Origin of the sequence: Klebsiella sp. HC6, from assembly GCF_022605325.1 — a bacterium.
Lineage (GTDB): Bacteria > Pseudomonadota > Gammaproteobacteria > Enterobacterales > Enterobacteriaceae > Klebsiella > Klebsiella terrigena.
Window position 1 is genome coordinate 4,376,021 of the sequence record NZ_CP093276.1, and the last position, 56,598, is coordinate 4,432,618.

The following is a 56,598-nucleotide window of genomic DNA, read 5'->3' on the forward strand; positions in this document are numbered from 1 at the left end:
CGCCCTGCCCGGCAAGGCCAATAGCCCTTAAGCGCCCGCCCTGCAGCTCCGGGCGTTGCGCAATCTGGCGCAAAATAGCGATCACCGACTGCCACAGCTGCGCCATATCCTGCTCGGCGTAGCCGTTAGCCGACAGACGCGGCCCGGTATTCTCCGCCGCGCTGGCCCGCGCCTGAAAATGTTCGTCAAACAGCACCGCCTTAACTCGCGAGGTGCCGATATCGATACCCAGATAAAAATCCATGCCTGACCCGATCGCCCGTTGAATATTAGTCGCGCTCGTAGCGGCGACGCATCAGCTCGCACTCGAACAGGAATTCCAGACCTTCCAGCTGACGACGCGCCTCGTTGATATCTTTCCCCCAGCAGGTCAGGCCGTGGCCGCGCAGCAGGAAGCCGTAGCGCAGCGGGCGGGTTTGCGCATAATCTTCGATGCGCGCCGCCAGGGCGTCGATATCCTGATCGTTATCGAAAATCGCCACCGGGACGGTGTCGAGATGGCTGTGCTGGCCGGTCAGCGTTTTCTGCATTTCGTAGCCCTGCAGCGCCAGCGTCCCGCTCTTCTCGATGCGCGACAGCACCGTCGCGTTGACGGTATGGACGTGCAGCACGACGTTGGCCTCGGGGAACAGGCGATAGACCAGGGTATGCAGCCCGGTTTCCGCCGAGGGCTTGCGCCCGGAAGGCGCGGTATTGCTGGCAATATCAACCTGCAGAAAATCTTCGCTGGTCAGGCTGCCCTTATCGCGTCCCGACTCGCTGAGCCAGCACCAGGTCTCATCCTGGCGCACGGACATATTGCCGCCGGTCGCCGGCGCCCAGCCCTTCGCACCGATCCAATGACAGGTGGTGACCAGTTGCGCGAGTCTTTCTTGCCACATAGCAGTTCCTTAGTTTAGCGATGGTATTTGGAGAACCTTTACGCTCGGGGGATGCTGCGGCAGGCAGCGGCGTCGCTGCGCTAAGGCAAAACGGCCAGCAGGATAACCCGAACCAAGGTTCTTTAGCCGTCTAAATGGCTATTTATCCGATACTAACACCGCCTGCCCGGCTGAACAATATTTCAGGAAAGGCTTACATTAAGAATGGTTATATCAGAAACGCATATGAAATTACCGCTTTTAACAGTGATACAACTGAACGTTTTCATAACGCCAATATTACCCGCTGCGGGTCGCTAAAAAGACGGGGGATCGTTCTGCGTACGGCTGGCGTAAATTTCAGCGCCAGCGATAGCGACCGCGCGCGATGGCAAAGTCCGAACGGCTGCTCCACGCTGGTGCAAAACTTTGCACCCTGCACACCATTCTGGCAAAACGGCGCCGTTTAACGCCTTTTTATGTGCACACTGCCCACCCCAATATGTTCCCGTTGCCCCGCTTTTTTTGGCACACCTCTTGCTACCCCTCTGGCATCGCCATTCGGGTGACCACTCAGAGGTTCCACTATGTCAAACAGCAACGATTTCCCGCTCGTCGAAGCGCCGGCCTCAGGGCGCAAGGGCCTGTTTTCAATCTCCATGGTTCTGTTCAGCTTTACCTTTTTTACCGGCACGATGTTCGCGGGCGGGAAGCTCGGCGTCTCTTTTTCCATCGTTAACCTGCTGTGGATTGCGGTTATCGGCAACTTTCTGCTGGCCCTCTACGCGGCGTCGCTCGGCTGGATTGCCGCCCGCAGCGGGCTGAACACCGTACTGATGGGGCGTTTTTGCTTCGGCGAGATCGGCAGCAGGCTCGCCGATTTTATTCTCGGCTTCGCCGAGCTGGGCTGGTACGCCTGGGGTACCGCCACGGTGGCAATTTCGCTGGTCAAAATACTCGCCCTGCCCGAGGCGATGACCGTTCCGCTGATGGTGCTGTTCGGCATCCTGTTCTGCGTCACCGCGCTGGTGGGCTATAAGGGGCTGGATGCGCTCTCGCGGGTTTCGGTCCCGCTGATGTTTATCCTGCTGGTGGTCTCGATGTACCTTGCCGCCCACCACGCCGGCGGCTGGCAGGCGATGACCAAAATCGAACCGGGCGAAACCATGACCTGGTCGGCGGCCATCACCATGGTATTTGGCACCTTCGCCAGCGGCGCGACCCAGGCGACGAACTGGACGCGGCTGGCTAACTCCAGCCGCACCGCCATCCTCGCCAGCATGGGCAGCTTCCTTATCGGTAACGGGCTGATGATTGTGGCCGGGGCCTGGTGCGCCATCGTTTATCAGCAGGCCGATATCGTGGAAGTGCTGATTTTGCAGGGGCTCTCCGTCGCCGCGGTGGTCATGCTGTGCCTCAATCTGCTGACGATTCAGGGGCCGACCATCTATAACGTTTCGGCCGCCGCCTGCCACCTGCTGCGCAGCGAACGCCGCCGGACCCTGACCGTTGTCGCCGCCGGCGTCGGCATTCTGCTGGCCATTGGCGGGATGTACGAAATGCTGATCCCGTTCCTGGTTCTGCTGGGCAGCATCATCCCGCCCATCGGCGGCGTGATCCTCGCCGACTACTGGTTCTATCGCGGCGGGCGCTATCCTCTGCTGCAAACCGCGCGCTTACCGCGCTTCAACTGGCTGGGCCTGGGCGCTTATGCCGTCGGCGCGCTGGTGGCTTACCTGTCGCCGTGGGTTGCGCCGCTGGTGGGCATCTCCGTCTCCGCGCTGGTCTATATCGTCCTGACCCGCCTGAGCAAACGCCAGCCCGCGGCTGACGCGGCCGCGGAGCAGTAGCCATGAGCCTGACGGTCAGCGAAATCCTCGCGCTGGAGGGACTCTCGGCGATGCGGCTGCGCGCGGGGCAGCAGGGGCTCCAGCTGGCGGTGCGCTGGTACTACGTAGCGGAAAATGAAAATATCGCCGAGTGGATCATGGGCGGAGAGCTGGTGTTTATCACCGGGATCAACCATCCCCGCAATGAGGAGAACCTGATCCATCTGCTGATGGAGGGCAAGCAGCGCGGGATCGCCGGCATGGTGATCCTCACCGGCGACGCCTATATCCAGACGATCCCTCCGCGGTTGATCGCCCTGGCCGACGAGCTGGGCATTCCGCTGATCGAACAGCCCTATCTGCTCAAAATGGTGATCGTCACCGAGCGCATCGGTACCGCGCTGGTGCGCAGCGAAAACGCGCTGCAGTCGCAGCGCGATATTCTGCTGCAGCTGTTAACCGGCGACTATCCCGACCTGCAAATCCTGCATCAGCGCGCGCTTCATCAGCAGCTGGATTTTACCCGCCCGCTGCGGGTGGCGGCGCTGCGCCTTGAGGGGATTCAGCGCCTGTTTCGCCAGTTTCCGCCGGAGCAGGCCGAAGCCTGGCTGCAGCAGGCCCGTCGCACCGTGCGCCAGCGGCTGCAGCAGCAGCTTAACCAGCAGGGCAACCCCTTTCCGCTGGTAGAGCGCAGCAATATGTTTCTCTTCCTGCTCCCGGATGAGGAAGGCGAATTTTATCAGCAGAAAAAGTGGCTGCAGCAGTGGCTGCTCCAGCTTGCGGAGGGCGACGACGGGCTGTCGCTGCTGTGCGGCCTCTCCGCGCCGGTGCAGGAGCTGCAGGGCTATCAGCGGGCGCTGTCGCAGGCGCGCCAGGCGCTGGATCTCAGCGATACCCTGCGCCCTGCTCAGCGCATCAGCGACTATCAGCAGCTGGGCTTTATCAAGCTGCTCTCCGCCGTCGGCGATCCCACGCTGCTGAGCGATTTTATGCACGACACCCTTGGCTGCCTGATCGAACCCGATCGTAAAAGCCCGTGGCTGCTCATGGAGACCCTGGAAACCCTGCTCCAGGAGAACGGCAACGTGATGAGGGCCGCCGAGCGGCTGGGCATTCACCGCAACACCCTGCATCAGCGTATCCAACGTATTGAAAAGCTGACCCGCTATCCGGTCAGCCATCCGCAGTTTCATCTCAACGCCTCGGTCGCCCTGGCTATCTGGCGTATGTCGCAAAACCATTTACGGGAACAACCATGAAAATTATCAACGCGCGCCTGCGCCATAAAGAAGCGCTCTATACCCTTGAGTTACAGGACAGCATGATTAAAAGCATCGCCCCGCAGGCCGCCGCGCGGGCGGCTGACGCCAGCGATATCGACGCGCAGCAAAAGCTGGTTATCCCGCCGTTCGTCGAGCCGCATATCCATCTGGACGCCACCCTGACGGCGGGCGAGCCGGAGTGGAATATGAGCGGCACGCTGTTTGAGGGCATCACCCGCTGGAGCCAGCGTAAAGAGAGCGTCACGGTAGAAGATACGCGCCAGCGCGCGCTGAAGACCATCGGTATGCTGCGCGATAACGGCGTGCAGCACGTGCGCACCCACATCGACGTCACCGACCCTTCCCTGACGGCGCTGGAGGCGATGCTGGAGGTGAAAAAAGAGGCCGCCGATCTTATCGACCTGCAAATCGTCGCCTTCCCGCAGGAGGGGATCGAGTCGTTCCCCGGCGGACGAGAGCTGATGACCCGCGCCATTGAAATGGGCGCCGACGTGGTGGGCGGCATTCCGCACTACGAGAACACCCGCGACAAGGGCGTCAGCTCGCTGGCCTTTCTGATGGACCTGGCCCAGCGCCACGGCTGCCTGGTGGACGTGCACTGCGATGAAATCGATGACCCGCAGTCGCGCTTTCTGGAAGTGCTGGCGGAAGAGGCTCGGGTACGCGGCATGGGCGCGCAGGTCACCGCCAGCCATACCTGCGCGATGGGTTCCTACGATAACGCCTACTGCTCGAAGCTGTTCCGCCTGCTCAAGGCGTCGGGCATCAACTTTATCTCCTGCCCAACCGAAAGCATTCACCTGCAGGGGCGCTTCGACAGCTGGCCAAAACGCCGCGGCGTGACGCGGGTGGCGGAGCTGGACCGCGCCGGGATTAACGTCTGCTTTGCCCAGGACTCCATTCAGGACCCCTGGTACCCGCTGGGCAACGGCAACATCATGCGCATCCTCGATGCCGGGCTGCACATCTGCCATATGCTGGGGTATGAAGATTTGCAGCGCTGTCTCGATTTGATTACCGATAACAGCGCCCGGGCGCTGTGCCTCGGCGATAATTACGGTATCGCCGAAGGCCACCCGGCGAACCTGCTGATCCTCGATGCGGAAAATGACTATGACGCCGTGCGGCGTCAGGCCAAAGTGCTGACCTCCATTCGCCGCGGCAAAATCATTCTGCAGCGCCAGCCGGAGCAGATCCGCTATCCGGCGGCAGACCCGCGCCGTTAGCCAATATTTGGCGCAAATGCGCCGGCCGCCACCTGCTCGCGGGTAACGACGCCGCTGTCCAGCACCCAGCCGCTGATTAATGCCGCAGGCGTGACGTCAAACGCCGGGTTATAAACCGATGCATCCGCCGGCGCCCACTGCACCGCGCCGAAGCTGCCGGCCACGCCGGTCACTTCCGCCGCCGCGCGCTGTTCAATAGGAATGGCCTCGCCGTTCGGGCAGCCGCGGTCGAGCGTGGTTTGCGGCGCGGCGACATAGAACGGAATGCCGTGATATTTCGCCAGCACCGCCAGCGAATAGGTACCGATTTTGTTCGCCACGTCGCCGTTGGCGGCAATGCGATCGGCGCCAACCCACACCGCATCGACCTGCCCTTTAGCCATCAGGCTGGCGGCCATCGAATCGGTAATTAGCTGATAGGGTACCCCCAGCTCGCCCAGCTCCCAGGCGGTCAGACGGCCGCCCTGCAGCAGCGGGCGCGTCTCGTCGACCCACACGTTCGCCACCAGGCCGCGCTGATGGGCCAGCGCGATCACCCCTAACGCCGTGCCCACCCCTGCGGTCGCCAGCCCGCCGGTGTTGCAGTGGGTCAGCAGGCGACTGCCCGCTTTGACCAGGCTGACGCCGGTTTCCGCGATGCTGGCGCACAGCTGCTTATCTTCAGCGATCAGGCGCAGCGCTTCTTCTTCAAGAGCCGGAATATAGTTCTCTTTCGCCAGCGCCAGCTTCATGCGGTCGAGGTTATTCATCAGGTTGACCGCCGTCGGGCGCGCGGCGCGCAGCGTATCCAGCGCCTGCGATAGCTCATCGCGGGTCAGGCCGCGCTGCGCCAGAAGCGCTAACAGCAGACTGGCAGAGAGACCGATTAACGGCGCGCCGCGCACCCGCAGAGCATGAATATGGTCAACCAGTAACGAAACGTTATCTGCCGCCAGCCAGCGTTTTTCCTGCGGCAATGCCTGCTGGTCAAGAATAAAAAGCTGATTTTCGCTTACCCGCAGGCTGGTGGTCTGTAGTGTCTGCATGTCGTTAAATCCCTGTTGCGTTGTTGTATCACATTGTGTCAGGATGGAATCCAGAAGTATAGACGTCTGAACGGCTTAATCAGAACTTTTGAGGATCGAGGCAATGTCGCAATACCATACCTTCACGGCCAGCGATGCGGTGGCTTATGCACAACAATTTGGCGGTCTCGACGACCCGTCGGAACTGGTGTCCGCGCAGGAAGTGGGTGACGGTAACCTCAACCTGGTATTTAAAATTTTTGATACCCAGGGCGTGAGCCGCATTGTGGTTAAGCAGGCCCTGCCCTACGTCCGCTGCGTCGGAGAGTCCTGGCCGCTGACGCTCGATCGCGCCCGACTCGAGGCGCAGACGCTGGTGACCCACTATCAACACTGCCCGCAGCACACGGTAAAAATTCACCATTTCGATCCCGAGCTGGCGGTGATGGTGATGGAAGATCTGTCCGATCACCGCATCTGGCGCGGCGAGCTTATCGCCAACGTTTACTATCCGCAGGCGGCGAGCCAGCTGGGCGAATACCTGGCCCAGGCGCTGTTCCATACCAGCGATTTTTATCTCCATCCTCACGATAAAAAAGCCCAGGTCGCGCGCTTTATTAACCCGGAGATGTGTGAAATAACCGAGGATCTGTTCTTCAACGACCCCTACCAGGTTCATGAACGCAACAGCTATCCGCCGGAGCTGGAGGACGATATTGCCGCCCTGCGCCACGATAGCCAGCTCAGGCTGGCGGTGGCCTCGCTCAAGCACCGCTTCTTTTCCCAGGCGGAAGCGCTGCTGCACGGCGATATCCACAGCGGTTCAATTTTCGTTGCCGAGGGCAGCTTTAAAGCCATCGACGCCGAGTTCGGCTATTTCGGCCCGATTGGCTTTGATATCGGCACCGCCATCGGCAACCTGCTGCTCAACTACTGCGGCCTGCCGGGCCATCTGGGCATTCGCGACGCCGCCGCCGCGCGCGAACAGCGGCTGAACGATATTCAGGCGCTGTGGACAACCTTTGCCGAACGCTTCCAGGCGCTGGCGGCGGAGAAGAGCCGCGATGCGGCGCTGGCCTATCCCGGCTATACCTCAGCGTTCCTGAAAAAAGTGTGGGCGGATGCGATTGGCTTCTGCGGAACCGAACTGATTCGCCGCAGCGTCGGCCTGTCGCACGTCGCCGATATCGACAGCATTGCCGATGAGGCCATGCGCTACGAATGTCTGCGCCATGCGATTTCGCTCGGCAAAGCGCTGATCGTGATTGCCGAACGCATCGACGGCGTCGACGAGCTGATCGCCCGCATTCGCCAGTACGGCTAATCCCTTCCCGGTCGTTCCCGGGCAGCGCGCTGCCCGGGCTCTCCATTCACCGCCCTTCCCTACCCCAAATACTCGATCACCGACAGCCCGCCGTTATAGTCGGTGCTGTAGATAATCCCCTGCGCGTCAACGAACACGTCGCAGGACTGGATCACCTGTGGGCGACCCGGACGGGTATCCATCATCTTCTCCGGCGCCGCGGGCACCAGCGCCCCGGTTTCTACCGGCCGGTAGGGGTCGGAGATGTCGTAGGCCCGCACGCCCGCGTTTTGGTAAGTGGCGAAAATCAGCGTCGAGCTGACGAAGCTTCCGGGGCGATTCTCATGCAGATTATGCGGGCCAAAATGCGCCCCTTTCGCCACATAGTCGCTCTCCCGCGGCTGCGGGAAGGTCGAGATGCTGACCGGATTCGCCGGGTCGCGGATATCGAACAGCCAGATCAGCTTCTCGCCGTCCTGCTGGTTGTCGAGCACCGCTTCGTCGAGCACCACCAGTAAATCGCGATCCGGCAGCGGCAGCGCGGTATGGGTGCCGCCGCCAAACGGCGGGCTCCAGTTGCGGAGGCTAATCAGCTTCGGCTGGGTGCGGTCCTTGACGTCGAGCAGGGTCAGACCGCCGTCGCGCCAGCTGCCGTAGGCGGTATCTCCGGCGATAATGGCGTGATGCAGGGCGTAGCGTTTCCCCTGCGGCCAGCTCGCCGTCTCCCCTGCCGCCTGGTTCATCCCCGGCAGCCACCAGCGCCCGGCGACCTGCGGCTTGCGCGGATCGGCGAGATCGATGGTCAGGAAGATATAGTCGCTAAAACCGTCGATCAGCGCGGAAACGTAGGCCCAGCGGCCGCCGACGTACCAGATTCGATGAATGCCGATCCCGTCGAGCGACAGAAAGCTGATTTCCCGCGGTTTATCCGCAACGGAGATATCAAAAATACGCAGCCCGGCGCTCCAGCCCTTCTCCCGTACGTCGCTGACCGTCTCCCCCACCGAACGGGTATAGTAGACCTTCTCGTCGGCAAAGCGGGCGTCGGCAAAGAGATCCCGGGCGTTGATCACCAGCAGCAGATCGTCGTGCGCCTGCAGGTGCACGTTCCAGGTGCCGGGCGGCGCGGCGACGTAGTTCACCGCTTTGGGGTTTTTCGGGTCGCGAACGTCCACCACCGAAAAACCCTGGGACACCATGTGGCCGATATAGGCAAAGCCACGATGCACCATCAGCTGGACGCCGTCCGGGCGTCCGCCCTGATCGCTATGCCCAATCAGCCGCATATTGCGGCTGTAGTCGGGACGCGGGAGTTCCGTCGCCATACCTGCTCCTTACTTGTTTTTAGCTTCCAGGGTGGCGAACCACGGGGCGATAAAGTCTTCGGTCTGGCCCCAGCCCGGAATGATTTTGCCAAGCGACGCCACGTTTACCGCCCCCGGCTGCGCGGCCAGCAGCGCCTGAGGAATTGCCGCCGCTTTAAAATCGTAGGTTGCAGGCGTCGGCTCCCCGGCAATCTTGTTGGCCACCAGACGTACGTTGGTCGCCCCGATAAGCTTCGGATCCACGGCCACGCTCACCTTCCACGGGCTGCCGGATTCGCGCATCAGCTGCAGATCCTGGTTAGAGATATCAATGCTGTAGAGCTTAATCTCGGTACGGCCGTTCTCTTTCAGCGCCTTATAAGCCCCCTGGCTGAAGGCGTCCCAGGTACCCCAAATCGCGTCAATTTTGCCTTTCGGGTATTTCGCTAAGATCGCCCCGACTTTGTTGGCGGTATCGCCCTGCACGTCGGAGGAGACGGCGCCGATCGACTCCAGCTCTTTGATGCCCGGGTTCTGCTTGAGCAGCGCCTGGTAAGCCACCTGACGGCGCTCCATCGGCGGGAAGCCGGCGACCCACAGCTTGATAATGTTGGCTTTACCGTTGAAATCTTTCACCAGCTGACCAAAGGAGAGATCGGTCAGGGAGGCGTCATCCTGCTGGGTCACGGTCACGCCCGGGATCTCGCCGCTGACGGCGGTGTCGAATACCGCGACCTTGATCCCGGCGTCCACCGCCTTCTTCACCAGCGCGGTCGAGTAGGGATCGCGCCCCTGGGAGAGAATAATGCCGTCATATTTCTGGCTAATGGCCTGATTGACGAAGTCCTGGAATTTCGCGTCGTCGCCGTTGCTCAGGAAGGTGCTCATTTTAAAGCCGAGCTTCTTGCCTTCCTGGATAGCCCCGGAGACAAACTGGGTGGTGTTATCATCGGAACCCAGGTTACGGATCACCGCAATGCGGATCGGTCCGTTATGTTCAGCGATAGCGGCCGGCACCGGCGTTGGCGTCTCAGCATAGGCGGCTACGGAGTTGAGCAGCCCCAGCGCGATAAGAGAAAGCGTTATTTTTTTCATCATGTTTACCCTGTTTATAATTAGGTGCGGCGCTGAAAATAGGTCAGTGCTAACGCGCCAGCCAGCACCAGCCCTTTAATAATGTCCATTGCGTAGTACGGAACCGAGAGCATCACCAGGCCGTTGGAGAGCACCCCGAGGATCACCGCCCCCACCAGCGTGCCCAGCGCGTTCGGTTTGCCCGAGCCCGCCAGCGAGAAGCCGATCCACGCCGCCGCCACCGCGTCCATCAGGTAACCGCCGCCGGCGTTAACCTGGGAGGAGCCGATGCGCGACGCCAGCAGGATGCCGCCGAGGCCCGCCAGCAGCGAAGCGATAACGTACGCCGCCACCTTGTAGCGCGTGATGCGCAGGCCGGAAAGACGCGCGGCCTCCGGGTTGCCGCCGATGGCGTACATCCGCCGCCCGTGGGTGGTGAAAGAGAGCGCCAGCTGGGCAACCACGGTCACCGCCAGCATAATAATGACAATCGTCGGCACCTGCCCCAGCAGGCCAAACGCCGCCGGAATGGTCCCTTCCGCCATCTCGCCGCTCGGCAGCACCATGTTCTCGGTAATCGAGCCGCCGTAGCTGTAGGTCATCGCCACGCCCTGAATCACGAACAGGCTGGCGAGGGTCGCGAGCATGTCGGGAATGCGCAGCACCACGATCAGAAAGGCGTTAAACAGCCCCACCAGCGTACACAGCGCCAGGGTGATCAGAATCGCCTCCGTGGTGCCAAATCCGTGCCAGACGAACAGCGAAATCACCAGCGCGTTCGCCAGCGAGGCGGTCGAGCCGACCGACAGGTCGAATCCGCCGATGGTGAGCGAAATCGACACCCCGATGGCGATCACCGTCACGATGGCAATCGAGCGCAGAATGTTGATGATGTTGAACGGGTCGAGGAAGTTATCCGATGCGAGGCCAAAAACGGCGATCAGCAGCACAACGGTCAGCAACATGCCCCATTTGTAGAGAAAATCGAAAAATCGCTGACGGCTCGATGCCGTCGCGGTAGCGGTCAGGGCCTTGCTCACGCTGCTGCTCCTCCGGTGGAGTAATAAAGTAGGGTCTCTTCGCGGGCCTCTGCGCCCGCTATTTCTGCCACAATGCGGCCATCCCACAGCACGCAAATGCGGTCGCACAATCCAACCAGCTCCGAGAATTCGCCCGAGGCGTAGATCACCCCTTTGCCTTCTCGCGCCAGCCCGTCGATCAGGTTGAACAGGTCGGTCTTTGCCTTCACGTCGACGCCTTTGGTCGGCTCATCAAAAATCAGTACGTTAGCGCTGCCGCGCAGCCATTTACCGATGGCCACCTTCTGCTGATTGCCGCCGGAGAGACGACGCAGCGTCTGGCCCGGGCCGGTGGTGCGAATACCGATCCGGGCCACCACCTCCTCCGCCCAGCGCCACGCCTGGCGATGGCCAAACAGGCTCCAGCGCGAAAAGCTGCTATCGGCGCTCACCGCGAGGTTCATGGCGATAGGCTCTTCGATAAAAATCCCCTCCTTGCGCCGCTCCTCTGGCACCAGCGCCAGCCCGCGGGTGACGGAGTCCGCCGGGTCGCGCGGGCGCCACGGCTGGCTGTTCAGCTCGCCGCGCGTCAGGCGGCTTTTGCTGGCGCCGAACAGCGCCTTGCACAGCTCGGTTTTACCGGCCCCCGCCAGCCCGGCGATGCCGAGAATTTCGCCTTTGCGCAGGCGCAGAGAGATATCCTGCAGCAGCCCCTCGTCGTGCAGCCCTTCCACCTGGAGCAGCACCTCTTCACCGTGCGGCGGGCGCTTCGGCGGAAAAATATCGCTAAGCTCATGGCCGAGCATCTTTTCCACGATCTGCTCGCCGCTGAGCTCCGCCATCGGGCCGCTTTCGATCAGCCGTCCGTCGCGCAGCACCGTTAAGGTGTCGCAAATGGCCTTCAGCTCATGAATGCGGTGGGAGATAAACACCACGCCGATCCCCTGCTGCTGCAGGCGGCGCACCACGGTAAACAGGCGTTCGCTTTCGTGACGATCCAGCGGCGCCGTCGGTTCATCAAGGATCAGAAAGCGGCAGTGGTGCGACAGGGCCCGCGCCAGCAGAATTTGCTGCTTCTCGGCCAGGGAGCAGCTATCGATAGAGCGGCGCACGTCAAGAACGATATCCAGCTGGGCCAGCGCGGCCCGGGCCTGCTCGCGGACCCGCCGCCAGCTAAAGCCCTGGCCCGGCAGCGCCAGCCGGTCCAGCATGATGTTCTCGGCAATGCTCAGGCCGGGAACCAGCGCCACGTCGACTTCCTGCTGCACCAGATGAATGCCAAGCTGCTTTGCATCGCGTGGAGAACGAATATTTACCGGCTGATTATTGATGACAATCTCGCCCTCATAATGCGCGTGTGTCCCGCAGAGCACCGCCATCAGCGTCGATTTTCCCGCGCCGTTGGCGCCGGTCAGCGCGTGCACGGTCCCCCCCTTCAGGGAAAACGCCACGTTGTTCAGCGCCCGAAAGCCGGAAAAGGCCAGGTTAATGTTGTGCATCTCGAGGCGATTGGCTGTCATCCCCTGCTACCCTTTACGATTAATATTTTGATTTAATGAATTTTTCACAGCCGCCCTTGACTGACAACTGCGTAAAAGGCATAAGATAAAACGAAATAATATTAGCCATCCGGATGTCCAGACATAACATCAGGTTAGCGAAACGACAATAAGGTCAGCCTCTATGAGCAACAGCGATATCCGCGTGGTCCCCGGCCCCGCCAACTACTTCTCCCATCCCGGCAGCCTCGCTCGGCTGCATGATTTTTACAGCGCAGAGCAGCTTTCCCGGGCGCTATGGATCTACGGCGAGCGGGCAATCGCCGGCGCAGAACCCTTTTTACCCGAGGCCTTCAATGCGCCCGGCGCCAAAAAAATCCTCTTTAAGGGCCACTGCAGCGAAAGCGACGTCGCCCGACTGGTTCGCGAGGCGGGTGAAGACCGCTCCGTGGTGATTGGCGTTGGCGGCGGCGCGCTGCTGGATACCGCCAAGGCGGTGGCCAGGCGGCTTGCGCTACCGGTGGTGGCGATCCCGACCATCGCCGCCACCTGCGCGGCGTGGACTCCGCTGTCGGTGTGGTACAACGACGCCGGCCAGGCGCTGCATTTTGAAATTTTCGACGACGCCAACTTCCTGGTGCTGGTGGAGCCGCGGATCGTCCTCAACGCGCCTGAGGAGTATCTGCTGGCGGGGATCGGCGATACGCTGGCGAAATGGTATGAGGCGGTGGTGCTGGCACCGCGGCCGGAAACCCTGCCGCTGACCGTACGCCTGGGGATTAACGGCGCGCTGGCGATCCGCGACGTCCTGCTGGAGAGCAGCGAAACGGCGCTCGCCGACCGGCAGCGCGGCGAGCTGAGCCAGCCGCTGCTGGACGTTATCGATGCGATTATCGCCGGCGGCGGGATGGTCGGCGGCCTCGGCGAGCGCTACACCCGGGTTGCGGCAGCCCACGCGGTGCACAACGGCCTGACGGTGCTGCCGCAGACGGAGAAGTTTCTCCACGGCACCAAGGTCGCCTACGGCATTCTGGTGCAGAGCGCCCTGCTCGGCCAGGATGCGGTGCTGGCTCAGCTGGTGGCGGCCTATCAGCGCTTTAACCTGCCGACCACCCTGGCAGCGCTGGATATCGATATCAACAACCGGGGCGAGCTGGATCGGGTCATTGCCCATACCCTGCGCCCGGTCGAGTCCATCCACTTCCTGCCGGTGGAGCTGACGCCGCAGACCCTGTACGCCGCCTTCGCGAAGGTGGAAAATTTTAGCCACGCCTGATGCGACGACGCCGGTGGTGAAAACGGCCGCGGCAAAAAGAGGCGGTTTGAAGGATTACGTATATACCTAATGATGCATCTCAACGCTCACGTCACGAGGTCATCATGCAGATCGATTTAACAGGTAAGAAGGCGCTGGTTACCGGAGCCAGCCGGGGGTTAGGCCGCGCGATTGCGCTATCGCTGGCGCAGGCCGGGGCCGATGTCGTTATCACCTACGAAAAGTCCGCCGACAAAGCCCAGGCGGTTGCCGACGAGATTCGCGCTCTCGGTCGCCGCAGCGAGGCGGTGCAGGCCGATAGCGCCAGCGCGCAGGCCATTCAGCACGCCGTCGCCCGCACGGTGCAGAGCCTCGGAGGGCTGGATATTCTGGTTAATAACGCCGGGATCGCCCGCGGCGGGCCGCTGGAGTCGATGTCCCTGGAGGATATCGATGCGCTGATCAACGTCAATATTCGCGGGGTGGTTATCGCGATTCAGGCAGCAATCCCCCATCTGCCGGACGGCGGGCGGATTATCAATATCGGCAGCTGTCTCGCCAACCGCGTCGCGTCTCCCGGCATTGCGGCGTACGCGATGACTAAATCGGCGCTTAACTCCCTGACCCGCGGCCTGGCGCGCGATCTGGGGCCGCGCGGTATAACCGTTAACCTCGTGCACCCGGGGCCAACCGACAGCGATATGAACCCGGCGGACGGCGAACAGGCCGAGCCGCTGCGGCAGCTTATTGCGCTCGGACATTACGGTCAGCCTGAGGATATCGCCGCGGCGGTAACCTTTCTGGCAAGCCCGGCGGCCGGACAGATTTCCGGTACCGGACTGGACGTAGACGGGGGGCTTAACGCCTGAGGGGGTGGCCTAGCAGCACTTCGCGCCGCCCTTGCCGCCGTAGCGCGCGTCCTGGCGCTCGCGAAAGAACTCTTCGTAGGTCATCGGCGTCTGCTCAGGGTGGGTCTGGCGAATATGGGCGACGTAGTTATCGTAATCAGGCACGCCAATCATCATCTTTGCCGCCTGGCCTAAGTATTTTCCCGCTTTCGAAAGGGTATCGAACATTTTTCTCTCTCACATCATCCTCTCCCTTACGGGAGAGGATTAGGCTAACAAAAACCGGCTGGCTAATGCGCGCGTTTCGCCTGGGTGACCAGGCTCTCAGCATCGGCGGGCATCGCTTCGTACGGCGTCTCTCTGGCGGTAGGATGCTCCTCTTTCAGCGCCGCCAGCGCGGTTTTGATTGAGAACAGCGCCAGCACTACCACCACCACCATAAAGAAGATGGTCAGACCGGCATCCAGGCGGTTGTTAAAGACCAGCTGCGCCAGCTGGGATTCGGTGTACTGCGGCGGGATAGAGCCGCTGTCGATCATCGCCTGGAACTTATTGGCGATCGCCAGGAAGCCGACTTTGGTATCCGGACTGAACGACTTCTGCCAGCCGGCGGTCAGGGTACAAATCAGCAGCCACGACGTGGGCAGCAGCGCGACCCATGCATAGCGCTGACGTTTCATTTTAAACAGTACCACCGCACAGAGCATCAGCGCCATCCCTGCCAGCATCTGGTTGGCGATGCCGAACAGCGGCCACAGGGTGTTAATCCCGCCGAGCGGGTCCACCACTCCCTGGTGCAGGAAGTAGCCCCACGCCAGCACGCACAGCGCCGTCGCCAGCAGGTTCGCCGGCAGCGAGCTGGTTCTCTTCAGCCCCGGGCTTATCACGCCGAGCAGATCCTGCAGCATAAAGCGCGCCGCGCGGGTGCCGGCATCCACCGCCGTCAGAATAAACAGCGCTTCAAACAGAATGGCGAAGTGGTACCAGAAGGCGACATCCATCAGGCCGCCCAGCGAGCCGTGCAGGATGTAGGCCATCCCGACCGCCAGCGTCGGCGCGCCGCCGGCACGGGAGATAATCGACTGTTCGCCGACCTCGCTGGCTATCTGGCGCAGCGTATCCGGGGTGATGCTAAAGCCCCAGCTGCTGACCACCTGCGCGGCGGACGCCACCACGTCGGTGGTTCCGGCAGGCGCCAGCACCGCCATCGGGCTGTTCATCGCAAAGTAGACGCCGGGGTCGATAACGCAGGCCGCCACCAGCGCCATAATGGCGACGAAGGATTCCATCAGCATGCCGCCATAGCCGATAAAGCAGGCCTGGCCTTCGTTGGCGAGCATTTTCGGCGTGGTGCCGGAGGCGATCAGCGCGTGGAAGCCCGACACGGCGCCGCAGGCGATGGTGATAAACAGGAACGGGAACAGGCTGCCGCTCCACACCGGGCCGGTGCCGTCAATAAATTTGGTCAGCGCCGGCATGGTCAGCGTCGGGCGCATGATCAGAATACCGATCGCCAGCCCGACGATGGTGCCGATTTTCAGGAAGGTCGAGAGGTAGTCGCGCGGGGCCAGCAGCAGCCAGACCGGCAGCACCGAGGCGATAAAGCCGTAGCCCACCAGAATCCAGGTCAGCTGCACGCCGGTGTAGTCAAACCACGGCGCCCAGGTCGCACTTTCGGCAACCCATCCGCCGGAGACGATGGCAAACACCAGCATCACCAGGCCAATCACCGATACTTCGCCAATGCGCCCCGGGCGCAGATAGCGAATGTAGATCCCCATAAAGACCGCCAGCGGGATGGTGAAGGCGACGGTATAGGTTCCCCACGGGCTGTGGGTCAGCGCTTTCACCACGATCATCGCCAGCACCGCGAGGATGATCACCATGATCATAAAGCAGGCCACCAGCGCCAGCACCCCGGCGGTGGGCCCCATCTCCTCTTTCACCAGCTCACCGAGCGAGCGGCCGTCGCGGCGGGTCGAGACGAACAGCACCATAAAGTCCTGCACGGCGCCGGCCAGCACCACGCCGGCGAGGAGCCAGATCATCCCCGGCAGGTAGCCCATCTGCGCCGCCAGCACCGGCCCAACCAGCGGTCCGGCGCCGGCAATGGCCGCAAAATGGTGACCGAACAGCACTTTCTTATCGGTCGGAACGTAGTCGAGGCCGTCGTTGTGCCGCACCGCGGGCGTCATCCGCGTCGGGTCAACCGCCAGCACGTTTTTGGCGATGTAGAGGCCATAGAAGCGATAGGCAATCAGATAGATACAGACCGCCGCCACGACAATCCATAGCGCATTAATCTGTTCGCCGCGGTTTAAGGCTATGTAGCCGAGGGCAAAGGCTCCAATGACGGAGAGCAGTGTCCAGATGAGGTATTTCCCTGAATTATTCATTATCGGGTTCCACGATAGGGTAATCAATCTGTTACATTTTGTTTCTAGAACACAACGCAGATTTTAACAACGTCGAAACCCTGGAGATGTCGCCCGAAGGCAGGGATTTGTCTCACATTGCTAGCGAGATCACTTCTGGCAGGAAAATAGATGAAAACAGCAGGGTCGGAAAGACGCTCGCGCCGCGCCCGAACGGGCTACAGAAATAAAACCGTAGCCCGAACGGGACGCGGCGCGAACCGGAGGATGGTGGAGCGCTAGCCGAGCACCGAGGTGCCCAGGCGGCAGGTGCAGCAGCGCCGTCCGCGTTCGTCGAAGACGGCAATTTCCCAGCTTTGCCCCTGGCGGCCGAGGTGCAGAGGGCGGCACTCGCCGCGAACCTTCCCGCTGGAAACCGCCCGATGATGGGTGGCGTTCAGCTCGGTGCCGACCACGCACTGGCCCTCTTCGGTCATCAGCCAGCCGGCCATCGAACCCAGCGTCTCCGCCAGCGCCGCCGACGCGCCGCCGTGCAGCAGGCCAAAGGGCTGATGGGTGCGGGCATCGACCGGCATTTCGGCCTCCAGCAGGCCCTCTTCCAGCCGGGTATAGACAATGCCCAGATGGGCCACCATCGTATTCGCGCTGGTGGCGTTAAGCGCCTCCAGCGTCAGCTGACGTTTCCAGGCCATCTATGCCCCCAGCGTCGAGCCGCCGTCGACCACGATATCCTGCAGCGTGATATGGCTGGCGTGATGGGAGGCGAGGAACAAAATGGTGCTGGCAATCTCCTGCGGCCGGGCGATCTTACCCAGCGGAATGCCGAGCTTGAACTGCTCGCCAAAACCGCGAATGCGCTGCTGCTCGGCGTCATCGCTGACCCACAGCGTGCGCTGCATATCGGTGTCGGTTGAGCCCGGCGAGACGAGGTTGCAGCGCACTCCGCTGCCCGCCAGCTCAAGCCCGACGGTCAGCGCCAGGCTCTTCAGCGCCGCTTTCGACGCGCCGTAGGCGCTCATCCCGATGCGCGGCGTATGCGCGGCGTCGGAGGCCACGGTGACGATCGCCCCGCCCCGCTGGCGGCGGAACTGGGGCATCGTCTGCTGGAACAGGTTAAACGCGCCGCCGACGTTAACGGCGAAGGTCTGCTGCCACTCTTCAACGCTCAGCGCATCGGTGGCACCCATGCGTAAAATACCCGCCGCGTTGACCAGCACGTCGAGACGCTCAATGCCGTTCAGCAGGCGCCCACACACCTCGGCCACCTGCGGCGCGTCGGCCACGTCCAGCGTCTCGGTGGCGAACGGATAGCTTTCGCCCGCGAAGGCGAGGTCAAAACCGGTGACCTGCGCCCCGGCCTCGACGAAAGCCAGGGCGGTGGCGTAGCCGATGCCCTTACCCGCCCCGGTCACCCATACGGTCTGACCCTGAAAATCGAGCGCGGCCACTATTTCACCTCGCGGGAGAGCAGCGCCCACCAGGCATCAATCGACGGATTTTTCGCCAGCATCACGAAGTCGATATCGCCGTGCACTTTGCGCCAGCGCGCGGCCAGCGCCATCATGCGCACCGAATCCAGGCCGTAGTCGATGAGGTTTTCATCATCCATCGGCTCGTCGGACTCGTCGAGCAGCGGCAGCACCAGCGCGCGCAGCGCCGCCTTTGACGCCGGCAGCGGCAGCAGCTCTTCGGTCATCACCACCCGACCGCAGCGTCCGGCAACGTATTTCAGCGCCATCAGATGCTCTTCGCGGCTAAAGTCCGCCAGCGCGTCGGCAACGAAGAACGGCTTGATGTCGCGCATAAAGGCGTCGGTCGCGGTCGTCATGCAGCCGATATGGGCATAGACGCCGGTGACGATCAGCTGATCGCGCCCGGCCTCTTTCAGCATCTCTTCCAGCGGCGAACGGTGGAACGCGCTGTAGCGCCACTTCACCAGTACGGTGTCGTTTTCGTCCGGCGCCAGGGCGGCAATCACCCGCTGCTGCTCCGGCGAGCGGGTCAGACCCGGTCCCCACATATCGTTCAGCAGGGCGCGGTCTTCATCGCTCTGCTCCTTCGGCTGCGCGGTGTAGAACACCGGGATATCGTGCTGCTTGCAGAAATCGCGCAGCGCGGCAACGTTGGCGACCACTTTCGCCATCATCGCGCTATCTTCACCCCAGAAGTTGAGGAAATACTCCTGCATATCGTGGATAAGCAGCGCGGCGCGGGACGGCTCAAAGGCCCAGCTCACTTTGTTCGCCGGGATATCGCTGGCTTCCGGCAGCGCGTAAGCCTGTAATTGAGGAATGGCCATTCTGTCTTCTCCTTCAGCCCAGCTTGCGTTCAGCCAGCCACTGACGTAATTGTTTTTTATCGACTTTGCCCACCGGCGTCAGCGGCAGCGCGTCCACGCACTCCACCCGATCCGGCAGCTTAAATTCAGCCACGCCCTGCTCGCGCAGGAAGCGACGTACCGCGACCGCGCGCAGCGGCTCTTTGACCACCAGGTACGCGCAGCTTTTCTCCCCCAGCAGGCTATCCTCCATGCTCACCAGCGCGGCATGGATCGTCGCCGGGTGGCGCAGCAGCAGGTTTTCAATCTCTTCCGCGGCGATCTTCTCCCCGCCGCGGTTGATCTGATCTTTCTCGCGCCCCTGCACGGTGATATAGCCGTCTTCGTCGATCGAGATCAGATCCCCCGAGCAGTAGAAGCCGTCGGCGTCAAACGCCTCCAGGTTATGCTGCGGGCTTTTATAGTAGCCGCGGAAGGTATAGGGCCCGCGGGTCATCAGGCGGCCGACTTCGCCGCGCGGCAGCGGGTTGCCTTCGGCATCGGCGACCCACACTTCGTCGTCAGGGCTCATCGGGCAGCCCTGGGTATTGATAATGCGCTGCTGGCTATCGTTGAGGCGGGTGTAGTTCACCAGCCCTTCCGCCATGCCGAAGACCTGCTGCAGCTGGCAGCCAATCTCGGCCGGAATGCGCGCGGCGAGCGTCGCGGACAGGCGCGCTCCGCCAACCTGCAGCAGCTGCAGCGACCGCAGCTGCGCATTGCTGCCCCATTCGTGGATCGCCTGCAGCCACAGGCTGACCGCCGGCGGCACCAGCGAGGCAACATTAATCTGATGCTTTTCAATCAGCGGGAAGCACAGCGTGGCGCTCGGGTCGGCGGCAAGGATCACCCGGCCTCCGGCCAGAAACACCCCCAGCGATCCCGGCGAGCTCATCGCATAGTTATGCGCCGCGGGCAGCGCGTTGAGATAGCGCGTCTCGGCGCTAATCGCGCAAATTTCGTTGCTGCGGCGAATGCTGTATTCGTAATCGTTATGGGTGCGCGGGATAAGCTTAGGCGTGCCGGTGCTGCCACCGGAGAGCTGGAAAAACGCCACCTCATCGGCAGGCGTTGGGTTGGCGATAAAGCCCTCGGCGGGCTGGGCGATCGCCGCGGCCAGGTCATACTCGCCGCTATCGCCGCGCAGCAGCGCCACCCGCACCGACGGATGCTGCTCAATAAAGCCGTTGAGGAAGCTATCGTCGGCAAACAGCGCGTGCTGGCGATCGGCCACCAGCAGCGCGGGTTCAATCTGCGTGGCGTAGGCGTTGAGCTCGCTGCGCTGATGGCTGAACAGCGCGTTGACCGGCGCCACGCCGATGCGCAGCAGCGCAAAGAAGGTGATGTAGAACTCGGCGACGTTGCCCAGCTGCACCAGCGCGGTTTCGCCGCGCTTGAGCCCCATCCCCTGCAGGGAGCTGGCAAGGTTATCCACCAACCGGTTGAACTGGCGATAGCTGTACTGAACCTCGCCGTCGATAATCGCCACGGCATCGCTTGCCGCGTGACGGGTAATCAGCTCGGTTAACGGCAGATCCTGCCAGTAGCCTTTTTCACGGTAGCGGGCGGCAAAGCTTTCCGGCCAGCGGTTAAATGCAATCATCATCGCCTCTTAATACAAGCCGAACACGTTCAGCATAGTGGTCAGTTTGACGCCGGTTTCGCGCCACTCTCCCAGCGGGGAGGAGGCCGGAACGATCCCCGCGCCGGCAAACAGGCGCAGCGTGTTCTGCTGCAGGCGAGCGCAGCGAATGGTCACCACCCACTCGCCGTTGCCTTCGTCATCACACCAGCCAACGATGCCGCCGAACAGCTGGCGATCGAACGGCTCCAGCTCGCGGATCAGGCGCGTGGCGGCCTGGTGCGGGAAGCCGCTGAGGGCCGGCGTCGGATGCAGCAGGCAGGCCAGCGACATGGCGTTCTCCCCGGCCGCGGCGGTCCCGGAGATGGGCGTCGCCAGATGCCATAAGGTTGGGGTGGTGATCAGCTGCGGAGAGTCCGGCAGCGACAGCTCGCGGCTGCGCGGCGCAAGCACCGCCTTCATCGCCTGGGTCACCAGCTCGTGCTCGTGGCGATCTTTGCCGGACGCCAGCAGCTTATTGCCCGCCTCGCGATCCAGCACATCGTCCGGCTGACGCCGGGCCGAGCCCGCCAGCGGCAGGGAGCTAAAGCTATCGCCCTCTTTACGCAGCAGCAGCTCCGGGCTGGCGCCGAGCAGAACGCCGCCATCCGAGAGCGGCACGTGGAAGTTATAGCTGGCGGGGTTTTGCGCGATCAGGCGCTCCAGCAGCGCACCGCTGTCCACGCGATCGCGGGTGGTGATATCGATCAGGCGCGACAGCACGACCTTATCGACTTCCGGCGTAGCGGTCAGCGCGGCGGCGCGCTCGACCATTGCCATAAATGCGTCCTGCTCGGGGATCTCCTGGCGGGCCACCACGTCCATCGCCGCCTGGCCCGACGCGTAGCGCGCGGAGCGCTGCTTGCCGGTGCGGGAGAAGGTTTCCCAGCGCTCGGGAATAAACAGTTCGGACGGCTGGCGGGTATCGAAGGGGATCGCGCCGACCATCACCGGCTTGCTGATCCCGGCGGCTTTCGCCTCCTGGAACGCGGCGGCCATTTTTTGCTGGAATTCACCGGACAGCGCATCGCCGTCGGCGGCGGAATGAGAGAAGCGCCTGAAACAGCCTGAAGTGCTAAAACTGCGGTACGGCGACATAAAGAAGAAGCTTTCTGGTGCCAGGGTCATTTTTTGTTCCCGTACATCTTCGGCCATTGACGTTTCCATATCATCCTCCAAAAACGATAAAGATATTACGAATAATTATCATTTATATTTTGGTTGGCTAACCTAAAAGGTATTGCTCTACATGTCAACCGTATAAACAGCATGTTGTGCTACTTAGGCTTGCATCCCTGCGGCACAAAGCTGAAAATGAGACGCATTTATCTCAACTCAATCAGGACGCAAATTCGTGAATTTCTCCACTTTGTGCCGCCGTACCCTGCTGGCCTGCGGGCTGGCGTATTTAGGAATTACCTCAGCGTTCGCCGCCGACTGGCCGCGTCAGATTACCGACAGCCGCGGCGCGCACACCCTTGAACAGCGGCCGCTGCGCATTGTTTCCACCAGCGTCACCCTCACCGGCTCGCTGCTGGCGATTGATGCCCCGGTGGTCGCCAGCGGGGCCACCACGCCGAATAACCGCGTGGCCGATGGCCAGGGATTCCTGCGCCAGTGGAGCAGCGTGGCCCGCGAGCGTAAGCTGGCGCGGCTCTATATCGGCGAGCCGAGCGCCGAGGCCGTGGCCGCACAGATGCCGGACCTGATCCTGATTAGCGCCACCGGCGGCGATTCCGCGCTGGCGCTCTACGATCAGCTTTCTACTATTGCGCCGACGCTTATCATTAACTATGACGATAAGAGCTGGCAGGCGCTGCTCACCCAGCTCGGAGAGATTACCGGCCAGGAGAAGCAGGCCGCGGTGCGCATCGCCGAATTTGATAAGCAGCTGGCGGCGCTGAAGCAGCAGATGAAACTGCCGCCGCAGCCGGTTAGCGCGCTGGTTTATACCGCCGCAGCCCATAGCGCCAATCTGTGGACGCCGGAGTCGGCCCAGGGCCAGATGCTCGAACAGCTGGGCTTTACGCTGGCTACCCTTCCCGGCGGGCTGCATGCCAGCCAGAGTCAGGGTAAACGCCACGATATCATCCAGCTGGGCGGGGAGAACCTGGCCGCCGGCCTCAACGGCCAAAGCCTGTTCCTGTTCGCCGGCGACGAGAAGGACGCTCAGGCGATTTACGCCAATCCGCTGCTCGCCCACCTGCCTGCGGTCGAAGCCAAACGCGTCTATCCGCTGGGCATCGAAACCTTCCGTCTTGACTACTACAGCGCCATGCTGGTACTGCAGCGCCTCGCAGCCTTCTTCGGCTAAATCCTCTTCCCGGCCGGCGTAACGCCTGGCCGGGAAGCAGCCTCAGATTTCGCTCACCGTCTCCGGGCGCTGAAAGCGGCGCAGTTCGCTCAGCAGCCCAATCAAAATCGCACCAACGATAACCAGCACCCAGCCGCTGGCGCTTGCCGACGCGACCGGGGTCATCATCACGCCGAGGCCGCCCAGCAGCGCGGCGCCAACGGCATCGCCGGTGACGTTCTGCGCGGTCCACAGGCCGTTGATGCGCCCAAGCATCGCCTCCGGCGTCTGGGTTTGAATCAGGGTGTACTGCAGCAGCGAACTGATGGCGCTCAGCCAGCCAAACAGCGCCAGGCACAGCGCGCCCAGCTGCCACAGCGGCATCAGGCTAAACAGGGCAATGGCGACAAAGGAGCCAACGGTGGTGGTCAGCATCAGCGCGCCCGGCCTGGCGGTTTGCGCCAGCTGGCCGCTGGTGAGCGCCCCGAGCGCTGCGCCCAGCGGGATCGCGGCGTACAGCAGGCCAATTTGCGAGGCCGACATCTGCCAGCCTTCGGCCAGCGCCGGATAGAGTACGCGCACCGCGCTCGCCATCGTCAGCAGGCCGCCGAGCAGCGCAATACCGCCAATCAGCGGGCTATTAAAGAGGAATTTAAGCCCCGCCAGCAGCGACTTCAGCGGATGCTCGCGCGGCTGAGGCGGCGGCGGGAGCTGCGGTAAACGCAGCAGGGTCAAGGTGGTGATAAAGGTTCCGGCCGCCGCCAGGCCGTAGTTCCAGGCCACGCCGCCGGTCGCCAGCAGCAGACCGCCGATCATCGGCGAAATCACCGAGCCCAGGCGCACCGTCAGCATGGTAATCGCCCCGGCCTGCATCAGATTTTCCCGGCCAACCAGCGCGGGGGTTGCCGCCAGCAGCGCCGTGACGCCCAGCGAGGCGAAGAAGCCGTCCCAGACGCCCAGCAGGTAGATGGCCGCCAGCGAAGGCTCGGGCAGCATGGCGTTGAGGCACAGGCCGACAAAACCGACCCCGCAGGTGCCGCGCGCCAGCAGGATCAGGCGCTTGCGCTCGTAGCGATCCGCCAGCACGCCCCCCACCATCAGGCCGATAAACATCGAGGCGCCGGTCAGGGTGACCGAGAGCCCCACCTGCAGGGTGGAATGGGTCATCATCTGGATTTGTACCGGGATAGCAACGCCCAGCAGGCCAAGCGAGAGGATAGAGATAAAGCGGGCGATAAAGACGGCGCGAAACGCCGGATGCGTTTTCAGCAGGCTCAGGTTCAGCAGCCGGGATTGTCGGTTCATTACAACACCTTGTTATTATTTTCCATCGATACTCGTTATACGTCGGGCGACAGATGCGCTGGCGGCAGCCGGTCAATCCCGGCCTCGCGATAGCGGCGCGTCGGCCGCCGGGCGCTGACCGCTCGGGCACTCACGCCCTGCCGTCGCGATGCATCCCGAATGATTTGCGTATACCATTCTTAGGGGCCGCCATGCTAACATAACTGAATAGAATCGATAACGATAATTACTATCATTATCATGTCAGGGATGTGAACTATGTCGTTTTCTACGACCAGGGTGCGCGCCGTCGCCGTGCCGGGTCTGCTGCTGATCTTAGCCGTTGCGATTGCGCTCAGCCTGCTCGTTGGCGCCAAACCTCTTCCACTCAACGTCGTTGTGGATGCCTTTACCGGCACCTGTCAGAGCGCTGACTGCACCATCGTGCTCGATGCCCGCCTGCCGCGCACCCTTGCCGGGCTGCTTGCCGGCGTCGCGCTGGGGCTGGCGGGAGCGCTGATGCAAACCCTCACCCGCAACCCGCTGGCCGACCCCGGTATCCTGGGCGTCAACTCCGGCGCCAGCTTCGCGATCGTGCTGGGCGCCGCGCTGTTCGGTATTCATTCACCGCAGGAGCAGCTGCTGATGGCCTTTTGCGGCGCCTTTGCCGCCTCGCTGCTGGTAGCCTTCACCGGCAGCCAGGGCGGAGGCCAGCTTAGCCCGGTGCGCCTGACGCTGGCCGGCGTCGCCCTGGCGGCGGTGCTCGAAGGGCTCTCTAACGGCATTGCGCTGCTTAACCCCGACGTTTACGACCAGCTGCGCTTCTGGCAGGCCGGCTCGCTGGATATCCGCACCCTGCAAACGCTAAAAATCGTTCTGCTCCCGGTACTGATCGCCGGCGCGGTGACGCTGCTGCTCAGCCGGGCGCTGAACAGCCTGAGCCTCGGCAGCGACACCGCCACCGCCCTCGGCAGCCGGGTGGCGCGCACGCAGTTTATCGGCCTGCTGGCGATCACCGTCCTGTGCGGCAGCGCTACGGCGGTGGTCGGCCCCATCGCCTTTATCGGCCTGATGATGCCGCACATGGCGCGCTGGCTGGTGGGCGCCGACCACCGCTGGTCGCTGCCGGTCACCCTGCTGGCCACCCCGGCGCTGCTGCTGTTTGCCGATGTTCTTGGCCGCCTGCTGGTGCCCGGAGAGCTGCGGGTCTCGGTGGTCAGCGCCTTTATCGGCGCCCCGGTGCTGATCTGGCTGGTGCGTCGTCAGCCGCGCGGAGGTGCAATGTGACCGCCCCTTCCCGTCGTTTGCTGCTCAGCTGTTTTATCCTGATCGTCGCCAGCGTGGTCGTCTCCCTCTGGGGGCTCGGCAGCGGCCTGGTGCCGCTGCGGGTGGAGCAGGTTATCTCCGCACTGCTGGGCGACGCCCCGCGTAATATCACCATGGTGGTCACCGAATGGCGGCTGCCGCGGGTGCTGATGGCGCTGCTGATCGGCGCGGCGCTGGGCGTTAGCGGCGCGATTTTTCAGTCGCTGATGCGCAACCCGCTGGGCAGCCCGGACGTGATGGGCTTCAACACCGGCGCGTGGAGCGGCGTGCTGGTGGCGATGGTGCTCTTTGGGCAGAACCTGACGGCCATCGCGCTGGCGGCGATGGTTGGCGGGGTGCTGACCGCCCTGCTGGTCTGGCTGCTGGCCTGGCGTAACGGGATTGAAACCTTCCGGCTGATTATTATCGGTATCGGCATCCGCGCGATGCTGGTGGCGTTCAATACCTGGCTGCTGCTGCGCGCGTCGCTGGAGACCGCGCTCTCCGCCGGGCTGTGGAACGCCGGTTCGCTCAACGGGCTGACGTGGGGTAAAACCTGGCCGTCGGCGCCGCTTATTGTGCTGATGCTGGCGTGCAGCGTGCTGCTGGTGCGGCGCATGCGCCTGCTGGAAATGGGTGACGATACCGCCTGCGCGCTCGGCGTGCGGGTCGAGCGCTCTCGCCTGCTGCTGATGCTGGTGGGGGTGGTGCTGACCGCCGCCGCCACCGCGCTGGCGGGTCCGATCTCCTTTATAGCGCTGGTGGCCCCGCATATCGCCCGCCGCCTCAGCGGCACCGCGCGCTGGGGTCTGACCCAGTCGGCGCTGTGCGGCGCGCTGCTGCTGGCGCTGGCCGACTATAGCGCCCAACGCCTGTTTATGCCCTATCAGCTGCCGGTGGGGGTCGTCACCGTCAGCCTCGGCGGTATCTATCTCATCGCACTGTTAATTCAGGAGTCCCGCAAAAAATGACCGCTGTAACCCCCCGTTTGCGCGGCGACCAGTTGACCCTGGCATACGGCAAAAAGATCATCGCCGAATCGCTGAACGTGACCATTCCCGATGGCCACTTCACCGCCATCATTGGCCCCAACGGCTGCGGAAAATCGACGCTGCTGCGCACCCTCAGCCGCCTGATGACCCCGACCAGCGGTCATGTTTACCTCGACGGCGAGCAGATCCAGCGCTACGCCAGCAAGGACGTCGCCAGACGCATCGGCCTGCTGGCGCAAAATGCCACCACCCCGGGCGATATTACCGTCCAGGAGCTGGTCGCCCGCGGCCGCTATCCGCATCAGCCGATGTTCACCCGCTGGCGGAAAGAGGACGATGAGGCGGTCAATCAGGCGATGCGCGCTACCGGCATCACCGACCTTGCGCAGCAGAGCGTTGATACGCTCTCCGGCGGCCAGCGCCAGCGCGCGTGGATTGCGATGGTGCTGGCGCAGGAAACCGCCATCATGCTGCTCGACGAGCCGACGACCTGGCTGGATATCAGCCATCAGATCGATCTCCTCGAGCTGCTGAGCGAGCTGAACCGCGAGAAGGGTTATACCCTGGCGGCGGTGCTGCACGACCTCAACCAGGCCTGCCGCTACGCCACCCATCTGATTGCCCTGCGCGACGGCAAAATTATCGCCGAAGGGGCGCCGAAAGAGATCGTGACCGCCGAGCTTATCGAGCGGATTTACGGCCTGCGCTGCACCATCATCGACGACCCGGTCGCCCACACGCCGCTGGTGGTGCCGCTGGGCCGCCGCTAGCCTCTGGTCTTCCCCCGGCTAAAGCATAAAAAACCCCGGCTCGCGCGACGCTGACCGGGGCTACAGAGCGATGTGCAGAGGTCGTCCGGAAACCTCCGGACGACGCGCGACCTATCCCAGAATCTCCCGCACCACCGGACCTATCGACTCAAAGGCCTGGGGAGAGATAATCTCCACGTGCGCGCAGGCCTGGCTGAAGACCTCCAGCTCTCCGACCCACGGCCCCCACAGCACCTGCGGGTCCATCCCCGGCTGGCGCGTTTTTTCCGCCACGAACAGGGTCGCCTTGCCGTCGAACTTCGCGCTGTGCGCGGTGGTCAGCAGGCGCACCGCGTCGGCGTAGTTGCCCTCGATGGTGCTAAACAGCTCGCCGGACGGCTGCCCCTGCTGCGCGGCAAGGAACGCTTCCCGCTCGCGGTCAATTTCCGCCAGCACCTGCGGGTCGAGGCCGTTGGCCTCTTTTTCCGCCCAGTTTTGCGACTCCGGCGGCCAGGTATCCAGCAGCCCGAGGAACGCCACCGCTTCACCGCGCTGGCGCAGGCGCGCGGCAATTCCCTGCGCCAGGGTGCCGCCGAGAGAGTAACCGAACAGGTAGTACGGCCCGTGCGGCTGCTGCGCCAGTAACGTCTGCAGATGGGACTCGCAGACCTCGTCCAGGCTGGCGGCGTTCGCCATCGGCCCCTGCGGGCGCGGCGACTGAATGCCGGTAATTGACCAGCGCGGGTCGAGGTAGCGCGCCAGCACGCTGAACTGCCAGGCAAAGCCGGAGGCCGGATGGAAGCAGAACAGCGTCGGGCCGTCGCTTTTGCGTAGGGGCAAAATCGCATCAAAGCCCAGGCGCTGCGCCTGCTCGTCGCTGAGATCGGACGCCAGCAGCGCGCTCAGCTGGCCGACCGTCGAGGCGACCATCACCTGTCCCGGCGTCACCTGACGCGCAAACCGGCGGCTCAGCTGCGCCGCCAGGCGCATCGCCAGCAGCGAGTGGCCGCCAAGCGCAAAGAAATCGGCTTCGATATCGTTCACGTCGCAGCCCAGCAGCTGGCTGAACGCCTCGGCGACCGCACGCTCGCTCTCCGACTCCGGCGGCCGGCCGCGGCGTTCCTGGCTCAGCGTTGGCAGCGGCAGCGCTTTACGATCCAGCTTGCCGTTAGCGCTCAGCGGCAGCGCCGGCAGTTGGATCAGCACTACCGGCACCATGTGCGGCGGCAGCTGTTCGCCGAGGCGCGCCTTCAGCGCCGCGGTATCGAGCGGCAGCCCGGATTCAGAGACCAGGTAGCCGACCAGCTGGCGCGCATCGCCGCCGGTGGCCGCCGCCTGATTAAAGACGCAGGCGTGGGTGACCGCCTGGGCCACGTCCGGCAGCGCCGCCATGACGCGGTCTATTTCGCCGAGCTCAATGCGCTGGCCGCGAATTTTCAGCTGATCGTCGCTGCGCCCCAGATACTCCACCGCTCCGCTGTCGAGCCAGCGCGCCACGTCGCCGGTGCGGTACATGCGCTCGCCCGGGCTAAACGGGTCGGCAATAAAGCGGCTGGCGGTCAGGTCCGGTCGGCCGAGATAGCCCTGCGCCAGCTGGATGCCGGTGAGGTACAGATCCCCCGCCACGCCGGGCGGTACCGGGCGCATAGTGGCGTCAAGAATGCGTAATCCGGTGTTCCATACCGGCCAGCCGATCGGCACGCTGCTGCCGGTCACCGCCGCCAGCTCCGCGCCGCAGGCCGGATACCAGCTGACGTCAACCGCCGCTTCGGTCGGGCCGTAGAGGTTGTGCAGCGCCACGCCGGTTAGCGTTTCCCATTCGCGGCACAGCCCGGTCGGCAGCGCTTCGCCGCTGCAGAATACCCGCCGCAGCGTTTGGCAGGCGGTGACGTTTTCCGCGTCGAGCGCAGCGACGAACGCCGCCAGCATCGACGGCACAAAGTGGGTGGTGGTCACGCCGTAACGGGCGAAGAAGCGCTGCATCGCCAGCGGATCGCGATGCGCTTCGGGCTCCGCCATCACCAGCCGGGCGCCGGCGATAAACGGCCACCAGAACTCCCACACCGAGACGTCAAAGCTGCACGGCGTTTTCTGCGCCACCACGTCATCGGCGCCGAGCGGATAGTGGTTCTGCATCCACAGCAGGCGGTTGACGATCGCGGTCTGTCCCACCATCACCCCTTTCGGGCGGCCGGTGGAGCCGGAGGTAAAGATGATATAGGCGGTATGCTCCGGCGCGGAGAGCGCCAGCGGCGCGTCATCCCCCGCCGCCAGCGGCTGCTGATAGCACAGGCTGGCAAGCCCGGGGATATCGCTAAAGCGCGCCAGCTGATCGTCGGAAGTCAGCAGCAGCGTCGGACGCGCGTCTTCGAGCATCATGCGCAGGCGATCGTCAGGATAGCCGGTATCAAGCGGCAGCCAGGCGGCGCCCGCTTCAACGATGGCGTGCAGCGCCAGGGTGAGGAAGACCGAACGCGGCAGCGCCACCGCCACGCTATCGCCGGGCTTAACCCCGCGCGCGCGCAGCACCTCGGCCAGCGCCACCACCTGCTGGCGCATTTCGCGGTAGCTGAACTGCCAGCGGGCGTCCGCCAGCGCGGGGGCGTCCGGGGTCTTCAGCGCCTGTTCCGCCACCAGCGCGCTCAGCGTCGTGGCGGGCAGCGCGATGCCGGTATTATTGATTTCCGCCAGCCGCTGCGTTTCCCGCGCGGACAGCATGTTCGCTTCGCCGCAGCGCAGCGCCGGGTCGGCGGCAAACTGGGCCAGCAGCGCGGAGAGGCGCTCAACGTGCGCGCGCAGCGTGGCCTCATCGTAGCGCTGCTTATTGGCCAGCACTTCCAGCGACAGGCCGCCGGATTCGTCCGGGAACAGCGCCAGCTCAAGATCGTTAACCGGGCCGGTCGCCAGGGTGTGCGTCACCGCCTGCACGCCGTCGATATCGAGGACGTAATCGAAAACTTTGATATTTAATACCGGGCCAAACAGCGGCTCATCGCCGGCGGCCTTGCCGCTATCGCGGACAATTTGTTCCGCATCATAGCGCTGGTGACGGCGCATTTTTTTCAGCTGTCCGGCAAGGCGCAGCGCCAGCTCGGCCAGGGTTTCCTGGGCATCGATGTTGATCGCCAGCGGCAGGACGTTAAGCACCGGCCCGGTCGCGGTCAGCGCCGCCGATCCCATGCGGCGCATAAAGATAAAGCCGGCGGCATAGTCCATCCGCCCGCACAGGCGCCCCAGCCACAGCGCGGCCAGCGCCAGCGCCAGGTCGGCGCGCTGGCACTGCGGGGCGCCGGCGGCGAGGCGGCTGAACGTCGCGGCGTCAGCGTCAAGCTTCAGGCGCCAGATCTCCGTGCCCGTTGCCCGTCCCGCCAGCGGCGCGTCGGAGAGCGAAACCGGCGCCGGCAGCGTCCTGCGCTGCTCCTGCCAGAACTGCTTGTCCCGCTGCCAGCCGTCGCTGCCGTAGTAGCGCTGATACTCTTCCACCACCTCGGCGAACGGCGTAAACGGCGACTCCGGCGTCGCCTCTCCGCGCTGCCAGGCACGGTAAATAGCGGCGATCTGGCGGGTAATGGCAGGGAAACTGAAGCCATCGACGAGTAAGTGATGATAGCGCTGATACCAGTACCAGCGATTATCCGCCGTGCGCAGCAGCCGGTGACAGACCAGAGGATTACCGCTATCGACGCGCAGGTTCTGTTCAAGGTCGGCCCGCATAATGGCCAGCGCGGCCGCGTGCGGATCGTCCGCCTCGCGCAGATCATGGTGCTGCGGTTCGTCGAAGCGACGGGCCTCATCGACCCACTGCCAGGCTTCGCCGTTGTCTTCGCAAAAGTGCAGGCTTAGCGTGTCGGCCTGGGCCAGGCCGGCGACGATCGCCCGGCCGAGCAGCGCCGGATCGAGGCTGCCGCTGAGCTCAACGTAGTGAGCGACGCTCCAGGCGCCGGGCAGCGTTGACAGCCGCTCCGCCATCCAGATCCCCGGCTGCGCTGCAACCAGCGGTAAACGAGTGGTCATCATCGGCTCCTTAGGACGCGTAGTGCGCGGGGGTGAGGGTTGACCAGTTCGCCGCCAGCCAGGCATTGCACGCTTCCAGCGACTGCGGCGAACACTCTACCGTCCAGCCCTCCGGCAGCGCGCAGTGATGGGGCCACAGGCTGTACTGCTGCAGCTCGTTACGCAGAATGTAAAACTGCCCTTGCGGATTATCGAAGGGGTTACTGAATTGCATTTCAAACTCCTGTTAATACTCGCTATCCTGCTGGCCGCATCCGCAGCCCTCGCGCACGATCAATGATTCGGTTCTGCCGGGCGTCCCGATGGGACGGACTCCGCGGATTGCCACAGCTGAATGAGTCCCGCCGTCAGCCCGCCGCGCCAGCACAGCGCATCGTGCCCGCCGTCAACCTGGCGCCAGAAAACCGACCGTTTTGGCGGCGGCAGCTGGGCTAAAAGCGCCTGATTGGCGCGGAAAATAAGGGGCTCCCGCTCGCCGGCTTCGAGCCAGATTCGCAGCCCGTCGGCGCGCAGTTCGCCCGATTTCAGGCCTTCAATCAGCGCGCCATCCTGCGCGCCGCCGCGGTGCGGCCACCAGTAGGAGCCGGACTGGCTGAGCACGCAGCCAAAACGCTGCGGCCAGTTCAGGGCGGCGAACATTGCCGCCAGGCCGCCAAAGCTTTGCCCGGCCACGACGGTACGCTCGGCCCGGTCGCTAAATTCCGCGATTTGTCGCACCTGCGGCAGGAGCTCCTCCTGTACCGCCAGCCAAAAATCGCGGTTGCACGGCAGCTCGCGGCTGCGGTGCGCGTTATCGATAACGTCGATCAGCAGATACACCGCCGCCGGCAGCCGGCCCTCGCGGGTCAGTCCGGCCAGCGGCGACCATACCGGCATGCTCTCGGCCCAGAACTGGCCGTCCAGCAGCACCGCCAGCGGGCGCTCTTTTGCCGCGCCGTCGCCGGTGGCATAAACCCACACCCGACGGCTGTTGCCAAGCCGCGCGCTGCGCCACTGGATGCAGACCGGCGGGGCATAGCTTTCATCGCGCAGCGCCCAGCCGGGCTGCTCCGGCGCCAGCGCAAGCTCCAGCGCGGAGACCGCGTGGCCGCGCCCGCCCTTCCAGCTTTGCACATTGAGCGGGTCGGCTACCGCGCGCGGCAGCAGGCGTCGCCAGCCCTCGCGCAGCAGGGTGCGGTCCGGCGCGTCACCGTTAAAAATCTCGGGAGCAAAATCGTCATCGCGTTCGGAGGGGATAAAACAGTAGCTGCCGCGCCAGGTCGGCGAGAGCGTGGTCTGCCATTGCCAGGCATCGGTGCCCGGGATGCGACGTAGGGTTTGCGGAACGGCATTTTTGTGGTGGTCGGTGACGCCGGTGATGTAGATCCACACCCGCCGCGTCGCCGAGGTGGCCTCGCTGCCCGCCGGGTCCCGCCACCAGAACGTCACCCGGTACGCATCGCCAGACGCCTCCGACTGCGGGCCGCTCAGGCTCTGCCACCAGTCATCGCTTCCTGTTTTTAACATTAAATAACCCTATGTTTATCGTGATATTTATCAATAAACGTAATATTTTGTTGATAATATTATTGATAACTATTTGCATTTGCAATAGCGTATTACCGCGCGTAGGAATGAGTAACTTCTAAAAACATGTCAGAGATGGCGGGCATCTGTCCTCTACTGGCAACATTTGTGCATGCCGTCACCTCTCCCGCTGGGAAGAGGTCTTTGGGGAAAGCGGCAACAGACAGCTGGATGATATTAAAATGAATAACAGGATCAAATCCCTGGCCTTGCTGGTCAATCTGGGAATTTATGGTGTTGCTTTCCCGCTGTGTGCGGAAGAGACCACAGACAGCAAACAAACGGCCGCCGAAGAAACCATGGTGGTTACCGCAGCGGAGCAGAACCTGCAGGCGCCCGGCGTCTCCACCATCACCGCCGATGAAATTCGTAAACGTCCCCCGGCCCGCGATGTTTCAGAAATCATCCGCACCATGCCGGGCGTTAACCTGACCGGTAACTCCACCAGCGGCCAGCGCGGCAACAACCGCCAGATTGATATTCGCGGCATGGGCCCGGAAAATACCCTGATCCTGATTGACGGTAAGCCGGTCACCAGCCGTAACTCCATTCGTCTCGGCTGGCGCGGCGAGCGCGATACCCGCGGCGATACCAGCTGGGTACCGCCGGAAATGATCGAACGCATTGAGGTCATCCGCGGCCCGGCGGCGGCGCGCTACGGCAACGGCGCGGCGGGCGGCGTGGTCAATATCATCACCAAAAAAGGCAGCAACGAGTGGCACGGTTCATGGAATGCCTACATGAACGCCCCGGAGCATAAAGACGAGGGCGCCACCAAGCGCACCGACTTTAGCCTTAGCGGCCCGCTGGGCGGCGATTTCAGCTTCCGCCTGTTCGGCAACCTCGACAAAACGCAGGCCGACGCCTGGGATATCAACCAGGGGCATCAGTCCGAGCGTACCGGCATCTACTCCGATACCCTGCCGGCCGGGCGCGAAGGGGTCGAGAATAAAAACATCAACGGCGTCGTGCGCTGGGACTTCGCGCCGATGCAGTCGCTGGAGTTTGAGTCAGGCTACAGCCGCCAGGGCAACCTCTACGCGGGCGACACGCAGAACACCAACACCAACGACCTGGTGAAAGAGAACTACGGTAAAGAGACCAACCGCCTCTATCGTCAGACCTACTCCGTCACCTGGAACGGCGGCTGGGATAACGGTATCACCACCAGCAACTGGGCGCAGTACGAGCACACCCGCAACTCGCGTAAGGGCGAAGGCCTGGCCGGGGGCACGGAAGGGATCTTTAATAGCGATAAGTTTAGCGATATCGACCTTTCCGACGTAATGCTGCACAGCGAAATCAGCATTCCATTCGACCTGTGGGTCAATCAGAACCTGACCCTGGGGAGCGAATGGAACCAGCAGCGGATGAAGGATAACGCCTCCAATACCCAGACCTTTATGGGCGGCGATATTCCGGGCGCAAGCAGCACCGGCCGTAGCCCGTACTCGCAGGCGGAGATCTTCTCGCTGTTTGCCGAAGACAACGTTGAGCTCACCGATTCCACCATGCTGACGCCAGCGCTGCGTTTCGATCATCACAGCATCGTCGGCAATAACTGGAGCCCGTCGCTGAACCTGTCCCAGGGACTGGGCGACGACTTTACCCTGAAGATGGGTATTGCCCGCGCCTATAAAGCGCCGAGCCTGTATCAGACCAACCCGAACTACATCCTGTACAGTAAGGGCCAGGGCTGCTACGCCAGCGCAACCGGCACCGGCTGCTATATGGTGGGTAACGATGACCTGAAGGCAGAGACCAGCATCAACAAAGAGATTGGCCTCGAGTTTAAACGCGACGGCTGGCTGGCCGGGGTGACCTGGTTCCGCAACGACTACCGCGACAAAATCGAAGCGGGCTACGCGCCGCTCTCCTCTACATCAAGCGGTAAGGTGAAAACCGATATTTACCAGTGGGAGAACGTGCCGAAAGCGGTGGTTGAGGGCCTGGAAGGGACGTTAAACGTGCCGGTTAGCGAGACCGTTAACTGGACCAATAACATCACCTACATGCTGCAGAGTAAGAACAAAGAGACCGGCGATCGCCTGTCGATTATCCCGGAATATACCCTGAACTCGACCCTCAGCTGGCAGGTATACGACGATGTTTCCGTGCAGTCGACCTTTACCTGGTACGGCAAGCAGGAGCCGAAAAAGTATAACTACAAGGGCGAACCGGTGACCGGCAGCGAGAAGAACGAGGTTAGCCCATACAGCATCCTCGGCCTGAGCGCGACCTGGGACGTCACCAAAAACGTCAGCCTGACCGGCGGCGTGGATAACGTCTTCGATAAGCGCCACTGGCGCGCGGGTAACGCCCAAACTACCGGCGGCACCACCGGTTATATGTACGGCGCGGGTGCCGAAACCTATAACGAATCGGGCCGTACCTGGTATATGGGCATCAACACTCACTTCTGATTGCTCGCCTGAATCCCGCCGCCCTCTGGCCATAGAGGGCGGCGGGCAAATCGGTTAACATCCTTTCATGCACACACGTCACAGCACGCTTCTCCTTGCCGGCCATCTGCTTCAGCGGATTGATTTCGACCCTGCCAGCTTCCAGCCCGCGGATCTGCTGTGGCTGCCCCATCACGCCCTGCTCGCCGCAGGCGGCCGCAAGCGCCAGACCGAACACCTTGCCGGGCGCATCGCCGCCGTGCACGCCCTGCGCGAAGTTGGCGAAAAAGTGCCGCCGCCGCCCGGCGAGCAGCGCCAGCCGCTGTGGCCCGCGCCGTGGTTCGGCAGCATCAGCCACTGTGAAAACAGCGCCCTGGCGGTGGTCTCCTCTTACCCGATAGGGATTGATATTGAGCGGCGCTTTACCCCGGCGCTGGCGGCGGAGCTCGAAAGCAGCATTATCAGCGCCGCGGAAAAACCGCTGCTGGCGGCCAGCGGCCTGCCCTTTGCGCTGGCGCTGACGCTGGCGTTCTCGGCGAAAGAGAGCGGGTTTAAGGCGCTCCCCCTTCCCCGTCAGAGCGGGATGGATTTTCTGCGCATGCGGATAACGTCTATAAAGGAGGGAATGCTGCGGATGCAAATTGATGATGAGAGCGTTGAGGTTCACTGGCTGCAAAGCGACGCGCGGGTCATCACCCTCTGCGGGAAGCGCAAATAGCGCCACCCGCACGGGTTTTTAGCGCTACGGTTAGCCCAGCGTCCGGGCCAGTGCCGCGATCGCCGGCGCATCGAAACCGTGGTGCTGACGAAGCCAGCCGCGGTCCGCCGCCGCCGCGTACTCGCCGTCCGGGATCCCCAGGCGCTTCAGGGGAATGGCGGCGCCGCCTTCGGCCAGCACTTCGGCAACCAGGCTGCCAAGTCCGCCATTGACGTTGTGCTCTTCAACCGTAATGACCGCGCGGCAGCCCTGCAGCGCCGCCAGCAGCGCCTGAGTGTCGCAAGGGCGAATCGACGGAACGCTCACCACCTTCGCTTCAATGCCCTGCTCGGCCAGCAGCTCCGCAGCGTCAACGATTTCATGCACCGTCGAGCCCGTCGCAACCAGCGCAATATCCCGGCCTTCGCGCAGGGTAATCACCGCCCCGGGCACAAAGCGGTAGCTCTCGTCGTGCAGCTCCGGCAGCGCCTTGCCGTCCAGGCGGATATAGACCGGCCCCTGATGCTGGATGGCGTAGTCGATTATCTGCCGGCACTCGCGCGGCGTAGAGGGGGCAAAGATCTGGATATTGCCGAACCCACGCATCACGGCAAGGTCGTCAATAGAGTGATGGGTGCTCGCCAGCGGGCCGTAGCTGGCCCCGGCGTTGAGGCCGAACAGCTTAACGTTGGTGTTGTTGTAGCAGACGTCAACTTTGATCTGCTCATTGGCGCGCGAAATCAGGAAGGGCGCGGCGTTACAGGTCACCGCAACTTTCCCGCCCAGCGCCAGCCCGGCCGCCATGCCGACCATGCTTTGCTCGGCAATCCCGACGTTAACCAGACGGCCGGGGAATTGTTTAATAAAGGGCGCAATTTTCGCCGTCGAGGTGGAATCAGCAACGACCGGCACCAGATCGACGCCGCTTTCTACCGCGTCAATAAACGCCTGCACCATTACGCTCGCCAGGTGTTCTGCATTACTCATCTTTCAGTTCCTCCAGTGCCAGTTCAATCTCTTCGCCTTTCGGTACCCGGTGGTGCCATTCCGGACGCCCCTGGATAAAGGAAATACCGGCGCCTTTTGTGGTATTGGCAATAATAACGTTAGGTTTACCCGCCTGCGGCAGCCCTTCCAGAGCCGCCACCACTGAGGCCATATCGTTTCCCTGACACTCGGTCACGGTCATGCCAAACGCTTTCCACTTATCGGCAAGCGGGTCGGTATTCATAATCTCGCGGGTCGGCCCGGCGAGCTGCAGGTTGTTTTTATCGTTGATAATAATCAGGTTATCGAGCTCGTAGTGCGCCGCAGCCAGCGCCGCCTCCCAGTTGCTGCCCTCGGCCAGCTCGCCATCGCCGGTAATTAAAAAGATGCGGCGGCGGCTGTTGCTCTTTTTCGCCGCCAGCGCCAGCCCCACCGCAACCGGCAAACCGTGGCCCAACGCGCCGGTATTCAGCTCGATGCCGGGGGTTTTTTGACGAACCGGGTGGCCGGGAAGATGCGAGTTCGCGTGCTGATAGGTCGCCAGCCATTCGACCGGGAAAAAGCCGGCTTCCGCCAGCACGCAGTAGTAGCACCCTACCGCGTGGCCTTTAGACTGGATGTAAATATCCCGCTCGGGGTCGGCAATCTGCTCCGGGGAGACGTTCAGCTCGCGGAAGTAGAGCGCGGTCAGGAGCTCTACCTGCGACAGGTCGGCGCCGGTATGCCCCCCGGCGGGGCTGTTGGCATTCAATCTGATAATGTGGCGGCGTACCGCGCGAGCTTGACGCTCAAGAGCCTGGACATCGTAGCTATAGGGATTCATTTAATACCTCTGAATTTAATTTCAACTTGGAATATTTATTCCGTCAGGGACTAAAAAAACCAGACATCCCCAGGCAGCGCATCATCAGGCTTCCGCCGCTGCATCATACTCAGGAACATTCTGCCTCCTTAACTATCAGGCCCGTCTGTGCCTGGATAAGTTTTCAGTTGACTTGATATCACCATGAATATATATTCAATAATGATTCTTTATTCAATTATGCCGTGACTGTTTTGTTTTTGTCCACCGCTGATTTTGAGGATTGATAAAAGTTAGAGTTTCATCACACTTAGTTCTCTTTCTTTTTCACGTATGATAAAAGCCTCTATACCCTGAATTATTCGCCCTGCAGTCTGCTCAGGCAGAGGGCTGGCGCGGTTAACGCGCGGCGCCAACAGACATGCGGTTTTGGCATGACGGGTATAACATAATGGATGTACGTTAATGATTTTCGGGGATATATATGGCTAAGCAGGATGAACAAAGGCTGTTAGTTAAGATTGCCACGCTTTACTATCTTGAAGGACGAAAGCAGTCCGACATTGCACAACTTCTTTCGCTCTCCCAGTCATTTGTCTCCCGCGCCATCACCCGCTGCCAGAAAGAAGGGGTGGTAAAAATTAGCGTCGTTCAGCCCTCGAATATTTTTCTCAACCTCGAAAAAGGCATCGAAGATCGCTACGGAATTAAGCAGGCTATCGTCGTCGATACCGAAGAGGATGCCAGCGATCACACCCTCAAGCGCGCGATTGGATCCGCTGCGGCCCACTATCTGGAAACCCGCCTGCGGCCGAAAGATCTGATCGGCGTCTCCTCATGGAGCTCGACCATCAGAGCGATGGTCGATGAGGTTCACGCGCAGAACTTAAAGGCCAGCGGAGTCATCCAGCTGCTCGGCGGCGTCGGACCGAACGGCAACGTCCAGGCCACCATCCTGACCCAGACGCTCGCCCAGCATCTTAACTGTCAGGCCTGGCTGCTTCCTTCGCAGAGCATTGAGGGCTCGATGGCGGAGAAAAACCGCCTCATCGCCAGCCAGGACGTCGCCGACGTGGTTTCACGCTTCGACGAGGTTGATATTGCCATCGTCGGGATCGGTATTCTCGAACCCTCACAGCTGCTGAAAACGTCAGGTAACTACTACCACGAAGATATGCTGCAGGTGCTGGCCGAGCGCGGCGCGGTGGGGGATATCTGCCTGCACTACTACGACAAAAAGGGCCGGGCCGTGTTAAGCGATGATGAAGATCCTGTTATCGGCATGGCGCTGGAAAAAGTAAAAAAATGCCCCAACGTCGTGGCGCTGGCCGGCGGTAGCGATAAGGTTGCGGCGATCAAAGGCGCCCTCTCCGGCGGCTATATCGACGTTTTAATCACCGATTACCCGACCGCGAGGCTGCTGGTCACCGGCTAATTTTCCATCAGATATCTTTTTTGCATGCCTTTGCGCCCCCCCTTCAGATGCCGAGGCGTGCGAAATAAACAGTTATATTTCAATATGCTGATCGAATATCTCCGCGCTCGCCTCCTTTGCCCTCCAGGCATTTATCCATTCAGATAAGTGTGATTGCCAGCACAATTGATAACTTTCCCTCTAGCCCCGGGGAAAGTTTCTGGCTAAGGTATTAAATAAATAATCACTATCGAATATATATTCAGTGATTAAAAAAGTGATAACGAAATGTCACATCATGGCCTGCTCAGTCGCAACGCGATAGCGAGGAATGTTCGCCCCTCAGCGCCAGGACGCAGTGTGACTCAGGAGACTATCTAATGCCGGCAACACAGCAAGAGTTCATTATTGCGCTCGACGAGGGGACGACCAACGCCAAAGCGGTCGTGCTCGACGGCCGCGGCAACGTTATTGTCAAGTTTTCACAGCCCCTGGCGATTCAAACCCCGCGCGACGGCTGGGTAGAGCAATCCGGCGAGACGCTGATCGAGGCCTCCCTCGCGGTGATTGCCAAAGCGGTTGAGCACGTTGGCGCGGATAACGTGGCCGCACTCGCCATCAGCAACCAGCGGGAAACCGCCATCGGCTGGTATCGCCACAGCGGGAAGCCGGTTAACGCCGCCATCACCTGGCAATGCACCCGCAGCGCCGCGTTTTGCGACGAGCTGCGCCATGCGGGCAAAGAGCAGCAGATTAAAACCACCACCGGGCTGCCGATTGCGCCCCTGTTTTCCGCCTCCAAAATGCGCTGGCTGCTGGAGTCGATCCCCGAGGGTCGCCTTCTCGCCGAACGCGGCGAGATCTGCCTCGGCACCATCGATAGCTGGCTGCTGTGGAACTTAACCCACGGCGACGCCTTCTGCTGCGACTACTCCAACGCCGCGCGCACCCAGCTGCTCAATCTGCAGAGCGGGCAGTGGGACGACGACATGCTGGCGCTGTTCCAGATCCCCCGCGCCGCGCTGGCGGAGATTAAGCCTTCCAGCGGGCTGTTTGGCTACACCCGCGGGCTCGCGGCGATCCCTGACGGCATTCCGATCATGTCGATGGTCGGCGACTCCCACGCCGCGCTTTTTGGCCATGCGCTGGGGGAACTCGGGTGCGTGAAGGCCACCTACGGCACCGGCTCATCGGTGATGGCGCCGGTTAAATCAGCCCAGTGCGACATTGACGCGCTGGCCACCACCATTGCCTGGCACGACGGCGAGCGCATCACCTACGGGCTGGAAGGGAATATTCCCCACACCGGCGATGCCGTGGCGTGGATGGCCGACAGCACCGGCCTGAGCGAGCTCTCCGCCGACGAGCTGGCCCACGAGCTGAACACCCTGCCCGCTTCGGTTTCGTCGACGATGGGGGTCTATTTTGTGCCGGCGCTGACCGGGCTTGGCGCGCCGTGGTGGGACGATAGCGCCCGCGGCGTGATTTGCGGGCTGAGCCGCGGCGTTAAGCGCGCGCACCTGATCCGCGCCGCGCTGGAATCCATCACCTACCAGATTGCCGATGTGGTGGTCGCCATGCGTCAGCACGATGATTTCAGCCTCTCGGCGCTGATGGTCGACGGCGGACCGACCAAAAACGACTGGCTCATGCAGTACCAGGCCGATCTGCTGGGCTGCCCGGTGATGCGCAGCGACGTGCCGGAGCTCTCGGCCATTGGCGCAGCCCTGCTTGCCCGCAAAGCGCTCAATCCCGATGAACCGGTCGACCTGGCGGCCTTTTTAACCGCACACGGTGAATTTAGCCCCGACATGGCCCGCCACCAGCGCCTGCAGGCAAGATGGCAGGAGTGGCGCCATGCGGTGGACAGAACATTATGGAAACCGGCTACGTCCGCCTGACGCCCACCAGGGGATCCGCGGGTGACGAACCTTAATCACTAACAGAAGGAGAATTCCGGCCCATACAACCGCCTTTCCGGCCTTACGTTGTTTCACCGTACCCGACAATAACAACACAGAGAGAACATTGTCATGAAATTACGTTTAACGCTTTTAACTGCTGCAACCCTGACCGCGTTTTCTTTTACTGCTCAGGCAGTAGAAAAAGGCACCATCATGATCATGGTTAACTCGCTGGATAACCCGTATTACGCTTCTGAAGCCAAAGGGGCCAGCGAGAAAGCAAAAGAACTCGGATATAAAACAACCATTCTGTCTCATGGCGAAGATGTAAAAAAACAGAACGAGCTGATTGATACCGCCATCGGTAAAAAAGTTCAGGGCATTATTCTGGATAACGCCGACTCAACCGCCAGCGTCGCGGCGATTGAAAAAGCGAAAAAGGCGGGTATTCCGATCGTATTAATTAACCGGGAAATTCCTGTCGACGACGTGGCCCTTGAACAGATTACGCATAATAACTTCCAGGCCGGTTCGGAAGTGGCTAACGTTTTTGTCGAGAAAATGGCGGAAAAAGGCAAATACGCCGAACTGACCTGCAACCTTGCGGATAATAACTGCGTCACGCGCTCTAAATCATTCCACCAGGTTATTGACCAGTACCCGGATATGGTCAGCGTCGCCAAACAGGATGCCAAAGGTACGCTCATTGACGGCAAGCGCATTATGGACAGCATTCTGCAGGCCCATCCTGACGTCAAAGGCGTGATCTGCGGCAACGGACCGGTGGCCCTTGGCGCTATCGCCGCCCTCAAGGCGGCCAACCGGACTGACGTCGTGGTGGTCGGCATCGACGGCAGCAACGACGAGCGCGATGCGGTCAAGGCCGGCACGCTGCAGGCAACCGTGATGCTGCAGGCCCAGTCGATTGCGGCGCAGGGCGTTACCGACCTCGATAACTACCTGCAAAAAGGCGTCAAGCCCGCCAAGCAGCGCGTCATGTTCCGCGGCATTCTGATAACCAAAGATAACGCAGATAAAGTTCAGGACTTCAACATCAAATCCTGAGTTCGGGTTGTTGCGCCCCTTCGGGGGCGCGTAGGAGAGTGATATGTACAAAAAAACCTGGCTGGCACTGGCCGTTCTTACTCTCGGGGGCTGTCGTATCGTCTCCCAGCAGGAGCTAGCCGATCTTAAATCCCCGCCCAATCCGCACATGGCAAATATCGATCAAACCTGGCAGAACAACATCGTGCCGCAGGTTGTGGCGCAGGCCCGTCCGGTCAGCGAACTGATGGCCGCCCTGCGCGCCGCTAAAGATTTCGACAGCGCCTGTCAGGCTCTGGGCTACCGCTCTCAGGAGGAGAACCCGTGCATTTTTTACGTCACGGTAGCGGGTAAAATCGGCAAAATCGACGCCACCTCCCGCAGCGGCAAAATGACGGTTGCAGATAGCGCCGCCGGCCCGGTAGTGGTGCAGATTGGCCCGACGCTTCGCGGCACCCAGCTGCGCGATGGCTATAAAGGCACCAGCTATCAGGATTTTAATGACCAGGTGCTGTTTGGTGAATACGGCCGGGCCATTAATGAACAGGCGCTGAAAATGATCCAGACCGCGCAGGTAAAAAGCGGCGAAACGATCCAGGTATATGGCGTCTTCTCCGCCTGGGATATTCCGCAAACGGTTCCCGACATTACGCCAGCAAAAATCGTACGCTCCGGAGGACAATAAGATGCCGTCGCAACCCATCGTCGCTCCCCAACCAGTCGAATCTGAAGTTATTATCGAAACGCGCGAGCTGTCCCGCGTTTATCCGGGGGTTATCGCCTTAGATAACGTTAATTACCGGGTATATCGAAATAAAGTAAACGTTCTGATCGGAGAAAATGGTGCGGGTAAATCCACCATGATGAAAATGCTTGCCGGTGTCGAAACGCCCTCCTCCGGACAGATTATTCTCGACGGTGCCGAAGTTTCATTAAGCTCAACTCACCAGGCCGAACGTCAGGGGATCAGCATTATTTTCCAGGAGCTTAATTTATTCCCCAATATGAACGTCATGGATAATATTTTCATGGCTAACGAATTTTTCCAGAAAGGCCGAATTAACGAAAAATATCAGTACGAACTGGCGAAATCGCTGCTGGAAAGACTGGAGCTTGATGTCGACCCCTACACCCCGCTGGGCGAGCTGGGGATCGGCCATCAGCAGCTGGTGGAAATCGCCCGCGCGCTGTCAAAGGATACCCGGGTGCTGATTATGGATGAGCCCACTTCGGCACTCAGCCAGTCGGAAGTTAAGGTCCTGTTTAACGTTATTGAGCAGCTAAAACGACGCGGCGTCACCATTATTTATATCTCCCATCGCCTGGAAGAGCTGATGGAGATTGGCGACCACATCACTATTTTCCGCGACGGCCGCTTTATCAGCGAACGCACCGTCGGCGACGCCAGCATTCCCTGGATCATTGAGCAGATGGTCGGGGATAAGAAAAAGCACTTCGACTATCAGCCGGCGCCGCAGGGCGAGGCGGTGCTTGCCGTCGAGGGCCTGACCGCGCTGCATCACAGCGGCGGCTACAAGCTTAACGACGTGACCTTCACGCTCAATAAAGGCGAAGTCATCGGCATCTATGGCCTGCTGGGCGCCGGGCGCACCGAGCTGTTTAAGGGGCTGATCGGCCTGATGACCTGCCAGACCGGCAGCGTCCATCTCAACGGCGAGAATATCGGCAAAGCCCACTTTCAAACCCGCTTAAAAAAGGGGCTGGCGCTGGTACCGGAAGACCGCCAGGGCGAAGGCGTGGTGCAGATGATGTCCATTCAGTCCAACATGACGCTCTCTGACTTTAGCCTGCAGGGCTTTAGACGGGCGTGGAAGTGGCTGAATCCGCAGAAAGAGAGCGCCAGCGTGAAGGAGATGATCCGCCAGCTCGCCATCAAGGTCAGCGACCCCGAGCTGCCCATTACCTCCCTGAGCGGCGGCAACCAGCAGAAGGTCGTGCTGGGTAAAGCGCTGATGACGCAGCCGCAGGTGGTGTTCCTCGATGAACCCACCCGCGGGATTGACGTCGGCGCTAAAACGGACGTCTATCACCTGATCGGCAAAATGGCGCATCAGGGGCTGGCCGTCATGTTCTCCTCCTCGGAGCTGGATGAGGTTATGGCCCTGGCCGACCGCATTCTGGTGATGGCCGATGGCCGTATTACCGCCGATTTGCCGCGCCATGCGGTTACCCGCGAAAAGCTTATCGCGGCTTCAACACCCCAAGATTAATCAGGCTGGAAACCATCATGAACCAGAAATATATGATTTATATGTACCTGCTGAAGGCCAGAACGTTTATCGCTCTGCTGCTGGTTATTGCATTCTTCAGCGTGATGGTACCGAATTTCCTGACCGCCTCTAACCTGCTGATCATGACCCAGCACGTGGCGATTACCGGCCTGCTGGCCATTGGGATGACGCTGGTGATCCTCACCGGCGGTATCGACCTCTCGGTCGGAGCCGTCGCCGGGATCTGCGGCATGGTCGCCGGCGCCCTGCTGACCAACGGGCTGCCCCTGTGGAACGGCAGCGTTATCTTCTTTAACGTCCCCGAAGTGATCCTCTGCGTGGCCATTTTTGGCATCCTGGTCGGCTTTATTAACGGCGCCGTGATCACCCGCTTTGGCGTGGCGCCTTTTATCTGCACGCTCGGCATGATGTACGTCGCCCGCGGCTCTGCGCTGCTGTTTAACGACGGCAGCACCTACCCTAACCTCAACGGCATGGAAGCGCTGGGGAATACCGGCTTCTCGATCCTCGGCTCCGGCACCGTGCTCGGGATTTATCTGCCCATCTGGCTGATGATCGCCTTCCTCGTGCTCGGCTACTGGCTGACGACCAAAACGCCGCTGGGTCGCTACATCTACGCGATCGGCGGCAACGAGTCCGCGGCGCGCCTCGCCGGGGTGCCTATCGTGAAGGCGAAGATCTTCGTCTACGCCTTCTCCGGCCTCTGCGCCGCCTTCGTTGGGCTGATCGTCGCCTCCCAGCTGCAAACCGCCCACCCGATGACCGGCAACATGTTTGAAATGGACGCCATCGGCGCCACCGTGCTCGGCGGCACGGCGCTGGCGGGCGGCCGGGGTCGGGTCACCGGCTCGATTATTGGTGCCTTCGTTATCGTGTTCCTCGCCGACGGCATGGTCATGATGGGGGTCAGCGATTTCTGGCAGATGGTCATTAAAGGCGTGGTCATTGTGACCGCCGTCGTCGTTGACCAGTTCCAGCAAAAGCTGCAGAACAAAGTCATCCTGATGCGTCGTCACGAAGAGAAGCAGGCCGCAGCGCTGCCCGGCGGCGCCGCCTCCAGCTAATACGCCGACGGACAACACTCATTGCGCCGGGCGTCGCCCGCCCGGCCTCGCTAAAGGGAAACTAATATGAACAGAAATTTTCACAACAAAACGATTGTTATTACCGGAGCCTGCCGCGGCATTGGCGCGGGGATCGCCGAGCGCTTTGCGCGCGATGGCGCCAGGCTGGTGATGGTCTCTAACGCCGCTCGCGTCCATGAAACCGCGGAAACCCTGCGCCAGCGCTACCAGGCGGAGATTCTCTCCCTCGAGGTCGACGTCACCGACGAGGCCCAGGTTCAGTCTCTGTATGAGCAGGCCGCCGCGCGCTTTGGCACCATTGACGTCTCCATTCAAAATGCCGGGGTAATCACTATCGACTACTTCGACCGTATGCCAAAGGCCGATTTTGAGAAGGTGCTGGCGGTCAACACCACCGGCGTCTGGCTGTGCTGCCGCGAAGCGGCTAAGTACATGGTCAAGCAGAACCACGGCAGCCTGATTAATACCTCTTCGGGCCAGGGCCGCCAGGGCTTTATCTACACCCCGCACTACGCCGCCAGCAAGATGGGCGTGATCGGGATCACCCAAAGCCTCGCCCACGAGCTGGCGCCGTGGAATATCACCGTTAACGCCTTCTGCCCCGGGATTATCGAGAGCGAAATGTGGGACTACAACGACCGCGTGTGGGGAGAAATCCTCAGCAGCGATAGCAAGCGCTACGCCAAAGGCGAGCTGATGGCGGAGTGGGTTGAAGGTATTCCAATGAAGCGCGCGGGGAAACCGGAAGATGTCGCCGGGCTGGTGGCGTTTCTCGCCTCCGACGACGCGCGCTACCTCACCGGACAAACGATTAACATCGACGGCGGCCTGATTATGTCCTGATCCCCGCGGGGGAATGTCGGGCAGCGAGGCTTCACTACGGATGGTCCGGATACCGCGCCGGGCCACGGAATATTCATTAACAGAGTAACGACTATGATCGCCAAAGATTTTGCTCAACAGCTGTTTAATCTACAGGGACGCGTCGCCTTCGTCACCGGCGCGGGCAGCGGGATCGGCCAGACCATTGCTTACGGGCTGGCCAGCGCCGGTGCGCGGGTCCTGTGCTTCGATCTGCGGGAAGACGGCGGCCTCACCGAGACCGTGAATAACATCGAAGCCATCGGCGGCCAGGCCTGCCTGTATACCGGGGACGTGCGCCAGCTCGGCGATCTCCGCGCCGCCGTCGCGCTGGCGAAAAGCCGCTTCGGCCGCCTGGATATCGCCGTGAACGCCGCCGGTATCGCCAACGCCAACCCGGCCCTGGAGATGGAAACCGAGCAGTGGCAGCGGGTGATTGATATCAACCTCACCGGGGTGTGGAACTCCTGTAAAGCCGAGGCGGAGCTGATGCTGGAATCCGGCGGCGGCTCGATCATTAATATCGCCTCCATGTCCGGCATTATCGTTAACCGCGGCCTTGAGCAGGCGCATTACAACAGCTCTAAAGCGGGCGTCATCCATCTGTCAAAAAGCCTGGCGATGGAGTGGGTCGGCAAGGGGATCCGCGTGAACTCCATCAGCCCCGGCTATACCGCCACGCCGATGAACACCCGCCCGGAGATGGTCCATCAGACCCGCGAATTCGAAAGCCAGACGCCGATTCAGCGGATGGCGAAAGTTGAGGAGATGGCGGGCCCGGCGCTGTTCCTCGCCAGCGACGCCGCGTCATTCTGCACCGGCGTCGACCTGGTGGTCGACGGTGGATTTATCTGCTGGTAAACCACGCCGCCTCTTCGACCGCGTCAGCCCTTTGACGCCGCCCGCTACGCGCCTCCCCCTCCGGTTATTCAGGCGGGGGAGATTGCTTCCCGGAACTCATCCAGCCGCTTTATCTGCCGCCCCTCGGCATCGAAGTTGTCCGCCGCCAGCCACGCCCGCAGTTCGGCGTCGCGCTGCGGCCATTCGCCGTCGATAATCGACAGCATGTCGCTGTCGCGGCTGCGCGCCTTGCGCACCATCTTCTGGCGCAGGCGTCCCTCCCAGGTAAAACCCAGCCGCTCGGCGGCCCGGCGGGAGGCGATATTCATCGAGTCGCACTTCCACTCCAGGCGCCGGTAGCCGGCGGCAAACGCGTACTTCAGCAGCAGCCAAACCGCCTCGGTGCCCAGCGGGGTATTTTTCATCTTTCGCGACCAGGTGACGTGGCCGATCTCCACCGAGCCCATCGCCTGCTCAATCGCCATAAAGCTCACCAGCCCCACCGCCTGGCCTGAGCCGAGATCGATAACCGCAAAGGGGACCAGCGCGTCGTCGCCGACTTTGCCTGCCACCCAGTGCGCGGTAGCCTCAACGGTTTCGGGGCGCGTGCTGGCAAGCCAGGTCCAGTCGCTGCCGTCGCCCAGGGCGTAGGCGGCAAACAGATCGGCGGCGTGTCGCCGGGTATCCAGCGGCTCAAGCCGGCAATAGCGTCCCGTTAACGCGCTGCGCTTTAGCACGCTGGCGCCCTGCCAGCCAACGACCACATCGTTCACCTGCTGGCCATACTGATTGATTTCCGGCATTTTCACGTTCCGTTAAATTGTGATCAAATTGTTATATCAAGAAGCGCGGCGCGCAGAAAGCCGGCGGCGTAACTTTTCACTCATCGCCCGATGATATTGATTATGCTTTTTAAGCATAAGCTTATCCGCATTTTGACTTTACGCCTTTGGTGAAGGGGCCTAATTTAGCGGCACATAAATAATCAAAACATCATTTTTCAGGGATTGCTCATGACTAAAAAACTGCTGTCATTACTGGTGCTGACCGCGCTATCCGCCGCCGTCCATGCCGCCACGCCGCCAACCACCCTGGTGGTTGCCCAGGGCCTCGACGACATCGTTAGCCTCGACCCGGCGGAAGCCAACGAACTCTCCAGCATTCAAACGGTACCGAGCCTCTACCAGCGTCTGGTGCAGCCGGACCGCGACAACCCTGAAAAAATCACCCCCGTTCTGGCCGAAAGCTGGCAGGCGGACCCGGCGGCGAAAACGCTGACCGTGAAGCTCAAGCCCGAGGCGAAGTTCGCCTCCGGCAACCCGGTACGCCCGGAAGATATTATCTTCTCCTACACCCGCGCGGTGACCCTGAATAAATCCCCGGCCTTTATCCTCAACGTCCTCGGCTGGCAGGCGGACAACATTGCCGGCCAGCTGAAAAAGGTGGATGACCACACGCTGGTGCTGCACTGGACCGCCGAGGTGAGTCCGGCGGTGGCGCTGAATATTCTCTCCACGCCTATCGCCTCTATCGTCGATGAAAAGCTGGTGGCGCCGAATGCCAAAGATAACGATTTCGGCAACGGCTGGCTGAAGATGCACTCGGCGGGCAGCGGGGCCTTTAAAATGCGCGTTTACCAGCCGCATCAGGCCATCGTGCTGGAGGCTAACGACAGCTCGCCCACCGGCGCGCCGAAGCTGAAAAGCATCATCATCAAAAACGTGCCCGATCCGGCCTCCCGCCGCCTGCTGATCCAGCAGGGTGACGCCGACGTGGCGCGCGACCTGGGCGCCGATCAGATTGCCGCCCTGCAGGGCAAGCCCGGCGTGAAGGTGCTGAGCATTCCGTCGGCGGAACAGAACTACCTGGCGTTTAACACCGGCAACGCCGCCAACCCGCTGCTGAAAAACCCGGCGCTGTGGGAGGCCGCGCGCTGGCTGGTGGATTACGACGGCATCACGAAGGACCTGCTCAAAGGCCAGTATTTCGTCCATCAGAGCTTCCTGCCGGTGGGTCTGCCGGGGGCGCTGGACAACAATCCGTTTAAATTCGACCCGGCGAAGGCCAAAGCGATCCTCGCCAAAGCCGGAATTAAAGACGCCCACTTCACCCTCGATGTCGAAAACAAACCGCCGTTTATCACTATCGCCCAGTCCATGCAGGCCAGCTTCGCCCAGGGCGGCGTGAAGATCGACCTACTGCCGGCGGCCGGCAGCCAGGTGTACGCCCGGGTGCGGGCGAAGCAGCATCAGGCGGCGATTCGCCTGTGGATCCCCGACTACTTCGACGCCCACTCCAACGCCAGCGCCTTTGCTTACAACGACGGGAAGTCGAGCACCGTGGCCGGTCTTAACGGCTGGCAAATCCCGGAGCTGAATAAAGCCACCCTCGCGGCGGTGGCCGAGCCGGATGCCGCCAAACGCCTCGGACTGTATAAACAGATGCAGGAAGAGCTGCAGCGCAGCTCGCCGTACGTGTTTGTCGATCAGGGAAAAACGCAGATCGTGGTTCGCGACAACGTCAAGGGTTACCAGCAGGGGCTGAACGCCGATATGGTCTGGTACGATCGGGTCAGCAAATAGCGATATTTTAGTCACCCGGATCCGGCGTTACGCCGCGGTCCGGGGATTTTACCCGCAACGGTTACACTGCACTCTTTACCTACGGAATAACCATGTCTGCTGTTTCACCCACCGGAGCGGAGCGGCGCGCAAAGCGCCCTCTGCTCGCGCTATTTCAGGGGCTGCTGACCCTGGCGCTGACTCTGCTCGGCCTGCTGCTGGTGACCTTCGCGCTCTCGGCGCTGTCGCCGGTTGACCGGGTTTTGCAAATCGTCGGCGACCACGCCAGCCAGTCCACCTACGATCAGGTACGCCATCAGCTCGGCCTTGACCGGCCGCTGCCGGTCCAGTTCTGGCACTATCTGACCCGGCTCGCGCACGGCGATCTTGGCACCGCCAGTGCGACCGGCCAGCCGGTGCTTCACGACCTGCTCTCCACCTTCCCGGCGACGCTCGAACTGGCGACGCTGGCGCTGATTATTGGCGCCCTGCTTGGCGTCATTGCCGGCGTGCTCTGCGCCCGCTACGTCGGCTCGCCGTGGGACCTGGCGGTACGCACCTTTACCCTGCTCGGCAACTCGGTGCCGATTTTTTGGCTCGGCCTGCTGATGCTGGCGCTGTTCTACGCCAGGCTGCAGTGGACGCCTGGCCCCGGGCGGCTGGACGATATCTATCAGTACAGCGTCGAGCCGCGCACCGGGTTTGCGCTGATTGACACCTGGCTGTCCGGTGATAGAGAGGCGTTTAAAAATGCCGTCGGCCACCTGCTGCTGCCGGTGCTGCTGCTGGCCTACTACTCGCTGGCCAGCATCACCCGCCTGACGCGATCCGCCTGCCTGAGCGAGATGAACAAAGAGTACGTCCTGCTGGCGCGCGCCAAAGGGGCCGGCGAAATGACGATCCTCTTTCGCCACGTGCTGCCCAATATTCGCGGCACCCTGCTGACGGTCATAGCTCTGGCCTGGACCGCCATGCTGGAAGGCGCGGTGCTCACCGAAACCGTCTTCTCGTGGCCGGGAATCGGGCGCTATCTCACCACCGCGCTGTTTGCCGGCGACACCACGGCGATCATGGGCGGCACGCTGCTGATTGGCGCCAGCTTCGTCCTGATTAATAACCTAACCGACCTGCTAGTACGGTTAACCGACCCGAGGGTGCGCTGATGCCGACCTGGTTGTTTTTACGCCGCCTGCGCCGCTCCCCCGCCGCCTTCTGCGGGCTGGTGATTATTCTGCTGCTGGTGCTGGTGGCGCTGTTCGCGCCGTGGCTGGCGCCGCTGGACCCCAACTGGCAGGATGCCGCCGCCCGCCTTCAGGGGCCGAGCGCCCAACACTGGCTCGGCACCGACAGCTACGGCCGCGACCTGCTTTCGCGCCTGATTTACGGCACCCGGCCGGCGCTGGGGCTGGTGGCGCTGGTCACCCTGATCACCCTTCCCGCCGGCCTGCTGGTGGGTATTCTCTCCGGCTACTACGGCGGCTGGCTGGAGCGCGGGCTGATGCGCTTTACCGATGTGGTGATGTCGATGCCGCGGCTGATTCTGGCCTTCGCCTTTGTCGCCATGCTCGGCCCGGGGCTGGTTAACGGCGCGCTGGCGCTGGCGCTCACCGCCTGGCCGGCCTACGCCCGCCAGGCGCGGAGCGAAATTCAGCGCCTGCGCCACAGCGACTACCTGGCGGCGGCGGAAATGATGGGCATTGGCGGCCGGAGGCTGCTGATGGGCCATATTCTCCCGCTGTGCCTGCCTTCGGCCATCGTGCGCCTGGCGCTGGATCTGGCGGGCATCATCCTCGCCGCCGCCGGACTGGGCTTTCTCGGCCTCGGCGCCCGCCCGCCGATGGCGGAATGGGGGGCGATGATCGCCGATGGGATGCAGGTGATTTTCGACCAGTGGTGGATCGCCGCCGCGCCCGGGGCGGCGATCCTGATCGCCAGCCTGGCGTTTAACCTGCTGGGCGACGGCCTGCGCGACGTTCTGGAGCCGCAACATGACTGATATCCGACTCAACGTCCAGGGGCTCTCCATTGATTACCCCGGCGCCCGGGTGGTGAACGATTTAAGCTTTACGCTCGGCAACGAACGCCTGGCGCTGGTGGGCGAGTCGGGATCCGGGAAATCGATGACCGCCCGCGCCCTGATGGGGCTGGTGCGCAGGCCGGGCGTGGTCAGCGCCGGCGCGCTCAACGTGCTGGGCCGCGACGCGCTCACCCTCAGCAGCCGCGGCTGGCGCGCGCTGCGCGGCAACGATATGGCGATGGTGCTGCAGGACCCGCGCTATGCGCTAAACCCGGTGCTCAGCATTCAGGCACAGCTGGAGGAGGCGCTTACGCTCCACCAGCGCCTGAACCGCCGCCAGCGGCTGGAGGCGGTGAAAGCCGCCGTGGCCGCCGTGGGCCTCGATTTACCGGTGCTGGCCCGCTATCCGGGGGAGCTCTCCGGCGGCATGGGCCAGCGGGTGATGATCGCCCTTGCGCTCCTTAATAACCCGAAGGTGCTGATTGCCGATGAGCCCACCTCGGCCCTCGACGCCCGCCTGCGCAACCAGATCCTCGAGCTGCTGGTCGAACAGTGCGAGCAGCGGCAGATGGCGATGCTGCTGATCAGCCACGATCTGCCGCTGGTCGCCGAACACTGCCATCGGGTGCTGGTGATGTATCAGGGGGCGCAGGTCGACGGGATGGCGGCGCGCGACCTGCCTGCGGCCACCCACCCCTATACCCGCACGCTGTGGACCTGCCGTCCCGACGCGCAGACCTACGGCCGGATGCTGCCGACCCTCGACAGAAATCAATCTTTTACGGAGGCGACGCATGACGGTCGTTAATCTCGCGGCGTTACGGGTAATTTTCGGCGCTAAAACGGCGGTTTCCGCCGCCAGCTTCAGCGTTGACGCCGGAGAAACCTTCAGCCTGATCGGCGCTTCCGGCTGCGGAAAATCCACCATTTTGCGGGTACTCGGCGGCCTGCAGCGCGACTGGAGCGGCGAGGTGGCGCTGTTCGGCAAGGCCATTACGCCGGGCGTTCGTTTCCAGGGTCAGCTGCGGCGCAACGTGCAGATGGTGTTTCAGGACCCCTACGCCTCGCTGCATCCAAACCATACCCTGTGGCGCACCCTCGCCGAGCCGCTGGAGATTCACGGCATCAGCGATATTGCGCAGCGGGTCACCACCGCGCTGGAGCAGGTAGGGCTGCCCGCCGACGCCGCACGTCGCTATCCGCACCAGCTTTCCGGCGGCCAGCGCCAGCGCGTGGCGATTGCCCGCGCGCTGCTGCTACGCCCGCAGATTCTGCTGCTGGATGAGCCGACATCGGCGCTGGATATGTCGGTACAGGCGGAGATCCTCAACCTGCTGAACCGGCTGAAGCAGGAGCACGGTATGACCTACCTGCTGGTGAGCCACGACGCCGACGTGGTGGCCCATATGTCGGACCGGGCGGCGTTTATGGCTGAAGGGACGATCCAGCGCTTCTTCGACCGCGAAGCGCTGGTTAACGGCGAGCATCGGATGAGCTGAGGTTTTCGAACCGCGGGCCGCACCCGGCGTAAATGCCTTATCCGGGAAGCGGCCGCGGCGTCTGTTCTACTCCGCCAGAGCGGCAAACCGGGCGAATACCGCGTCAAAAATAGCCAGCCCCTTGGCGACCTGCTCCGCGCTGATGGTGCACGGCGGCACCACGTGGATGCGGTTTTCCACCACGAAGGCCAGCAGGCCGGCCTCGGTTAATGCGCCCTTGATCGCCGCCATATCGGAGGCCGCCAGCGGCGTTTTCCGCGCGCGGCTGCTGACCAGCTCCAGCGCCTGGAACAGCCCACGCCCGCGCACCTCGCCGATGATAGCGTGCTTCTGTGCCAGCGCCTCCAGCCCCTCGCGCAGCACGCCGTTGCCAATCGTCGCCGCGTTTTCGACGATCTTTTCCTCTTTCATCGCGTCGATAGTGGCCACGATAGCCGCCATCGCCAGCGGGTGGCCGGAGTAGGTCAGACCGCCGGCAAAGAAGTGGTCGTCAAAGTGGCGGGCGATCGGCTCGCTAATCAGCACCCCACCCGCGGGCACGTAGCCGGCGTTAACCCCTTTGGCGAAGGTCACCAGATCCGGCACAATCCCATCCTGCTCAAAGGCAAACCAGCTGCCGGTGCGGCCAAAGCCGGCCATCACTTCATCGAGGATCAGCACGATGCCAAACTCGTCGGCCAGCGCCCTCACGCCCTGCATATAGCCATCCGGCGGCACGAGGATCCCGGCGGTGCCCGGAATAGACTCCAGCAGGATCGCGGCAATCGCGCCGGGACCTTCGCACTCGATCATTCTGCGCAGGTGCGCCAGCGCGCGCTGGCACTCCTCCTCTTCGCTGGCGGCATTGAATTCGCTGCGGTAGAGGTACGGGTTGAAGAAGTGAACGTGGCCGCGCGAATACTCGTTCGGCACCCGGCGCCAGTCGCCGGTGGCGGCAATCGCGCTGCCGGTATTGCCGTGATAGGAGCGGTAGGCGGAGAGCACCTTATCGCGCCCGGTATACAGCCGCGCCATGCGGATCGCATTTTCGTTGGCGTCCGCGCCGGCGTTGGTGAAGAACACCTTGCTAAAGCCTTCCGGCGCCAGCTCAACGATCCGCTTCGCCGCTTCGCCGCGCGCGAGGTTGGCGGTAGCCGGCGCGATGGTCACCAGCTCCTCCAGCTGCGCCTTCATCGCCGCCAGCACCCGAGGATGCTGATAGCCGATATTGACGTTGACCAGCTGGCTGCTGAAATCAAGGTACGTTTTACCTTCGTAATCCCACAGCTCGCAGCCTTTGGCTCCGGCAATCACCAGCGGGTTCAAATTGCCCTGCATCGACCATGAGTGAAATACGTAAGCGCGATCCAGTTGGCGTACGTCATCGTTGCTTACCGATACATCGTCTTGTAGTGCCAGCTTCATACCCTGCCCCTCTGATGGCGTTGTTGTTGTCACTATCATTGGGCGCATTGGCAAAAAAGGGATAGAGCCAGTGCGCGGCAGGCGTTGTGACACGGTGTCACATCGCCGCATGACGACTGGCCCTGTGCGCGCCCGCCGCCGGTTTTTATAGTGGGTGAACCAGGCACACAGGAGAATGAAATGACGACCAACAACGTGGTATTTATTACCGGGGCAACCTCGGGTTTTGGCGAAGCGGCGGCGCAGGTTTTTGCCGAGGCGGGCTGGTCGCTGGTGCTCAGCGGCCGCCGTCTGGCGCGGCTGGAGAAGCTGAAGGATGCGCTGAGCCAAAAGGTGCCGGTGCATATTATCGAGCTCGACGTGCGCGACGGCGACGCGGTGGCGGCGGCGGTGGCCGCGCTGCCGGCGGCCTTCGCCGATATCAAAACCTTGATTAACAACGCCGGGCTGGCGCTGGCGCCGCAGCCGGCGCAAAAGGTTGACCTGCAGGACTGGAAAACGATGATCGATACCAACGTCACCGGGCTGGTCAACGTCACCCACGCGCTGCTGCCGACGCTGATTAAGCACGGCGCCGGGGCCTCGATTATCAACATCGGCTCGATCGCCGGCCAGTGGCCCTATCCGGGCAGCCACGTCTACGGCGCAAGCAAGGCGTTCGTGAAGCAGTTCAGCTACAACCTGCGCTGCGACCTGCTGGGGACCGGGGTGCGGGTCACCGACCTCGCGCCGGGGATCGCCGAGACCGAATTCACCCTGGTACGCACCAAAGGTGACCAGGCGGCATCCGATAACCTCTATCGCGGCACCACGCCGCTGAGCGCGCAGGATATTGCCGGACAGATGTTCTATATCGCCACCCTGCCGGATCATATGAATATCAACCGCGTGGAGGTGATGCCGGTACGTCAGGCCTGGCAGCCGTTCGCCATCGATCGCGATTAAAGCAGCGTATTAAGAAAGCCCGGTCGGCCAGCCGACCGGGCTTTTTAGCACTAGCGGCTGCTCTGCAAAAACTGCCGCACCCGCTCGGAGTCCGGGTTAGTGAAGAACTTCTCCGGCGGCGCTTTCTCGATCAGCAGCCCCTTATCCAGAAACACCACCTCGTCGGAGACCTGGCGGGCAAAGTCCATCTCGTGGGTCACCACCACCATGGTGTAGCCCTCGGCCGCCAGCGCTTTCATCACCCCCAGCACTTCGTTGACCAGCTCGGGATCCAGCGCCGACGTCGGTTCATCGAACAGGATCACCTCCGGCGACATGGCCAGCGAGCGGGCAATCGCCACCCGCTGCTTCTGCCCGCCGGAGAGGGTGATCGGCCAGGCGTCGGCCTTGTGCGCCATGCCAACCTTCTCCAGCTGGCGCAGGGCTATCTCGTTGGCTTCGCCGCGCTTCATGCCCTTCACGTGCAGCAGGGCTTCGCTGACGTTCTGCTGCACGGTCAGGTGCGGCCACAGGTTAAAGCTCTGGAAGACCATGCCCACCCGCTCTCGCACCTTCGACAGCTGGCGGTGGGACATCGCCCGGCCGCTGCGTTCATCGACCCCGAGGCGCAGGCCGCCGATATGGATCTCGCCGCGATCCGGCTGCTCCAGCCAGTTCATGCAGCGCAGCAGCGTCGATTTTCCGGAGCCCGACGACCCCAGAATGCTGACCACCGAGCCTTTTTCAACCGTCAGGTTGATGTCGCGGAGCACTTCAATATTATCGAACTGTTTGGAGACGTTTTTAATGCTGACAGCGGTTGAATCAGGCATGGCTCATTCCTCTTTTCGCTCCCCAGGCGCTCAGCCGCTTAATCAGCAGCTC

Annotated in this window: 51 protein-coding genes (2 of these 51 only partly in view); 27 read left to right on the forward strand and 24 right to left on the reverse strand. The window is 62.2% G+C overall.

Going from position 1 to position 56,598, the window contains the following annotated elements:
* Both MMW58_RS21270 and MMW58_RS21275 read right to left on the reverse strand, forming a co-directional pair.
* Positions 1–244 carry the start of an FGGY-family carbohydrate kinase gene (locus MMW58_RS21270; RefSeq protein WP_241722042.1) on the reverse strand. Its footprint begins 1,253 nt before the window's first position, so only the first 244 of its 1,497 coding nucleotides appear in the window; it begins with the start codon at positions 242–244; its stop codon lies beyond the left edge, outside the window.
* Between the two features lie 25 nt (positions 245–269).
* Positions 270–881 carry a methylthioribulose 1-phosphate dehydratase gene (locus MMW58_RS21275; RefSeq protein ID WP_095094944.1) on the reverse strand — a complete coding sequence of 204 codons (612 nt, stop codon included), beginning with the start codon at positions 879–881 and terminating at the stop codon, positions 270–272.
* 134 nt (positions 882–1,015) lie between these two features.
* Between MMW58_RS21275 and MMW58_RS21280 the strand changes: the two genes are divergently transcribed.
* The 4 genes from MMW58_RS21280 (at position 1,016) to codA (ending at position 5,198) form a co-directional block, all read left to right on the forward strand.
* Positions 1,016–1,330 (forward strand): hypothetical protein, encoded by a 315-nt coding sequence (locus MMW58_RS21280; RefSeq protein WP_241722043.1) that lies wholly within the window; start codon positions 1,016–1,018, stop codon positions 1,328–1,330.
* 117 nt (positions 1,331–1,447) lie between these two features.
* Positions 1,448–2,710, forward strand: coding sequence for a cytosine permease (gene codB / locus MMW58_RS21285; RefSeq protein WP_159236036.1), 1,263 nt, complete (start codon positions 1,448–1,450; stop codon positions 2,708–2,710).
* Between the two features lie 2 nt (positions 2,711–2,712).
* The gene (locus tag MMW58_RS21290; RefSeq protein WP_241722044.1) at positions 2,713–3,948 is read left to right on the forward strand and encodes a PucR family transcriptional regulator; all 1,236 of its coding nucleotides are present in this window, start codon (positions 2,713–2,715) and stop codon (positions 3,946–3,948) included.
* Positions 3,945–5,198, forward strand: coding sequence for a cytosine deaminase (codA, locus tag MMW58_RS21295; protein WP_241722045.1), 1,254 nt, complete (start codon positions 3,945–3,947; stop codon positions 5,196–5,198). The genes MMW58_RS21290 and codA overlap by 4 nt, the downstream gene beginning before the upstream one ends.
* Here codA and mtnA read toward each other — a convergent pair.
* Positions 5,195–6,223 (reverse strand): S-methyl-5-thioribose-1-phosphate isomerase, encoded by a 1,029-nt coding sequence (mtnA, locus tag MMW58_RS21300; protein WP_095094934.1) that lies wholly within the window; start codon positions 6,221–6,223, stop codon positions 5,195–5,197. The two genes, codA and mtnA, sit on opposite strands and share 4 nt — an antisense overlap.
* Before the next feature lie 103 nt (positions 6,224–6,326).
* Between mtnA and mtnK the strand changes: the two genes are divergently transcribed.
* Positions 6,327–7,526 carry an S-methyl-5-thioribose kinase gene (gene mtnK / locus MMW58_RS21305; RefSeq protein WP_241722046.1) on the forward strand — a complete coding sequence of 400 codons (1,200 nt, stop codon included), beginning with the start codon at positions 6,327–6,329 and terminating at the stop codon, positions 7,524–7,526.
* Positions 7,527–7,585: 59 nt separating this feature from the next.
* Here the strand turns inward: mtnK and MMW58_RS21310 are convergent, their stop codons facing one another.
* From MMW58_RS21310 to MMW58_RS21325, 4 genes are read right to left on the reverse strand one after another with little or no spacing between them, the layout of a single operon-like run.
* On the reverse strand, positions 7,586–8,830 hold the full coding sequence (locus MMW58_RS21310; protein WP_241722047.1) for an LVIVD repeat-containing protein: 1,245 nt from the start codon (positions 8,828–8,830) through the stop codon (positions 7,586–7,588).
* Between the two features lie 9 nt (positions 8,831–8,839).
* Positions 8,840–9,904 (reverse strand): sugar ABC transporter substrate-binding protein, encoded by a 1,065-nt coding sequence (locus MMW58_RS21315; RefSeq protein WP_045854426.1) that lies wholly within the window; start codon positions 9,902–9,904, stop codon positions 8,840–8,842.
* A gap of 20 nt (positions 9,905–9,924) precedes the next feature.
* Positions 9,925–10,923, reverse strand: a complete 999-nt coding sequence (locus MMW58_RS21320; protein WP_095094922.1) for an ABC transporter permease — start codon at positions 10,921–10,923, stop codon at positions 9,925–9,927.
* Positions 10,920–12,422 carry a sugar ABC transporter ATP-binding protein gene (locus tag MMW58_RS21325; RefSeq protein ID WP_241722048.1) on the reverse strand — a complete coding sequence of 501 codons (1,503 nt, stop codon included), beginning with the start codon at positions 12,420–12,422 and terminating at the stop codon, positions 10,920–10,922. The genes MMW58_RS21320 and MMW58_RS21325 overlap by 4 nt, the downstream gene beginning before the upstream one ends.
* 163 nt (positions 12,423–12,585) lie before the next feature.
* On the opposite strand from MMW58_RS21325, the gene MMW58_RS21330 reads away from it, so the two are divergent.
* Positions 12,586–13,677, forward strand: a complete 1,092-nt coding sequence (locus MMW58_RS21330) for an oxidoreductase (RefSeq protein ID WP_241722049.1) — start codon at positions 12,586–12,588, stop codon at positions 13,675–13,677.
* Positions 13,678–13,781: 104 nt separating this feature from the next.
* Positions 13,782–14,525 (forward strand): SDR family NAD(P)-dependent oxidoreductase, encoded by a 744-nt coding sequence (locus tag MMW58_RS21335; RefSeq protein ID WP_159236030.1) that lies wholly within the window; start codon positions 13,782–13,784, stop codon positions 14,523–14,525.
* Positions 14,526–14,534: 9 nt separating this feature from the next.
* Here the strand turns inward: MMW58_RS21335 and MMW58_RS21340 are convergent, their stop codons facing one another.
* The 7 genes from MMW58_RS21340 to entC all read right to left on the reverse strand — a co-directional run bounded on the left by MMW58_RS21340 (position 14,535) and on the right by entC (position 21,984).
* On the reverse strand, positions 14,535–14,732 hold the full coding sequence (locus MMW58_RS21340) for a YbdD/YjiX family protein (RefSeq protein WP_041144534.1): 198 nt from the start codon (positions 14,730–14,732) through the stop codon (positions 14,535–14,537).
* A gap of 62 nt (positions 14,733–14,794) precedes the next feature.
* A complete protein-coding gene (gene cstA, locus MMW58_RS21345; protein WP_133596751.1) occupies positions 14,795–16,900 on the reverse strand; it encodes a pyruvate/proton symporter CstA in 2,106 nt (701 codons plus the stop codon).
* A 257-nt stretch (positions 16,901–17,157) separates the two neighbouring features.
* Positions 17,158–17,571 carry a proofreading thioesterase EntH gene (gene entH, locus MMW58_RS21350; protein ID WP_041144532.1) on the reverse strand — a complete coding sequence of 138 codons (414 nt, stop codon included), beginning with the start codon at positions 17,569–17,571 and terminating at the stop codon, positions 17,158–17,160.
* Positions 17,572–18,327, reverse strand: a complete 756-nt coding sequence (gene entA / locus MMW58_RS21355; RefSeq protein ID WP_241722050.1) for a 2,3-dihydro-2,3-dihydroxybenzoate dehydrogenase EntA — start codon at positions 18,325–18,327, stop codon at positions 17,572–17,574. It lies immediately after the preceding gene.
* Positions 18,327–19,178 (reverse strand): isochorismatase, encoded by an 852-nt coding sequence (locus MMW58_RS21360; RefSeq protein WP_045854420.1) that lies wholly within the window; start codon positions 19,176–19,178, stop codon positions 18,327–18,329. The genes entA and MMW58_RS21360 overlap by 1 nt, the downstream gene beginning before the upstream one ends.
* A gap of 13 nt (positions 19,179–19,191) precedes the next feature.
* Positions 19,192–20,799 carry a (2,3-dihydroxybenzoyl)adenylate synthase EntE gene (gene entE, locus MMW58_RS21365; RefSeq protein ID WP_241723766.1) on the reverse strand — a complete coding sequence of 536 codons (1,608 nt, stop codon included), beginning with the start codon at positions 20,797–20,799 and terminating at the stop codon, positions 19,192–19,194.
* 9 nt (positions 20,800–20,808) lie between these two features.
* Positions 20,809–21,984: an isochorismate synthase EntC gene (entC, locus tag MMW58_RS21370; protein WP_159236028.1), complete on the reverse strand. Its 1,176-nt coding sequence runs from the start codon at positions 21,982–21,984 to the stop codon at positions 20,809–20,811.
* A 187-nt stretch (positions 21,985–22,171) separates the two neighbouring features.
* Here entC and fepB point away from each other — a divergent pair, with 187 nt between their 5' ends.
* Positions 22,172–23,131, forward strand: a complete 960-nt coding sequence (gene fepB, locus MMW58_RS21375; RefSeq protein ID WP_134525396.1) for a Fe2+-enterobactin ABC transporter substrate-binding protein — start codon at positions 22,172–22,174, stop codon at positions 23,129–23,131.
* Positions 23,132–23,173: 42 nt separating this feature from the next.
* Here fepB and entS read toward each other — a convergent pair whose 3' ends face one another.
* Positions 23,174–24,415 carry an enterobactin transporter EntS gene (entS, locus tag MMW58_RS21380; RefSeq protein ID WP_241722051.1) on the reverse strand — a complete coding sequence of 414 codons (1,242 nt, stop codon included), beginning with the start codon at positions 24,413–24,415 and terminating at the stop codon, positions 23,174–23,176.
* A gap of 258 nt (positions 24,416–24,673) precedes the next feature.
* On the opposite strand from entS, the gene fepD reads away from it, so the two are divergent.
* The 3 genes from fepD to fepC are packed head-to-tail and all read left to right on the forward strand — an operon-like array spanning position 24,674 to position 27,461.
* Positions 24,674–25,681 carry a Fe(3+)-siderophore ABC transporter permease gene (gene fepD, locus MMW58_RS21385; protein WP_159236026.1) on the forward strand — a complete coding sequence of 336 codons (1,008 nt, stop codon included), beginning with the start codon at positions 24,674–24,676 and terminating at the stop codon, positions 25,679–25,681.
* The gene (gene fepG / locus MMW58_RS21390; protein ID WP_041144525.1) at positions 25,678–26,670 is read left to right on the forward strand and encodes an iron-enterobactin ABC transporter permease; all 993 of its coding nucleotides are present in this window, start codon (positions 25,678–25,680) and stop codon (positions 26,668–26,670) included. The genes fepD and fepG overlap by 4 nt, the downstream gene beginning before the upstream one ends.
* Positions 26,667–27,461 (forward strand): iron-enterobactin ABC transporter ATP-binding protein, encoded by a 795-nt coding sequence (fepC, locus tag MMW58_RS21395; RefSeq protein ID WP_045854415.1) that lies wholly within the window; start codon positions 26,667–26,669, stop codon positions 27,459–27,461. Before fepG ends, fepC begins: the two co-directional genes overlap by 4 nt.
* A gap of 111 nt (positions 27,462–27,572) precedes the next feature.
* On the opposite strand, the gene entF is transcribed toward fepC, so the two are convergent.
* The 3 genes from entF to fes are packed head-to-tail and all read right to left on the reverse strand — an operon-like array spanning position 27,573 to position 32,960.
* On the reverse strand, positions 27,573–31,454 hold the full coding sequence (entF, locus tag MMW58_RS21400; RefSeq protein WP_241723767.1) for an enterobactin non-ribosomal peptide synthetase EntF: 3,882 nt from the start codon (positions 31,452–31,454) through the stop codon (positions 27,573–27,575).
* A gap of 10 nt (positions 31,455–31,464) precedes the next feature.
* A complete protein-coding gene (locus MMW58_RS21405) occupies positions 31,465–31,668 on the reverse strand; it encodes an MbtH family protein (protein WP_045854413.1) in 204 nt (67 codons plus the stop codon).
* A 59-nt stretch (positions 31,669–31,727) separates the two neighbouring features.
* Positions 31,728–32,960 carry an enterochelin esterase gene (gene fes / locus MMW58_RS21410; RefSeq protein WP_241722052.1) on the reverse strand — a complete coding sequence of 411 codons (1,233 nt, stop codon included), beginning with the start codon at positions 32,958–32,960 and terminating at the stop codon, positions 31,728–31,730.
* 242 nt (positions 32,961–33,202) lie between these two features.
* Between fes and fepA the strand changes: the two genes are divergently transcribed.
* Together fepA and entD are read left to right on the forward strand one after the other, a co-directional pair.
* Entirely contained in the window at positions 33,203–35,443 is a 2,241-nt protein-coding gene (gene fepA, locus MMW58_RS21415; protein ID WP_159236022.1) for a siderophore enterobactin receptor FepA, read from the forward strand.
* Between the two features lie 67 nt (positions 35,444–35,510).
* The gene (gene entD, locus MMW58_RS21420; RefSeq protein ID WP_159236021.1) at positions 35,511–36,140 is read left to right on the forward strand and encodes an enterobactin synthase subunit EntD; all 630 of its coding nucleotides are present in this window, start codon (positions 35,511–35,513) and stop codon (positions 36,138–36,140) included.
* Between the two features lie 30 nt (positions 36,141–36,170).
* Here the strand turns inward: entD and MMW58_RS21425 are convergent, their stop codons facing one another.
* Both MMW58_RS21425 and MMW58_RS21430 read right to left on the reverse strand, forming a co-directional pair.
* Entirely contained in the window at positions 36,171–37,106 is a 936-nt protein-coding gene (locus MMW58_RS21425; protein WP_241722053.1) for a transketolase family protein, read from the reverse strand.
* Positions 37,099–37,929 carry a transketolase gene (locus tag MMW58_RS21430; protein WP_241722054.1) on the reverse strand — a complete coding sequence of 277 codons (831 nt, stop codon included), beginning with the start codon at positions 37,927–37,929 and terminating at the stop codon, positions 37,099–37,101. Before MMW58_RS21430 ends, MMW58_RS21425 begins: the two co-directional genes overlap by 8 nt.
* A 463-nt stretch (positions 37,930–38,392) precedes the next feature.
* Between MMW58_RS21430 and MMW58_RS21435 the strand changes: the two genes are divergently transcribed.
* The 8 genes from MMW58_RS21435 to MMW58_RS21470 all read left to right on the forward strand — a co-directional run bounded on the left by MMW58_RS21435 (position 38,393) and on the right by MMW58_RS21470 (position 47,329).
* A complete protein-coding gene (locus tag MMW58_RS21435) occupies positions 38,393–39,343 on the forward strand; it encodes a sugar-binding transcriptional regulator (protein WP_076944882.1) in 951 nt (316 codons plus the stop codon).
* A 359-nt stretch (positions 39,344–39,702) separates the two neighbouring features.
* Positions 39,703–41,223: an FGGY family carbohydrate kinase gene (locus tag MMW58_RS21440; protein WP_241722055.1), complete on the forward strand. Its 1,521-nt coding sequence runs from the start codon at positions 39,703–39,705 to the stop codon at positions 41,221–41,223.
* A gap of 132 nt (positions 41,224–41,355) precedes the next feature.
* Positions 41,356–42,291 carry a D-ribose ABC transporter substrate-binding protein gene (locus MMW58_RS21445; RefSeq protein ID WP_045854405.1) on the forward strand — a complete coding sequence of 312 codons (936 nt, stop codon included), beginning with the start codon at positions 41,356–41,358 and terminating at the stop codon, positions 42,289–42,291.
* Between the two features lie 43 nt (positions 42,292–42,334).
* Complete coding sequence (locus MMW58_RS21450; RefSeq protein WP_133596725.1) at positions 42,335–42,955, forward strand: DUF2291 family protein; 621 nt, start codon at positions 42,335–42,337, stop codon at positions 42,953–42,955.
* Position 42,956: 1 nt separating this feature from the next.
* Entirely contained in the window at positions 42,957–44,501 is a 1,545-nt protein-coding gene (locus MMW58_RS21455) for a sugar ABC transporter ATP-binding protein (protein WP_241722056.1), read from the forward strand.
* 17 nt (positions 44,502–44,518) lie between these two features.
* Positions 44,519–45,586, forward strand: coding sequence for an ABC transporter permease (locus MMW58_RS21460; RefSeq protein WP_045854402.1), 1,068 nt, complete (start codon positions 44,519–44,521; stop codon positions 45,584–45,586).
* A gap of 66 nt (positions 45,587–45,652) precedes the next feature.
* Positions 45,653–46,450, forward strand: a complete 798-nt coding sequence (locus tag MMW58_RS21465; RefSeq protein ID WP_133596723.1) for an SDR family oxidoreductase — start codon at positions 45,653–45,655, stop codon at positions 46,448–46,450.
* A gap of 93 nt (positions 46,451–46,543) precedes the next feature.
* Positions 46,544–47,329 (forward strand): SDR family oxidoreductase, encoded by a 786-nt coding sequence (locus tag MMW58_RS21470; RefSeq protein WP_159236015.1) that lies wholly within the window; start codon positions 46,544–46,546, stop codon positions 47,327–47,329.
* Positions 47,330–47,397: 68 nt separating this feature from the next.
* On the opposite strand, the gene MMW58_RS21475 is transcribed toward MMW58_RS21470, so the two are convergent.
* A complete protein-coding gene (locus MMW58_RS21475; protein WP_241722057.1) occupies positions 47,398–48,111 on the reverse strand; it encodes a GNAT family N-acetyltransferase in 714 nt (237 codons plus the stop codon).
* 210 nt (positions 48,112–48,321) lie between these two features.
* Between MMW58_RS21475 and MMW58_RS21480 the strand changes: the two genes are divergently transcribed.
* The 5 genes from MMW58_RS21480 to MMW58_RS21500 all read left to right on the forward strand — a co-directional run bounded on the left by MMW58_RS21480 (position 48,322) and on the right by MMW58_RS21500 (position 53,385).
* Entirely contained in the window at positions 48,322–49,890 is a 1,569-nt protein-coding gene (locus MMW58_RS21480) for an ABC transporter substrate-binding protein (RefSeq protein ID WP_241722058.1), read from the forward strand.
* A gap of 92 nt (positions 49,891–49,982) precedes the next feature.
* The gene (locus tag MMW58_RS21485; RefSeq protein ID WP_241722059.1) at positions 49,983–51,032 is read left to right on the forward strand and encodes an ABC transporter permease; all 1,050 of its coding nucleotides are present in this window, start codon (positions 49,983–49,985) and stop codon (positions 51,030–51,032) included.
* Complete coding sequence (locus tag MMW58_RS21490; protein ID WP_045854396.1) at positions 51,032–51,865, forward strand: ABC transporter permease; 834 nt, start codon at positions 51,032–51,034, stop codon at positions 51,863–51,865. Before MMW58_RS21485 ends, MMW58_RS21490 begins: the two co-directional genes overlap by 1 nt.
* The gene (locus tag MMW58_RS21495) at positions 51,858–52,694 is read left to right on the forward strand and encodes an ABC transporter ATP-binding protein (RefSeq protein ID WP_241722060.1); all 837 of its coding nucleotides are present in this window, start codon (positions 51,858–51,860) and stop codon (positions 52,692–52,694) included. Before MMW58_RS21490 ends, MMW58_RS21495 begins: the two co-directional genes overlap by 8 nt.
* Positions 52,681–53,385, forward strand: a complete 705-nt coding sequence (locus tag MMW58_RS21500) for an ABC transporter ATP-binding protein (RefSeq protein WP_241722061.1) — start codon at positions 52,681–52,683, stop codon at positions 53,383–53,385. Before MMW58_RS21495 ends, MMW58_RS21500 begins: the two co-directional genes overlap by 14 nt.
* A gap of 66 nt (positions 53,386–53,451) precedes the next feature.
* On the opposite strand, the gene MMW58_RS21505 is transcribed toward MMW58_RS21500, so the two are convergent.
* Positions 53,452–54,789, reverse strand: coding sequence for an aspartate aminotransferase family protein (locus MMW58_RS21505; RefSeq protein WP_133596711.1), 1,338 nt, complete (start codon positions 54,787–54,789; stop codon positions 53,452–53,454).
* A 180-nt stretch (positions 54,790–54,969) separates the two neighbouring features.
* Here MMW58_RS21505 and MMW58_RS21510 point away from each other — a divergent pair, with 180 nt between their 5' ends.
* Complete coding sequence (locus MMW58_RS21510) at positions 54,970–55,734, forward strand: SDR family NAD(P)-dependent oxidoreductase (RefSeq protein ID WP_241722062.1); 765 nt, start codon at positions 54,970–54,972, stop codon at positions 55,732–55,734.
* A 50-nt stretch (positions 55,735–55,784) separates the two neighbouring features.
* Here MMW58_RS21510 and MMW58_RS21515 read toward each other — a convergent pair whose 3' ends face one another.
* Positions 55,785–56,546: an amino acid ABC transporter ATP-binding protein gene (locus MMW58_RS21515; RefSeq protein WP_133596707.1), complete on the reverse strand. Its 762-nt coding sequence runs from the start codon at positions 56,544–56,546 to the stop codon at positions 55,785–55,787.
* Positions 56,539–56,598: the 3' portion of an amino acid ABC transporter permease gene (locus MMW58_RS21520; RefSeq protein ID WP_133596705.1), read on the reverse strand. Its footprint extends 606 nt past the window's final position; the window shows 60 of its 666 coding nt (coding positions 607–666); its start codon lies off the right edge, out of view; its stop codon occupies positions 56,539–56,541. Before MMW58_RS21520 ends, MMW58_RS21515 begins: the two co-directional genes overlap by 8 nt.

Excerpts from the sequence above, each read along its gene's own strand:
- MMW58_RS21275 (WP_095094944.1), bottom strand. The coding sequence starts at position 881 with ATGTGGCAAGAAAGACTCGCGCAACTGGTCACCACCTGTCATTGGATC.
- MMW58_RS21280 (WP_241722043.1), top strand. The coding sequence starts at position 1,016 with ATGGCTATTTATCCGATACTAACACCGCCTGCCCGGCTGAACAATATT.
- codB (WP_159236036.1), top strand. The coding sequence starts at position 1,448 with ATGTCAAACAGCAACGATTTCCCGCTCGTCGAAGCGCCGGCCTCAGGG.
- MMW58_RS21290 (WP_241722044.1), top strand. The coding sequence starts at position 2,713 with ATGAGCCTGACGGTCAGCGAAATCCTCGCGCTGGAGGGACTCTCGGCG.
- codA (WP_241722045.1), top strand. The coding sequence starts at position 3,945 with ATGAAAATTATCAACGCGCGCCTGCGCCATAAAGAAGCGCTCTATACC.
- mtnA (WP_095094934.1), bottom strand. The coding sequence starts at position 6,223 with ATGCAGACACTACAGACCACCAGCCTGCGGGTAAGCGAAAATCAGCTT.
- mtnK (WP_241722046.1), top strand. The coding sequence starts at position 6,327 with ATGTCGCAATACCATACCTTCACGGCCAGCGATGCGGTGGCTTATGCA.
- MMW58_RS21310 (WP_241722047.1), bottom strand. The coding sequence starts at position 8,830 with ATGGCGACGGAACTCCCGCGTCCCGACTACAGCCGCAATATGCGGCTG.
- MMW58_RS21315 (WP_045854426.1), bottom strand. The coding sequence starts at position 9,904 with ATGAAAAAAATAACGCTTTCTCTTATCGCGCTGGGGCTGCTCAACTCC.
- MMW58_RS21325 (WP_241722048.1), bottom strand. The coding sequence starts at position 12,422 with ATGACAGCCAATCGCCTCGAGATGCACAACATTAACCTGGCCTTTTCC.
- MMW58_RS21330 (WP_241722049.1), top strand. The coding sequence starts at position 12,586 with ATGAGCAACAGCGATATCCGCGTGGTCCCCGGCCCCGCCAACTACTTC.
- MMW58_RS21335 (WP_159236030.1), top strand. The coding sequence starts at position 13,782 with ATGCAGATCGATTTAACAGGTAAGAAGGCGCTGGTTACCGGAGCCAGC.
- MMW58_RS21340 (WP_041144534.1), bottom strand. The coding sequence starts at position 14,732 with ATGTTCGATACCCTTTCGAAAGCGGGAAAATACTTAGGCCAGGCGGCA.
- cstA (WP_133596751.1), bottom strand. The coding sequence starts at position 16,900 with ATGAATAATTCAGGGAAATACCTCATCTGGACACTGCTCTCCGTCATT.
- entH (WP_041144532.1), bottom strand. The coding sequence starts at position 17,571 with ATGGCCTGGAAACGTCAGCTGACGCTGGAGGCGCTTAACGCCACCAGC.
- MMW58_RS21360 (WP_045854420.1), bottom strand. The coding sequence starts at position 19,178 with ATGGCCATTCCTCAATTACAGGCTTACGCGCTGCCGGAAGCCAGCGAT.
- entE (WP_241723766.1), bottom strand. The coding sequence starts at position 20,799 with ATGATTGCATTTAACCGCTGGCCGGAAAGCTTTGCCGCCCGCTACCGT.
- entC (WP_159236028.1), bottom strand. The coding sequence starts at position 21,984 with ATGGAAACGTCAATGGCCGAAGATGTACGGGAACAAAAAATGACCCTG.
- entS (WP_241722051.1), bottom strand. The coding sequence starts at position 24,415 with ATGAACCGACAATCCCGGCTGCTGAACCTGAGCCTGCTGAAAACGCAT.
- fepD (WP_159236026.1), top strand. The coding sequence starts at position 24,674 with ATGTCGTTTTCTACGACCAGGGTGCGCGCCGTCGCCGTGCCGGGTCTG.
- fepC (WP_045854415.1), top strand. The coding sequence starts at position 26,667 with ATGACCGCTGTAACCCCCCGTTTGCGCGGCGACCAGTTGACCCTGGCA.
- entF (WP_241723767.1), bottom strand. The coding sequence starts at position 31,454 with ATGACCACTCGTTTACCGCTGGTTGCAGCGCAGCCGGGGATCTGGATG.
- MMW58_RS21405 (WP_045854413.1), bottom strand. The coding sequence starts at position 31,668 with ATGCAATTCAGTAACCCCTTCGATAATCCGCAAGGGCAGTTTTACATT.
- fes (WP_241722052.1), bottom strand. The coding sequence starts at position 32,960 with ATGTTAAAAACAGGAAGCGATGACTGGTGGCAGAGCCTGAGCGGCCCG.
- fepA (WP_159236022.1), top strand. The coding sequence starts at position 33,203 with ATGAATAACAGGATCAAATCCCTGGCCTTGCTGGTCAATCTGGGAATT.
- entD (WP_159236021.1), top strand. The coding sequence starts at position 35,511 with ATGCACACACGTCACAGCACGCTTCTCCTTGCCGGCCATCTGCTTCAG.
- MMW58_RS21425 (WP_241722053.1), bottom strand. The coding sequence starts at position 37,106 with ATGAGTAATGCAGAACACCTGGCGAGCGTAATGGTGCAGGCGTTTATT.
- MMW58_RS21430 (WP_241722054.1), bottom strand. The coding sequence starts at position 37,929 with ATGAATCCCTATAGCTACGATGTCCAGGCTCTTGAGCGTCAAGCTCGC.
- MMW58_RS21435 (WP_076944882.1), top strand. The coding sequence starts at position 38,393 with ATGGCTAAGCAGGATGAACAAAGGCTGTTAGTTAAGATTGCCACGCTT.
- MMW58_RS21440 (WP_241722055.1), top strand. The coding sequence starts at position 39,703 with ATGCCGGCAACACAGCAAGAGTTCATTATTGCGCTCGACGAGGGGACG.
- MMW58_RS21445 (WP_045854405.1), top strand. The coding sequence starts at position 41,356 with ATGAAATTACGTTTAACGCTTTTAACTGCTGCAACCCTGACCGCGTTT.
- MMW58_RS21450 (WP_133596725.1), top strand. The coding sequence starts at position 42,335 with ATGTACAAAAAAACCTGGCTGGCACTGGCCGTTCTTACTCTCGGGGGC.
- MMW58_RS21455 (WP_241722056.1), top strand. The coding sequence starts at position 42,957 with ATGCCGTCGCAACCCATCGTCGCTCCCCAACCAGTCGAATCTGAAGTT.
- MMW58_RS21460 (WP_045854402.1), top strand. The coding sequence starts at position 44,519 with ATGAACCAGAAATATATGATTTATATGTACCTGCTGAAGGCCAGAACG.
- MMW58_RS21465 (WP_133596723.1), top strand. The coding sequence starts at position 45,653 with ATGAACAGAAATTTTCACAACAAAACGATTGTTATTACCGGAGCCTGC.
- MMW58_RS21470 (WP_159236015.1), top strand. The coding sequence starts at position 46,544 with ATGATCGCCAAAGATTTTGCTCAACAGCTGTTTAATCTACAGGGACGC.
- MMW58_RS21475 (WP_241722057.1), bottom strand. The coding sequence starts at position 48,111 with ATGCCGGAAATCAATCAGTATGGCCAGCAGGTGAACGATGTGGTCGTT.
- MMW58_RS21480 (WP_241722058.1), top strand. The coding sequence starts at position 48,322 with ATGACTAAAAAACTGCTGTCATTACTGGTGCTGACCGCGCTATCCGCC.
- MMW58_RS21485 (WP_241722059.1), top strand. The coding sequence starts at position 49,983 with ATGTCTGCTGTTTCACCCACCGGAGCGGAGCGGCGCGCAAAGCGCCCT.
- MMW58_RS21490 (WP_045854396.1), top strand. The coding sequence starts at position 51,032 with ATGCCGACCTGGTTGTTTTTACGCCGCCTGCGCCGCTCCCCCGCCGCC.
- MMW58_RS21495 (WP_241722060.1), top strand. The coding sequence starts at position 51,858 with ATGACTGATATCCGACTCAACGTCCAGGGGCTCTCCATTGATTACCCC.
- MMW58_RS21500 (WP_241722061.1), top strand. The coding sequence starts at position 52,681 with ATGACGGTCGTTAATCTCGCGGCGTTACGGGTAATTTTCGGCGCTAAA.
- MMW58_RS21505 (WP_133596711.1), bottom strand. The coding sequence starts at position 54,789 with ATGAAGCTGGCACTACAAGACGATGTATCGGTAAGCAACGATGACGTA.
- MMW58_RS21510 (WP_241722062.1), top strand. The coding sequence starts at position 54,970 with ATGACGACCAACAACGTGGTATTTATTACCGGGGCAACCTCGGGTTTT.
- MMW58_RS21515 (WP_133596707.1), bottom strand. The coding sequence starts at position 56,546 with ATGCCTGATTCAACCGCTGTCAGCATTAAAAACGTCTCCAAACAGTTC.